The 56,358-nt window shown below is 68.4% G+C and carries 51 protein-coding genes (2 of these 51 running past the window's edge); 22 read left to right on the top strand and 29 right to left on the bottom strand.

Features of this window, described 5'->3' with window-relative positions; genetic code table 11:
• Both IC535_RS12275 and IC535_RS12270 read left to right on the top strand, forming a co-directional pair.
• Positions 1-639: the end of a sensor histidine kinase gene (locus IC535_RS12275; protein ID WP_228886548.1), read on the top strand. The gene continues 765 nt to the left of window position 1, outside the view; only the last 639 of its 1,404 coding nucleotides appear in the window; its start codon lies off the left edge, out of view; it ends in the stop codon at positions 637-639.
• Between the two features lie 152 nt (positions 640-791).
• Positions 792-3,815, top strand: a complete 3,024-nt coding sequence (locus IC535_RS12270) for a ligand-binding sensor domain-containing diguanylate cyclase (RefSeq protein WP_228886549.1) — start codon at positions 792-794, stop codon at positions 3,813-3,815.
• A gap of 271 nt (positions 3,816-4,086) precedes the next feature.
• Here the strand turns inward: IC535_RS12270 and rnt are convergent, their stop codons facing one another.
• The 13 genes from rnt to IC535_RS12205 all read right to left on the bottom strand — a co-directional run bounded on the left by rnt (position 4,087) and on the right by IC535_RS12205 (position 16,347).
• On the bottom strand, positions 4,087-4,671 hold the full coding sequence (gene rnt, locus IC535_RS12265) for a ribonuclease T (RefSeq protein ID WP_228886610.1): 585 nt from the start codon (positions 4,669-4,671) through the stop codon (positions 4,087-4,089).
• A 110-nt stretch (positions 4,672-4,781) separates the two neighbouring features.
• The gene (locus IC535_RS12260) at positions 4,782-5,435 is read right to left on the bottom strand and encodes an HvfX family Cu-binding RiPP maturation protein (RefSeq protein WP_228886550.1); all 654 of its coding nucleotides are present in this window, start codon (positions 5,433-5,435) and stop codon (positions 4,782-4,784) included.
• 76 nt (positions 5,436-5,511) lie between these two features.
• Positions 5,512-6,264, bottom strand: coding sequence for an HvfC family RiPP maturation protein (locus IC535_RS12255; RefSeq protein ID WP_228886551.1), 753 nt, complete (start codon positions 6,262-6,264; stop codon positions 5,512-5,514).
• Positions 6,261-7,136 (bottom strand): HvfB family MNIO-type RiPP peptide maturase, encoded by an 876-nt coding sequence (locus IC535_RS12250; RefSeq protein ID WP_429000384.1) that lies wholly within the window; start codon positions 7,134-7,136, stop codon positions 6,261-6,263. Before IC535_RS12250 ends, IC535_RS12255 begins: the two co-directional genes overlap by 4 nt.
• Positions 7,123-7,461 (bottom strand): HvfA family oxazolone/thioamide-modified RiPP metallophore, encoded by a 339-nt coding sequence (locus IC535_RS12245; RefSeq protein WP_228886552.1) that lies wholly within the window; start codon positions 7,459-7,461, stop codon positions 7,123-7,125. The genes IC535_RS12250 and IC535_RS12245 overlap by 14 nt, the downstream gene beginning before the upstream one ends.
• Before the next feature lie 79 nt (positions 7,462-7,540).
• Positions 7,541-8,050 (bottom strand): RNA polymerase sigma factor, encoded by a 510-nt coding sequence (locus IC535_RS12240; protein ID WP_228886553.1) that lies wholly within the window; start codon positions 8,048-8,050, stop codon positions 7,541-7,543.
• Positions 8,051-9,229: 1,179 nt separating this feature from the next.
• Positions 9,230-9,934, bottom strand: a complete 705-nt coding sequence (gene phoU / locus IC535_RS12235; protein WP_228886555.1) for a phosphate signaling complex protein PhoU — start codon at positions 9,932-9,934, stop codon at positions 9,230-9,232.
• Between the two features lie 142 nt (positions 9,935-10,076).
• Positions 10,077-10,907 (bottom strand): phosphate ABC transporter ATP-binding protein PstB, encoded by an 831-nt coding sequence (gene pstB, locus IC535_RS12230; RefSeq protein WP_228886556.1) that lies wholly within the window; start codon positions 10,905-10,907, stop codon positions 10,077-10,079.
• A 19-nt stretch (positions 10,908-10,926) separates the two neighbouring features.
• Positions 10,927-11,793, bottom strand: a complete 867-nt coding sequence (gene pstA / locus IC535_RS12225; RefSeq protein ID WP_228886558.1) for a phosphate ABC transporter permease PstA — start codon at positions 11,791-11,793, stop codon at positions 10,927-10,929.
• Positions 11,793-12,761: a phosphate ABC transporter permease subunit PstC gene (pstC, locus tag IC535_RS12220; protein WP_228886559.1), complete on the bottom strand. Its 969-nt coding sequence runs from the start codon at positions 12,759-12,761 to the stop codon at positions 11,793-11,795. Before pstC ends, pstA begins: the two co-directional genes overlap by 1 nt.
• A gap of 135 nt (positions 12,762-12,896) precedes the next feature.
• A complete protein-coding gene (gene pstS, locus IC535_RS12215; RefSeq protein ID WP_228886560.1) occupies positions 12,897-13,988 on the bottom strand; it encodes a phosphate ABC transporter substrate-binding protein PstS in 1,092 nt (363 codons plus the stop codon).
• A 352-nt stretch (positions 13,989-14,340) separates the two neighbouring features.
• Positions 14,341-15,360 (bottom strand): phosphate ABC transporter substrate-binding protein PstS, encoded by a 1,020-nt coding sequence (gene pstS / locus IC535_RS12210; protein WP_228886561.1) that lies wholly within the window; start codon positions 15,358-15,360, stop codon positions 14,341-14,343.
• Positions 15,361-15,564: 204 nt separating this feature from the next.
• Positions 15,565-16,347: a hypothetical protein gene (locus tag IC535_RS12205; protein WP_228886562.1), complete on the bottom strand. Its 783-nt coding sequence runs from the start codon at positions 16,345-16,347 to the stop codon at positions 15,565-15,567.
• A 297-nt stretch (positions 16,348-16,644) separates the two neighbouring features.
• On the opposite strand from IC535_RS12205, the gene IC535_RS12200 reads away from it, so the two are divergent.
• Genes IC535_RS12200 through IC535_RS12185 form a run of 4 tightly spaced genes read left to right on the top strand, consistent with a single transcriptional unit; the run spans position 16,645 to position 19,472 of the window.
• The gene (locus IC535_RS12200) at positions 16,645-16,743 is read left to right on the top strand and encodes a pantocin A family RiPP (protein WP_228886563.1); all 99 of its coding nucleotides are present in this window, start codon (positions 16,645-16,647) and stop codon (positions 16,741-16,743) included.
• A 60-nt stretch (positions 16,744-16,803) separates the two neighbouring features.
• Positions 16,804-17,928 (top strand): HesA/MoeB/ThiF family protein, encoded by a 1,125-nt coding sequence (locus IC535_RS12195; protein ID WP_228886564.1) that lies wholly within the window; start codon positions 16,804-16,806, stop codon positions 17,926-17,928.
• A 19-nt stretch (positions 17,929-17,947) separates the two neighbouring features.
• Positions 17,948-18,604 carry a hypothetical protein gene (locus IC535_RS12190; RefSeq protein ID WP_228886565.1) on the top strand — a complete coding sequence of 219 codons (657 nt, stop codon included), beginning with the start codon at positions 17,948-17,950 and terminating at the stop codon, positions 18,602-18,604.
• Complete coding sequence (locus IC535_RS12185) at positions 18,594-19,472, top strand: DMT family transporter (RefSeq protein ID WP_228886566.1); 879 nt, start codon at positions 18,594-18,596, stop codon at positions 19,470-19,472. The genes IC535_RS12190 and IC535_RS12185 overlap by 11 nt, the downstream gene beginning before the upstream one ends.
• Positions 19,473-19,547: 75 nt before the next feature.
• On the opposite strand, the gene IC535_RS12180 is transcribed toward IC535_RS12185, so the two are convergent.
• The 4 genes from IC535_RS12180 to IC535_RS12165 all read right to left on the bottom strand — a co-directional run bounded on the left by IC535_RS12180 (position 19,548) and on the right by IC535_RS12165 (position 22,764).
• Positions 19,548-20,759 carry an OprO/OprP family phosphate-selective porin gene (locus IC535_RS12180; RefSeq protein WP_228886567.1) on the bottom strand — a complete coding sequence of 404 codons (1,212 nt, stop codon included), beginning with the start codon at positions 20,757-20,759 and terminating at the stop codon, positions 19,548-19,550.
• 182 nt (positions 20,760-20,941) lie between these two features.
• Entirely contained in the window at positions 20,942-21,631 is a 690-nt protein-coding gene (gene nth / locus IC535_RS12175) for an endonuclease III (protein ID WP_228886568.1), read from the bottom strand.
• Positions 21,628-21,993 (bottom strand): hypothetical protein, encoded by a 366-nt coding sequence (locus tag IC535_RS12170; RefSeq protein WP_228886569.1) that lies wholly within the window; start codon positions 21,991-21,993, stop codon positions 21,628-21,630. The genes nth and IC535_RS12170 overlap by 4 nt, the downstream gene beginning before the upstream one ends.
• A 3-nt stretch (positions 21,994-21,996) precedes the next feature.
• A complete protein-coding gene (locus tag IC535_RS12165) occupies positions 21,997-22,764 on the bottom strand; it encodes an enoyl-CoA hydratase/isomerase family protein (RefSeq protein ID WP_429000389.1) in 768 nt (255 codons plus the stop codon).
• Between the two features lie 198 nt (positions 22,765-22,962).
• Here IC535_RS12165 and IC535_RS12160 point away from each other — a divergent pair, with 198 nt between their 5' ends.
• The 3 genes from IC535_RS12160 (at position 22,963) to IC535_RS12150 (ending at position 25,590) form a co-directional block, all read left to right on the top strand.
• Positions 22,963-23,664, top strand: coding sequence for an FKBP-type peptidyl-prolyl cis-trans isomerase N-terminal domain-containing protein (locus IC535_RS12160; protein WP_228886571.1), 702 nt, complete (start codon positions 22,963-22,965; stop codon positions 23,662-23,664).
• A gap of 211 nt (positions 23,665-23,875) precedes the next feature.
• Positions 23,876-24,688 (top strand): CoA pyrophosphatase, encoded by an 813-nt coding sequence (locus IC535_RS12155; protein ID WP_429000385.1) that lies wholly within the window; start codon positions 23,876-23,878, stop codon positions 24,686-24,688.
• Positions 24,685-25,590 carry a sulfurtransferase gene (locus IC535_RS12150; protein ID WP_228886572.1) on the top strand — a complete coding sequence of 302 codons (906 nt, stop codon included), beginning with the start codon at positions 24,685-24,687 and terminating at the stop codon, positions 25,588-25,590. Before IC535_RS12155 ends, IC535_RS12150 begins: the two co-directional genes overlap by 4 nt.
• Positions 25,591-25,724: 134 nt before the next feature.
• Here the strand turns inward: IC535_RS12150 and IC535_RS12145 are convergent, their stop codons facing one another.
• A complete protein-coding gene (locus tag IC535_RS12145) occupies positions 25,725-26,294 on the bottom strand; it encodes an N-acetylmuramoyl-L-alanine amidase (RefSeq protein WP_228886573.1) in 570 nt (189 codons plus the stop codon).
• A gap of 57 nt (positions 26,295-26,351) precedes the next feature.
• Here IC535_RS12145 and IC535_RS12140 point away from each other — a divergent pair, with 57 nt between their 5' ends.
• From IC535_RS12140 to IC535_RS12130, 3 genes are all read left to right on the top strand, one after another.
• Positions 26,352-26,879 carry a hypothetical protein gene (locus IC535_RS12140; protein ID WP_228886574.1) on the top strand — a complete coding sequence of 176 codons (528 nt, stop codon included), beginning with the start codon at positions 26,352-26,354 and terminating at the stop codon, positions 26,877-26,879.
• A gap of 208 nt (positions 26,880-27,087) precedes the next feature.
• Positions 27,088-29,232 carry a bifunctional 23S rRNA (guanine(2069)-N(7))-methyltransferase RlmK/23S rRNA (guanine(2445)-N(2))-methyltransferase RlmL gene (gene rlmKL / locus IC535_RS12135; RefSeq protein WP_228886575.1) on the top strand — a complete coding sequence of 715 codons (2,145 nt, stop codon included), beginning with the start codon at positions 27,088-27,090 and terminating at the stop codon, positions 29,230-29,232.
• Between the two features lie 15 nt (positions 29,233-29,247).
• Positions 29,248-29,784: a GNAT family N-acetyltransferase gene (locus tag IC535_RS12130; protein WP_228886576.1), complete on the top strand. Its 537-nt coding sequence runs from the start codon at positions 29,248-29,250 to the stop codon at positions 29,782-29,784.
• A gap of 81 nt (positions 29,785-29,865) precedes the next feature.
• Here IC535_RS12130 and IC535_RS12125 read toward each other — a convergent pair whose 3' ends face one another.
• The 4 genes from IC535_RS12125 to IC535_RS12110 all read right to left on the bottom strand — a co-directional run bounded on the left by IC535_RS12125 (position 29,866) and on the right by IC535_RS12110 (position 34,514).
• A complete protein-coding gene (locus IC535_RS12125; RefSeq protein WP_228886577.1) occupies positions 29,866-30,201 on the bottom strand; it encodes a DUF3325 domain-containing protein in 336 nt (111 codons plus the stop codon).
• Positions 30,198-31,841, bottom strand: coding sequence for a PepSY-associated TM helix domain-containing protein (locus IC535_RS12120; protein ID WP_228886578.1), 1,644 nt, complete (start codon positions 31,839-31,841; stop codon positions 30,198-30,200). The genes IC535_RS12125 and IC535_RS12120 overlap by 4 nt, the downstream gene beginning before the upstream one ends.
• Complete coding sequence (locus tag IC535_RS12115; protein WP_228886579.1) at positions 31,838-32,179, bottom strand: DUF3649 domain-containing protein; 342 nt, start codon at positions 32,177-32,179, stop codon at positions 31,838-31,840. The genes IC535_RS12120 and IC535_RS12115 overlap by 4 nt, the downstream gene beginning before the upstream one ends.
• Positions 32,180-32,279: 100 nt before the next feature.
• Positions 32,280-34,514 (bottom strand): TonB-dependent siderophore receptor, encoded by a 2,235-nt coding sequence (locus IC535_RS12110; RefSeq protein ID WP_228886580.1) that lies wholly within the window; start codon positions 34,512-34,514, stop codon positions 32,280-32,282.
• A gap of 453 nt (positions 34,515-34,967) precedes the next feature.
• Between IC535_RS12110 and IC535_RS12105 the strand changes: the two genes are divergently transcribed.
• Positions 34,968-37,355, top strand: a complete 2,388-nt coding sequence (locus IC535_RS12105; RefSeq protein ID WP_429000386.1) for a TonB-dependent receptor plug domain-containing protein — start codon at positions 34,968-34,970, stop codon at positions 37,353-37,355.
• Positions 37,355-38,665 (top strand): aminotransferase class V-fold PLP-dependent enzyme, encoded by a 1,311-nt coding sequence (locus IC535_RS12100; protein ID WP_228886581.1) that lies wholly within the window; start codon positions 37,355-37,357, stop codon positions 38,663-38,665. The genes IC535_RS12105 and IC535_RS12100 overlap by 1 nt, the downstream gene beginning before the upstream one ends.
• A 19-nt stretch (positions 38,666-38,684) precedes the next feature.
• Here IC535_RS12100 and IC535_RS12095 read toward each other — a convergent pair whose 3' ends face one another.
• The 4 genes from IC535_RS12095 to IC535_RS12080 form a co-directional block, all read right to left on the bottom strand.
• The gene (locus tag IC535_RS12095) at positions 38,685-39,083 is read right to left on the bottom strand and encodes a DUF4124 domain-containing protein (protein WP_228886582.1); all 399 of its coding nucleotides are present in this window, start codon (positions 39,081-39,083) and stop codon (positions 38,685-38,687) included.
• A gap of 121 nt (positions 39,084-39,204) precedes the next feature.
• Positions 39,205-40,497 carry a DUF445 domain-containing protein gene (locus tag IC535_RS12090; RefSeq protein WP_228886583.1) on the bottom strand — a complete coding sequence of 431 codons (1,293 nt, stop codon included), beginning with the start codon at positions 40,495-40,497 and terminating at the stop codon, positions 39,205-39,207.
• Positions 40,498-40,558: 61 nt separating this feature from the next.
• A complete protein-coding gene (locus tag IC535_RS12085) occupies positions 40,559-41,434 on the bottom strand; it encodes a plasmid replication/partition related protein (protein WP_228886584.1) in 876 nt (291 codons plus the stop codon).
• Positions 41,435-41,485: 51 nt separating this feature from the next.
• Positions 41,486-42,838: an aspartate aminotransferase family protein gene (locus IC535_RS12080; protein ID WP_228886585.1), complete on the bottom strand. Its 1,353-nt coding sequence runs from the start codon at positions 42,836-42,838 to the stop codon at positions 41,486-41,488.
• Between the two features lie 111 nt (positions 42,839-42,949).
• Here IC535_RS12080 and IC535_RS12075 point away from each other — a divergent pair, with 111 nt between their 5' ends.
• Entirely contained in the window at positions 42,950-44,452 is a 1,503-nt protein-coding gene (locus IC535_RS12075; protein ID WP_228886586.1) for an aldehyde dehydrogenase, read from the top strand.
• Between the two features lie 113 nt (positions 44,453-44,565).
• The gene (locus IC535_RS12070) at positions 44,566-45,858 is read left to right on the top strand and encodes an MFS transporter (protein ID WP_228886587.1); all 1,293 of its coding nucleotides are present in this window, start codon (positions 44,566-44,568) and stop codon (positions 45,856-45,858) included.
• On the opposite strand, the gene IC535_RS12065 is transcribed toward IC535_RS12070, so the two are convergent.
• The 3 genes from IC535_RS12065 to IC535_RS12055 form a co-directional block, all read right to left on the bottom strand.
• Entirely contained in the window at positions 45,839-46,300 is a 462-nt protein-coding gene (locus tag IC535_RS12065) for a bacteriohemerythrin (RefSeq protein ID WP_228886588.1), read from the bottom strand. The two genes, IC535_RS12070 and IC535_RS12065, sit on opposite strands and share 20 nt — an antisense overlap.
• Positions 46,301-46,370: 70 nt before the next feature.
• Positions 46,371-47,711 (bottom strand): diguanylate cyclase, encoded by a 1,341-nt coding sequence (locus IC535_RS12060; RefSeq protein WP_228886589.1) that lies wholly within the window; start codon positions 47,709-47,711, stop codon positions 46,371-46,373.
• Between the two features lie 120 nt (positions 47,712-47,831).
• Positions 47,832-49,127, bottom strand: a complete 1,296-nt coding sequence (locus tag IC535_RS12055) for an NAD(P)/FAD-dependent oxidoreductase (RefSeq protein ID WP_429000387.1) — start codon at positions 49,125-49,127, stop codon at positions 47,832-47,834.
• 397 nt (positions 49,128-49,524) lie between these two features.
• Here IC535_RS12055 and IC535_RS12050 point away from each other — a divergent pair, with 397 nt between their 5' ends.
• From IC535_RS12050 to IC535_RS12025, 6 genes are all read left to right on the top strand, one after another.
• A complete protein-coding gene (locus IC535_RS12050; RefSeq protein ID WP_228886591.1) occupies positions 49,525-50,919 on the top strand; it encodes a glutamine synthetase family protein in 1,395 nt (464 codons plus the stop codon).
• 135 nt (positions 50,920-51,054) lie between these two features.
• On the top strand, positions 51,055-52,158 hold the full coding sequence (locus IC535_RS12045) for a polyamine ABC transporter substrate-binding protein (RefSeq protein WP_228886592.1): 1,104 nt from the start codon (positions 51,055-51,057) through the stop codon (positions 52,156-52,158).
• 140 nt (positions 52,159-52,298) lie between these two features.
• On the top strand, positions 52,299-53,432 hold the full coding sequence (locus IC535_RS12040) for an ABC transporter ATP-binding protein (RefSeq protein WP_228886593.1): 1,134 nt from the start codon (positions 52,299-52,301) through the stop codon (positions 53,430-53,432).
• On the top strand, positions 53,429-54,340 hold the full coding sequence (locus tag IC535_RS12035; RefSeq protein ID WP_228886594.1) for an ABC transporter permease subunit: 912 nt from the start codon (positions 53,429-53,431) through the stop codon (positions 54,338-54,340). Before IC535_RS12040 ends, IC535_RS12035 begins: the two co-directional genes overlap by 4 nt.
• Complete coding sequence (locus IC535_RS12030; protein WP_228886595.1) at positions 54,337-55,182, top strand: ABC transporter permease subunit; 846 nt, start codon at positions 54,337-54,339, stop codon at positions 55,180-55,182. The genes IC535_RS12035 and IC535_RS12030 overlap by 4 nt, the downstream gene beginning before the upstream one ends.
• 64 nt (positions 55,183-55,246) lie before the next feature.
• Positions 55,247-56,358, top strand: partial view of an NAD-dependent succinate-semialdehyde dehydrogenase gene (locus IC535_RS12025; RefSeq protein ID WP_228886596.1) — the 5' portion only. Its footprint extends 253 nt past the window's final position; the window shows 1,112 of its 1,365 coding nt (coding positions 1-1,112); its start codon is at positions 55,247-55,249; the stop codon falls past the right edge of the window.

The raw sequence follows: 56,358 nt of genomic DNA, 5'->3' as shown, positions 1-56,358 counted from the left end.
CAGATGCTGGCGGCGATCACCCACGACCTGCAGACCCCGGTGACCCGGCTGCGCCTGCGCCTGGAAAACGTCGCCGACGAAGCGCTGCGCGAGCGCCTGGTCGGCGACCTGGGTGCGATGCAGGCGCTGATCCGCGAGGGCCTGGAGCTGGCGCGCAGCGCCGAGAGCGCCGAACAGCGCGCCGCGCTGGACCTGGACTCGCTGCTGGAGAGCATCGTCGAAGATGCCGCCGAAGCCGGCGCCGACGTGCGCTTCGACCAGCCCAGCGGGGCGGTGCTGATGCTGCGTCCGCTGGCCATGCACCGCCTGTTCTCCAACCTGGTCGACAATGCGGTCAGCTATGGCCGCGCGGCACGGGTCAGCGTGGACCAGACCGCCGAAGAAGTGGTGGTGCGCATCCGCGACAAGGGGCCGGGGCTGGCCGAGGACGAACTGGAGGCCGTGTTCGATCCGTTCGTGCGGCTGGAGGGCTCGCGTTCGCGCGAGACCGGTGGTGCCGGACTGGGCTTGACCATCGCCCGCGCCCTGGCCGAGAAGGATGGCGCGCGGCTGCAGTTGCGCAACCACCCCTTGGGCGGGCTGGAAGCGGTGGTGCGCTGGCCGGCCACGCTGCGCGCGCCGGGCAGCCGCCCGGGCTGAGTTTTCACGACACAGTGCGTGCGGATTTGCCTACTATGGGCAACTTCGCCAGCTTTTTTCTGCATGAGCTCGCCCCTGTTCGTTGCCCGCCCCCCTGCTGCCGCGCCGCCCATCGCGCGCGGCCGCGTGCCTTCTGCGGCAGGTCCGGACGGATGAGTCCTGGGGGGCGCGGCACCCGGTGGCGGCCGGCAGCGCGGCACAGCATCCAGCGCCTTGGCGCGCTGTGGCTGTGGGCGTGCCTGCTGTGCGCGCTGCCGTGGCCGGCCTGGGCCCACGACGGCCCGCCGCCGCTGCGCGACTACGCCATCGACGTGTGGACCTCGCGCAACGGCCTGCCGCACAACTCGCTGCGCGACATCGCCCAGACCCCCGAAGGCCACCTGTGGTTCGCCACCTGGGAAGGGCTGGTGCGCTATAACGGGCTGGATTTCACCGTCTACGACCGCGGTACCCGGCCGGGCCTGCGCGACAACGGCGTGGGCGCGCTGCTGGTGGACCGCGACGGCGCGTTGTGGATCAGCGATTCGCGCGGCAATGTGACCCGGCGCGGGCCGGATGGGGTGTGGAAGGTGTTCGGGCACCAGCCGGACAACCCGCAGGTGCTGATCCAGGCCATGCAGATGGACAGCCACGGCCGGCTGTGGCTGTTGTATGAAGGCAAGGGCATCGGCAGCCTGGACGCGGACGGTCGTTTCACCTACCTGCCGCCGCCGGCCGACGTGCCGATGGCGATGAGCTTCACCAAGCTGGTGGTCGACGCGCAGGACCGGGTCTGGGTCGGCACCCTGGATGGTCTGGTGCTGCGCGACAACGATGGCGTGCTGCGCCGCGCCCCGGAGCGCTTTGGCCTGGGCCGCGGCCTGGTGTGGCCGTACCGCGCCCCGGATGGGGTGGTGTGGATCGTCGCCGGCGAGCGCATCTACCGCATGGTCGACGGCGTGCCGCAACTGCAGCACCGCCTGCCCGGGGTGATGCACATCACCGCGATGCTGCAGGACCGGCATGGCGACCTGTGGCTGGGTACCGAGAACCAGGGCCTGCTGCGCCTGTCGCGGCATGGGCTGGAACGGCTGCCGGCCGGGCTGTCGCTGCCCGGCGGGCGCGTGGTCAGCCTGCGCGAGGATGCCGAGGGCAGCATCTGGGCCGGCGCCAACGGCGGCCTGTACCGGCTGCGCGAAACCCTGTTCAGCAGCTATACCGAGCGCGATGGCCTCAGCGGCGATTACATCCGCACCGTGTTCGAGGACCAGCAGCGGCAGCTGTGGATCGGCAGTGCCAGCGGCCTGGACCGGCGCGGCGCCGACGGCCGCTTCACCCCGGTTGTTCTGCGCAACAGCGGCGGCAAGGCGCCCTCGGTGCTGAGCCTGGCCCAGGACCACCAGGGCGATATGTGGGTGGGCACCTTTGGCGACGGCATCTTCCGCCTGGCCCCGGATGGGCGCACCCTGCACCGCTACGGCACGTCCGACGGCCTGCCCGGGGGCAACATCCGCGCGATGAGCGTGGACCGCCAGGGCGTGGTCTGGGCCGGCACCCAGAAGGGTGTGGTCCGCATCGATGCCCACGGAGTGGAAGTGCCGGCCATTGCCGGCATGCCCGGCGGCCTGATCACCGCGCTGGCGCATGACGCCGAGGGCGCACTGTGGATCGGCACCATCGAAGGCATCCGGGTGCTGCGCGGCGACCGGGTGCAGGCCATCGACCTGGCCCCGCTCGGCGGCGGGCGCAGTGTGTTCGGCTTCCAGCAGATCGGCGATGCGATGTGGGTCAGCAGCGACCGCGGCCTGTACCGCTGGCAGGACGGCCGGCTGGCGCGGGTCGGGCTGGAGCAGGGCATGCCGGTGGATACGGTGTTCCAGCTGGTGCCCGACCGGGTAGGCAATGTCTGGATCAGCAGCAACCGCGGCGTGCTGCGCACCGACATGGCCATGCTCGACCAGGTGGCCGATGGCCGCCGGGCGCGGGTGGAAGTGGAGCATTACAACGAAATCGACGGCATGGCCAATTCGCAGGCCAACGGCAGTTCCGGGCCGTCGGCGATCCTGCGCCACGACGGTACCTTCTGGGTGGTCACCGCCGGTGGCCTGAGCACGGTCGACCCGCTGCGCCTGCAACGCTTCCGCGAGCGCCTGGCGCCGCCGGCGGTGATCGAGAGCGTGCAGGTGGACGGCAAGCCGCTGCACTGGCAGGGCAGCAACCACAACACCATTCCCGGCGGGCGCCGGCTCAGTGTCAGCTACGTGGGCCTGAGCTATCTGATGTCCGAGCGGATCCGCTACCGCACCCGGCTGGCCGGGCTGGACCATGGCTGGATCGAGCGCGGCCAGCAGCGCAGCGTGGAGTTCATCGGGCTGCCGCCGGGCGACTACACCCTGCATGTCTCGGCCGCGCACCCCGGCGGTACCTGGAGCGGCAGCGAAGCGGTGTGGTCCTTCACCGTCGAGCCGTTCCTGTGGCAGCGCCGCAGCGTGCAGGTGGTGGCGGTGCTGCTGTTGCTGGCCGGGCTGATCGCGCTGTACCGCTATCTGATCAACCGCTACAAGGCCAGCAACATCCGCCTGGCGCGGCTGGTGGATGCGGCCACCCGCGACCTGCAGGCGCAGACGGTGAACCTGCAGGCATTGAACCTGGAAAAGACCGAGCTGGCCGACCGCCTGGCAGTGCAGGCCGAACAGTTCGAACGGCAGGCGCGCGAGGATGCCTTGACCGGGTTGCCCAACCGGCGCGCGTTCGATGAAGCCCTGGCGCGCGATTTCGCCCGTTCCCAGCGCAGCGGCCACCCGCTGTGCCTGGTGGTGCTGGACATCGACCACTTCAAGGAGGTCAACGACAGCCACAGCCACAGCGTCGGCGATGTGGTGCTGATCGAAGTGGCACGGGTGATCGCCTCGGCCTGCCGCGATTCGGACATGCCGGCGCGTACCGGCGGCGAAGAGTTCACCCTGCTGCTCAACGACACCCGGCTGGACGAGGCCGCGCAGGTCTGCGCGCGGCTGCGCGGCCTGTTCCACGACCACCCCGACTGGGCCGGCGTGCCGGGCCTGAAGGTCACCTTCAGCGCCGGCCTGGTCGAACTGGATGCCGACGACCGTACCCCGATGCTGCTCTACCAGCGTGCCGACCGGGCGCTGTACCGGGCCAAGAGCGACGGCCGCGACAGGACCAGCATTGGTTGAACCTTGCAGGTTCAACCAATGCTGGCCATGCATTCCACCTTATCCCCGCGCCTATCGGCGCGCCCCCTTGAACAACAAGGGGGCTTTCCTCCAGCGGGTCCAATGGGCATTCACCGTGGCCGACGATGTGGCATGCGGCGCGAGGGATCTAGCCGAGCAGGAGCCCCCCTTGAGTCAAGGGGGGCGCGCCGACAGGCGCAGGGGATGTGGAAGCAAGGCGCCGGGGCCCGCGTTTTGCGCAGCAAAATGTGGGGCGGTAGGGGCGAAGCGCCTACCGCGGCCATGCGTTTGCGATGGTGCAGAACAGCTTGGCGGTCTGCTCGGTGTCATACACCGCGCTGTGCGCCTCGTCCGCATCCCAGCCCAGGCCGGCGGCCGCCGCTGCGCGTGCCAGCACGGTCTGGCCGTAGGCGATGCCGGCCATGGTGACCGTGTCGAACACGCTGAACGGATGGAACGGGTTGCGCTTGTGGCCGACGCGGTTGACCGCGGCGTTGACGAAGCCCAGGTCGAAGTGCGCGTTGTGGCCGACCAGGATCGCGCGCTGGCAACCGTACTTCTTCACCGCCGCGCGCACCGGCGCGAAGATGTGGTCCAGCGCGTCCTTCTCGGCCTTGGCCAGGCGGAACGGATGGTCCAGGATGATGCCGGTGATCTCCAGCGACTTCGGGTCGATCTCCAGGCCTTCGGCCGGGATCACATGGGCACTGGTGGTCTTGCCCGGGTAGAGCAGGCCGTTGTCGTCCATTTCGATCGGCACCGCGGCGATTTCCAGCAGCGCGTTGCGGTTGCAGTCGAAGCCGCCGGTCTCCACGTCGACAACGACCGGCAGGAAGCCGCGGAAGCGGGTCGCCATCAGGCGTTGGGCGGCAGAGGGCACGTCTGCGGCGTCCGCCGGGATGCCGGCGGACAGGGGGAGGGGTTCAGTCATCGCCGCAGTTTAGCAGAGCGGCCCGCCCGGCCCGGTTACACGGCGTGGCGCGCGCTGCGCCAGGCCCAGGCCAGCAGGGCCGCACCGAGCAGCAGCAGGGTCAGCCCGGCGCCGGGCAGCAGCCAGCTCACCGGCCCGGCCGCCAACACGCCCAGCATGCCCCAGCCGAGCGGATCGCTGCGGCCGCCGTGCGCCTGCCGGCGTCCGGCCAGCAGCGCGTCCACGCTGCAGCGGCCAGCGCCGTGGAACAGCAGCGGCAGCAGCATCGCGATGAACAGCAGCGGCAGCTTGAAGTTGCCTTGGCCGCTGTCGGTGATCGCATAGCCTCCGGCCAGGCCGGCCAGCGACTCCCAGTCCGCCGGCCAATGTACGGCGGCGGTGGCCACCACGGTCACGCCGATCAGCATCGCCGCGCTGGCGCGGGTGGCCACGCCCAGCAGCAGGCAGACCGCGCCCACCAGCTCCAGCCAGGTGGCCGCCTGCCAGTTGGCCTCGGCCGACAACCAGCGCAGCGGCGGCGGGAACGCGTCCTGGATGCTGCCGAACCAGTTCTCGCCGCGCCATTTTTCCAGGCCCGATTCGAAGAATTCCCAGGCCAGCAGCAGGCGCAGGCCCAGCGGGGCCAGCCACTGGCCTAGCCCGTCCAGGCGGGTGCGCGCGGCGGGAACAGCGGTATGCAGCAAGGTCATCGGGGTCACCGTCGGATGGAGTGTGCCGACAAGAGTCGGTGCGGGCGCCGATGGATGCGCCCGCGCGGTTGCCGGTTCAGGCCGCAGTCGGTGAAACCGGTCCAATCACGCCAGCGTCCAGCAACTGCGCCAGCAATGCCCGGCCGGGGGCTTCCAGCGCGGGCAGGTCCAGCTGGTTCTGCTCGGCCAGCCGCTGCAGGTGCCCGTGGCCGTTGCACGGCGGCGCCTCCTCGAACTGTTCCAGCAGTTGCCAGGCCAATGCGCTGAGTTGGGAAAACACCACGTGGCCGCCGGGTTCGCGCCGCGCCAGCAGGAAGGTCGGCTGCGCCGGGGCGCTGTCGGGCTGGTACTGGCGGCCCAGCTGCTGCACCGGCCAGCGATACGCCAGCGGCCAGGCCAACGGCGAGCGCTGCAGCGCATCGCGCCACGGATCGCAGCCGGGCGCGGGTGCGGCCAATGCGGTGGCATCCAGGCCCTGCAGGGCCTGTTCCACCCATTCGTAGTGCGCCAGCTCGGCCAGGAACGGCCGCGGCAGTCCGTCCAGGTCCGGCAGCCACTGCACGAACTCGCCGGCCACCTCGGTGAACAGCGGGCTGGCGCAGCGGTACTGGACGAAATAGCGCCGGCACAGCGCGTCCCACTCGTCCTGGTCCAGCACCTGCAGCAGTACCGGGAAGGTCGCTGCCAGCAGGGCCTGCAGGTTGTTGAACAGCAGCTCGCGGTAGACCTGCAGGCGGCGTTGCTCCAGCCCGGCCGGTGCCGGCTGGTGCTGCGGATCGCGCAGGTGCCGGGTCAGTGCCCACTGCTGCTGTTGCAGGACGGTGGTCATGCCGCCGCCTGGCCGCGCGCAGCGGCATCGAGAATGCACCGTACCTGCTGCAGTTCCTGGCGCAGTTCGGCGTAGGGCGGGAAATTGAAGTCGCGTTCGAGCAGGGTCGGGCGCGGGCCGAAGCGGGCGCAGGCGCGGCGGAGCAGCGCCCATACCGGGTCGATCACCGGGCTGCCATGGGTATCGATCTTCAGGTCGTCGGCTTCATCGTAGTGGCCGGCCACGTGCATGCACACGACCCGTCCGGCCGGCAGGCCGTCGATGAAGGCCTGCGGGTCGTAGCCGTGGTTGACGGCATTGACGTAGACATTGTTGACGTCCAGCAGCAGGTCGCAGTCGGCCTCGGCCAGCACCGCGCAGGTGAAATCCAGTTCGCTCATGGCCTGGTGCGGGGTCAGGTAGGTGGACACGTTCTCCACCGCGATGCGCCGCCCCAGCCGGTCCTGGACCTGGGCGATGCGGGCGGCGGTGTGGTGCACCGCTTCGTCGGTGAACGGCAGCGGCAGCAGGTCGTAGAGGTGCCCGTCGTCGCTGCAGTAGCTCAGGTGTTCGCTGTACAGCCGCACCTGGTGCTGCTGCAGGAAGCGGCCGACCTGGTCGATGAAGGCCAGATCCAGCGGGGCGCTGCCGCCCAGTGACAGCGACAGCCCGTGGCAGCTGAGCGGATATCGGGCCGACAATGCATGCAGCCGCTCGCCCCATGCCCCGCCCAGCCCGATCCAGTTTTCCGGCGCGCATTCCACGAAGTCGAAATCGCCCGCCGGCGCGGCCTCCAGATCGTCGAGCAGGGCACGGCGCAGGCCCAGCCCCACCGCCGCTGCAGGCAGCGGCGGTGGGGCGCTCACGCGGCCGCCCGGGTCAGTGCTTGGCACCGCACTTGCCTTCGCCGCACTTGCCCTCGGCGCCCTTCTTGTCGCCGGCCTTGGCCTTGGCCTTGTCGGCACCGCACTTGCCTTCGCCGCACTTGCCTTCGGCACCCTTCTTGTCGCCGGCCTTGGCCTTTTCGGCGCCGCACTTGCCTTCACCGCACTTGCCTTCGGCGGCCTTGGCCTCGGTCTTGGGGGCGGCCTGCGCGGCCAGGGCATAGCCCTGCGCCAGGTCGGTCATCGACAGCGCCGAGGCGGTGCCGGCCAGGCCCAGGCCGCCGGCCAGGGCGGCGCAGGTCAGCAGGGAAACGCGCTTGTTGATCTTGTTCATGCAGAAACTCCTTGGAATGGCCCGTGGGCCAGGGATCTTGCCAGCGGAGCATGCCCGAATGCCGGGCATGCGGGGAGCATCAGGCCAGGTATTCGCGCGCCATGACACGGGCGCGGTGCAACCTGGCCTTGATGGTTTCGGGGGTGGTGGACAGCTGCCGGGCCATTTCGGCGATCGACTGGCCCTCCAGGTCGCGCAGCAGGATCACTTCGCGGTAGTGGGCCGGCAGCGACTCCAGCGCGGCCGCGCAGTCGCGGCGCAGGTCCAGGTCCTCGCGCTGGGCCGCCGGCAGGATTTCCTCGCGCAGCTCCTCGTGCCGCCAGTGGCAGCGGGCGCGCTTGAGCCGGTTGCACTCGCGCTTGACGATGCGGAACGCCCAGGAGGTGAAGCATTCCAGCAGGCGCAGGTCGGCCAGCCGGCGCGACACGGTGATCAGGCTTTCCTGCACCGCATCTTCGACATCGTTGATCACGCAGTGGTATTCGGCATAGCGGCGCAGGTGCTGGCGCGAATGCCGCAGCACGCGTTCCAGCGCGTCGCGGTCGCCGCGGTGGGCGGCGTCAAGTTCGTGCTGGCAGAGGGTCTGCATCGGGTGCTCCGGGATCCTGTCGGGCGTGGTCACAGGATAAGAGCGGGCAGGGGGGGCGGAGGATGCGCGGGGTGACGGACAGAGACAGCTGCGATTCAGTGCCACCGGGCCGATTGCGTCCAGCGGGCCGTTTGCGTCGCGATGCAGCATGGGGTTGCTGGCTCGGCGCGGCAGCCGGAGCAAGGGCGTTGTTCTCCCTGGCTGGGTGGGCCCACCTCTACGGTGGGTCGGTGGTCATCGCAGAGCCAGGCGCTTCTGCTTTGCGCGCCGGGGGAACCCATCGCAGTTGCCAACTCAACGTTTCGCTGCCGCCGCCTTGGGCGCCCGGCGTGGCACAACGCCGGATGGAAAATAGATTCTTCGCCGATTTGCGGGCTACAGCCCGTCAAATGCTGTGGCATTGCGGGGGGCATGCCACCGGGGCGGGGCCGGCCGTTGTCCGGTTGTTGCCGCTGCTGTTTCCGCTTCGCGGATGATGTCAAGGTCCAAAGCGTTTCGTGCCCCTTCGGGGCGCGAGTCACTTTCTTGCTCGTGCAAGAAAGTAACCAAAGAACACGCCCCCGTCCGCTCGCCGTCGGGCTACGCCCGCCGGTGCCCTGCGCTTCTCGCGTCATCGGGGGACGGCGCGGAACTCGCTGCGCTCAGACACCCGCGCCTCTTCGCCCCCGATGCCGCTGCGATGCTCGGCTCGCTCCAATGGGGAGGTAGATCAAGATCAAGATCAAGATCACGAGCAACAGCAACAGCAACAGCAACAGCAACAGCAACAGCAACAGCAACAGCAATCCGACCACGGTCTGACGTTGCTCCAGACCCTGGCAACCCCAGCACAGGTAGGTCCGACCCATGGTCGGACACGCATCGTCTCGGCATCGCGCTGTCCGAGCGTGGCTCGGACCTACGCTTTTCCATGCGTGCCAGCCATGTGTGGAGGGTTGGCGTGGGTGGGTTGGCGGGACTGTCGAAAACATGGATGTTTTCGCCAAGCCCCCACGGATGGGTTCACGGCGTGTCCCGCCAACCCACCCGCGCCAACCCAATCAGCGCGTACGTCGGTCGCTGCCTTTGACCTAACGCTGCTGCAGTTCGCAGCTGACTACCCGCAAATCGGCGAAGAACCAAAAAAAGGCCGATACCTCGGTACCGGCCTTGAGCATCTAGCAGTGCCCAGCGGGTGGCTTACAGCTGTTCGCTGCTGGTTTCGTCGCGCTTCTCGCGCGGCGGCAGCGCCTGTTCGCCATGCACCAGGAACCAGACGTTCTCGGCGATGTTGGTGGCGTGGTCGCCGACCCGCTCCAGGTTCTTGGCCATGAACAGCAGGTGGGTGCACGGGGTGATGTTGCGCGGGTCTTCCATCATGTAGGTGAGCAGCTCGCGGAACAGCGCGGTGTACTGCGCATCCAGCCGGGCGTCGTCGTCGCGCAGCGCCAGCGCGGCGGCGGCATCGTTGTCGCGGTAGGCTTCGATGGCACGGCGCACCTGCTGGGCGGCCAGCCGGCCCAGCGAACGCAGGCCCTGGATCTGCGGCAGCGGCGGCACCTTGCTCAGTGCGATCGAGCGCTTGGCCACGTTGGCCGCATAGTCGCCGATGCGCTCGATGTCGGCCGGAATGCGCAGCCCGGCCAGGATTTCGCGCAGGTCGCGCGCCATCGGGCCGCGCAGCGCCAGGCGCATGACATCGTGGCTGATCTGCTGTTCCAGGCTGTCGATGGCTTCATCGTTGGCGATGATGCGCTGGGCGGCGTTCTCGTCGCGCTTTTCGATGACGTCCATCGATGCCTCGAGCTGGGCGACGGCCATCTCGCCCATCCGCACGATTTCGGCCACCAGCCGCTGCTGTTCTTCGTCGTAGCTTTTGACGATGTGGTCGTTGGGAGTGTTCATGGTGTTCTCGCTGAATCGTTTGAACTGCGGTGGGAACAACGCGGAGGTTCGATCGCCTGCGGTGCCATCGGCGTCGCTGCGGGTGGTCCAGTCCGGCCATCGCCGGGCGGCCGTTGGGCCGCGCCGTGCAGGCCGGCCTGGCTCAGCCGAACCGGCCGGTGATGTAGTCTTCGGTCTGCTGCTTGTTGGGCTGGGAGAAGATCACTTCGGTGCGGTCGTGTTCGATCAGGTCGCCCAGGTACATGAAGGCGGTGTAGTCGGACACGCGCGCGGCCTGCTGCATGTTGTGGGTGACGATCACGATGGTGTAGTCGTGCTTGAGTTCTTCGACCAGCTGCTCGATGCGGCTGGTGGAGATCGGGTCCAGTGCCGAGGTCGGTTCGTCCAGCAGCAGCACGTCCGGGCGCAACGCCACGGCGCGGGCGATGCACAGACGCTGCTGCTGGCCGCCGGACAGGCCCAGCGCGCTCTGGTTGAGCTTGTCCTTGACCTCGTCCCACAACGCGCCCTGGCGCAGCGCCTGCTCGACCCGGTCGGTCATCTCGGCCTTGGACAGTTTTTCGTGGTGGCGGATGCCGTAGGCGACGTTCTCGAAGATGGTCATCGGGAACGGCACCGGCTTCTGGAACACCATGCCCACCTTGCTGCGCAGGCGGTTCATCGGATACTTCGGCGAGAGGATGTTCTCGCCGTCCAGCAGCACTTCGCCACGCGCTTCCATCTTGGGGTACAGCGCGTAGATGCGGTTGAAGATGCGCAGCAGGGTCGACTTGCCGCAGCCCGATGGCCCGATCAGCGCGGTGACGCGCTTTTCGGGGATTTCCAGCGCGATGTTCTTCAGTGCGTGGAACTTGTCGTAGTAGAAGTCCAGCCCGCGCGCGGCCAGCTTGATCGGCGCGGGGGTGTGCAGGCTCTCATGCGAGGCCGGGACCACGATGCGCTGCATCGGCACGGCATTGGAAAGATCGTTCATGGCGATGTCCGCGGAAAGGTCAGTCATGGGAGATACGGTTGCGCAGCAGGATGCCGCGCGCGGAGAGGCTGACCAGCAGCACGAACACGGTCAGCACCAGCGCGCCGGCCCAGGCCAGCGTCTGCCAGGATTCGTACGGGCTGCCGGCGAACTGGTTCATCACCACCGGCACCGAGGCCATCGGCTGGAACACATTGCTGTTCCAGTACTGGTTGCCGAAGGCGGTGAACAGCAGCGGGGCGGTTTCGCCGGAGATGCGCGCCAGCGCCAGCAGGATGCCGGTGACGATGCCGGCAGCGGCGCTGCGGTACAGCACCTGCACGGTCACCTTCCACTGCGGGATGCCCAGCGACAGCGCCGCTTCACGCATCTGCGAAGGCACCAGGCGCAGCATTTCGTCGGTGGTGCGCACCACTACCGGCAGCACGATGAAGGCCAGCGACAAGGCGCCGGCGAACGCCGAGAACTGCCCGCCGGTCTGCATCACATACAGGGTGTAGACGAACAGGCCCAGCACGATGGACGGTGCCGAGAGCAGGATGTCGTTGACGAAGCGGACCACCGTGCCGGCCTTGCGGAAGTTGCCGTACTCGGCCAGCCAGGTACCGGCCAGCACCCCCAGCGGGGTGCCGATGGCGATGGCCAGGCCGCACATCACCGCGCTGCCGAAGAAGGCGTTGGCCAGGCCGCCGTCCTGCATCGGCGGCGGGGTCATCTGGGTGAACAGGTCCAGGTTGATGCCGGCCAGCCCCTTGGAGGCCAGCGTGAGCAGGATCCAGCCCAGGAAGAACAGGCCGAACAGCGCGGTCAGGCAGGACAGGCCGAGGGCCACCACGTTGACGATGCGGCGGCGCAGGTACAGCGGTTGGGCGTTGGCGGTGGACATCAGTTGCCCTCCTTGCGGGACAGACGCATCAACATCAGGCGGGCGATCGCCAGTACCACGAAGGTCACGATGAACAGCACGAAACCAAGCAGCAGCAGCGCCGAACGGTAGGTTTCGGTGGCCTCGCCGAAGTCGTTGGCGATCAGCGCGGCGATGGTGGTGCCCGGCTCCAGCAGCGACGGCGACAGGCGCACGCTGTTGCCGATCACGAAGGCCACCGCCATGGTTTCGCCCAGGGCGCGGCCCAGGCCGAGGAAGATGCCGCCGATCACCGCCGAGCGGGTATAGGGCAGCACGATGTCCCAGCTCACTTCCCACTTGGTCGAGCCCAGCGCGTAAGCCGATTCCTTCAGGCGGGTCGGCACGGTCAGGAACACTTCGCGCATCACCGAGGAAATGAACGGGATCACCATGATCGCCAGCACGAAGCCGGCGGTAAGCACGCCGATGCCCAGCGGCGGGCCCTGGAACAACACGCCGATGACCGGCAGGGTGCCCAGGTGGTCGTTGAGGAACGGGGTGATGTATTCGGTCATCACCGGCACCAGCACGAACAGGCCCCACATGCCGTAGATGATCGAGGGAATGCCGGCCAGCAGTTCGATCGCGGTACCGACCGGGCCACGCAGCCAGCGCGGTGCCACTTCGGTCAGGAAGAAGGCGATGCCGAAGCTGACCGGCACGGCGATGACCATCGCGATCAGCGCGGTGACCAGGGTGCCGTAGATCGGCGCCAGCGCACCGAACTTGTTTTCCACCGGATTCCATTCGGAGGAGTAGAAGAAGCTCAGGCCCTGCTCCTGCAGGGCATGGCGGCCGCCCCACAGCATCGAGAGCGCGGCGCAGGCCAGGGCGATCAGCACCAGGAACACGGTGGCGATCAGCACCCAGCGGAACAGTCGGTCGTTGCGGGCGTCACGCAGGTCGCGCGTGGACGGTGCGGGTACAGGCTGGGCGATGGCATTCATGGGAAAGGCAGGGGCCCGAAGAGAAAGAGACGTAGTGCCGGGCTCTGCCCGGCAACAGGTTCGCAGCGCGGTGCTGCCGGGCAGAGCCCGGCACTACGACCGGTCAGGCCCGCGCTGGGCGCGGGCCTGGTTTCATCATTTGAACTCGGCGGCCCAGTAGGCTTCGATCTGGGTCACCAGCGGCGCCGGCAGCGGCACGTAGTGCAGTTCGTTGGCCTGCGGCTGGCCCTTTTCGAAGGCCCACTTGAAGAAGGCCAGGGTGTCCTTGCTGCGCTGGGCATCCTTGGGCTGCTTGTGCATCAGCATGAAATTGGTGGCGGTGATCGGCCATGCCTGGTCGCCCGGGGCATTGGTGATGACCAGGTTGAAGTCCTTGGCGCTGGTCCAGTCGGCGCTGGCCGCGGCGGCGGCGAAGGTCTCGGCGGTGGGCTGCACCCAGTTGCCGGCGGCGTTCTGCATGGCCGCATACGGCATGCCGTTCTGCAGCGCGTAGGCCAGTTCGACGTAGCCGATCGAGCCCTTGATCTGCTTCACGTACGAGGCCACGCCTTCGTTGCCCTTGCCACCGACGCCGTCGGGCCACTGCACCGAGGTGCCTTCGCCGACCTTGGCCTTCCAGTCCGGGCTGACCTTGGACAGGTAGTTGGAGAAGTTGAAGGTGGTGCCCGAGCCGTCCGAACGGTGGACCAGGGTGATCTTGCCGTCGGGCAGCTTGACGCCGGGGTTGGCGGCCACGATCGCCGGGTCGTTCCAGGTCTTGACCTTGCCCAGGAAGATATCGGCCAGCAGCGCGCCGCTCAGGCGCAGCTTGCCCGCTTCCAGGCCCTCGATGTTGACCACCGGGACCACGCCGCCGATCGCCGACGGGAACTGGCCCAGGCCGGCCTGGGCCAGCTCTTCGCTGCTCAGCGGCTTGTCCGAGGAACCGAAATCGACGGTGCCGGCCTTGATCTGGGCGATGCCGCCACCGGAACCGATCGACTGGTAGTTGATCTTGGCGCCGGTGGCGGTGTTGTAGTCGGCCGACCACTTGGAGACCAGCGGGAAGATGAAGGAAGCGCCGGCGCCGGAGATCTCGGCGGTCAGGCGGTCGCCAGCGGCCGGGGTGGCAGCGGGGGCGTCGGCGGCCGGCGCGGTGGCCTGGCCTTCGGCGCCCGGCTTGCAGGCGGAAAGACCCAGCGCGATGGCCAGGGAAAGGGCGGTCAAGCCAGCCGTGTGCAGTTTCATGCGTCACTCCGTAGCGGGGTAGGGGCCGGTCTTTCCGGCGACGCGACTATGAAATGATGTTTTTGTTACAGCCGTATGACGGCGTGACCGGCAGCACGCAAAAGCCCCGCAGGGCGGGGCTCGGGGGTGGCGCGGTGGCCAAAACAGAAGGCGCGGATCTTGCGATCCGCGCCCCGGCGGCGGCAGGGGAGAGAGGTCCTGCCGCCGCCATTGCCTGTTGCCGGTACCGACCAACGGTCGGTACCTACCGCTGGGTCACTACGATGGTCGTGACGCCGTTGCCGGTGGGCCACCACCGTTGTGGTGACGCCGCCGTTGCCGGTAGGTCACCACCGTTGGTGGTGACGGCCGATCAATATTTCAGGTTCTGGGTCCAGTAGGTTTCGATCTGCTTGACCAGGGTGTCCGGCAGCGGCACGTAGTCCAGCTGCTTGGCCTGGGCATCGCCGCTCTTGTAGACCCAGCGGAAGAACTCCTGGGTGGCCTTGGCGTTGGCCACGTTCTTGGGCTGCTTGCGGACCAGGATGAAGTTGGTGGCGGTGATCGGCCAGGCTTCGGCGCCCGGGGCGTTGGTCATGACCAGGTAGAAGTCCTTGGCGCTGGCCCAGTCGGCGCTGGCCGCGGCGGCGGCGAAGGAGGTGTCGCTGGGCAGCACGATCTTGCCCGCGGCGTTCTTCATCGCGGCGTAGGACATCTTGTTCTGCAGCGCGTAGGACAGTTCGACGTAGCCGATGCCGCCCTTGATCTGCTTCACGTAGGCGGCAACGCCTTCATTGCCCTTGCCACCGATGCCGACCGGCCACTGCACCGAGGTGCCTTCGCCGACCTTGCTCTTCCACTCCGGGTTGACCTTGGACAGGTAGTTGACGAAGTTGAAGGTGGTGCCCGAACCATCGGAGCGGTGCACGACGGTGATCTTGCCGTCGGGCAGCTTGACGCCCGGGTTCAGCGCGGCGATCGCCGGGTCGTTCCAGGTCTTGATCTTGCCCAGGAAGATGTTGGCCAGGGTCGGGCCATCCAGCTTCAGCGCGCCCGGCGCGATGCCGGCCACGTTGATCACCGGGACCACGCCGCCAATCACCGACGGGAACTGGGCCAGGCCGGCGGCCGCCAGTTCTTCGGGCTTGAGCGGCGCATCGGAGGAGCCGAAGTCGACGGTGGCCGCCTTGATCTGGGCGATGCCGCCACCGGAACCGATGGACTGGTAGTTGACCTTCTTGCCGGTCGCGGTGCTGTAGTCGGCCGACCACTTGGACATGACCGGGTAGATGAACGAGGCGCCCGCGCCGGTCACATCGGCGGCATTGGCGGCGAACACGGACGACGCGGCGAGGACGGCAACGGCGGCGCGCGACTTGAAGGCGTGGATCACGGGGTGGCTCCTGGGATGGATGACGGTGCGGGGTTTCCCGCCCGGCGCTCATTCCATAACGGTTCGATGACAGTGCGACGTCTGTCATGTGACGCATACGTGACAGGGTGGACTGGCCGCGCTTTGGTAACAATCAAACCCGCATTGGAAGGGCGCCTCGCCACGCCCCGGTGACCCGCCGCGCCTGGATTGCGCTGCCCGGCGTTACAACGGCGCCAGTGCCGCCGGCACCGGATAGCGGCGGCCGTCATGGCGCAGCACGTAGCGGACCGTGGCCGTGGGCGTGGTGGTCTCCTCGCATTGGCCGTCCACGTCGCGACTGCTGCGCTGGGTGCCGCGCTGCCGCACCACCAGATCGGCATAGCCGCCGGCCCGTGCCGGCCCGATCGCCACGCTGCGTTCGATCTGGACGAAGTCCCCGGCGCAGCGCGTATCCCATTCCCCGTTCATCCGCTCCACCACCAGCGGCGCGGATACCGCGCGCAGCGCACCGGGCTGGTACACGAACAGGCGCAGGCTGGTTTCGCCGAAAGGGTTGGGCATGGATGAACCACTGCGATCCACCCGCACGCCGAAGGCGCGGGTGGCGGCATCGAGCTGATAGGCGGCCGTATCCAGCTGCAGCCCGGTGGCCCGGATCGCATCGCTGTCCAGCGCGTGGGGCACCCGCAGCCAGGCCTGCGGGCGCGCGCTGGCGGTATCCAGCACCATCACCTCCAGGTCGCCGTCGCGCAGGTCCGGCTCGGCGCCCTGGCGCCACACCGGAATCGCCAGCAGGGTCAGCTCCGGGCGTGCCGGCCAGACCCGGCAGGCGCCTTCCAGCGGCTCACGCACCCAGCCGGCGCGGTCGGGCAGGGCCGTGCCGGGCCGCTGCGCATAGGCGCGTTCGGCCAGCGCGGCGATGGGCCCGGCGCAGGCCTGCGCGTGCGCCAGCGGGGCCAGCGCGCACAAGGCCGGCAGCAGCAGGTTCAACAGCGCAGCGCGCATTGCATCGTTCCGGATCGGGGCCGTACAGAATAACCGGTGCAGATAGCCGGGCTGCGTGCTGATCGTGGCCGTGAATCCATTGTTGGCGATCGATAATCAGCGCCATATACAGCATGCCGGTCAGTCCGTGCTGCGCTGCATCCAGGTGCCGCGCGTACCTGCCGCCATCGTGCGAACACCTTCACGAATCGGGATATCCGCGGCGTTTTTTTGATCGGGTTCCTTGCATTGGCCCCGATCCGTGCGCAACGTCGCTGGCGCGTCGATACCGGCGCGTAACCCAACGAGGAGTTGACCATGTCCACGATCGTATTTGTCGATCTGCGTGAGCGCATCTCAGCGATCAGCGAGGAGGATGCGATGTACCGGGCCGGTGAGCGCATCGCGCTTGCCTGACCATGGCAGGGAGGCAGGGCCATTGGCCCTGCCTCCCCTCTGAAGTGCAGGGAGGGGCGCATGGGGTTGATCAAGCCGCTGCTGAAGCGTTCGCATCACGTGCTGGTCTCCGACGAGGGAGACCTGTGCATAGGGGAGATTCCCGGCAGATCCAAGATCATTCCGCAGCCACCGCCGTGGGTGGCGGTGGTGCTGGGGCTGCTGGATGGTCAGCACACCGTGCCGCGCATCCTCAAGGAAGTGGCGGCGCAGGGGCTGGGGGTTGCCGCCGAGGAGGTGACCGTTTTCATCGATGCGCTGGTGGGGTTCGGGCTGGTGGAGGAGAACGCCTGGGTGTCGGCCGTGCTCGGTGCCGAGGAACTGGAGCGCTACGACCGGCAGATCCTGCAGTTCGCCCTGGTCGACCAGCAGCGGGTGGCCAATGCGGTGATCTACCAGGAGCGGCTCAAGCAGGCGCGGGTGCTGGTGCTCGGCATGGGCGGATGGGGCACCTGGTGCTGCCTGCAGCTGGCCCGTTGCGGGGTGGGCACGCTGCGGATCGTGGACGGCGACACGGTGGAGACCTCCAACCTGAATCGACAGATTCTGTATACCGCCGCCGACGTAGGCCGCAGCAAGGTGGCCGCCGCCACCGACAGCCTGCGCGCGCACAACCCGAATGTGCGGGTGGAGGGCGTGGCCGCGTTCGCCGAGGCCGATCCGCAGCAGTTGGCCGGGTTGCTGGAACAGGTCGATCTGGTGGTGCTGGCCTGGGCCAGCCTGGGCTACTACCGTCAGTGCACGGTGGAGCGGGTGCTGCACCGGCTGGCCGCCGAGCGCGGCATTGCGGTGATGGAGCTGGGTGGTGATCCGCTGGACATCGCGGTCGGCCCGATCTATCCATACGACGGCAGCCACCCGGACTTCGAGCAGCTTCGGGTGCCGGCGCAGCAGCGTTTCTACAGCGCCGAACCGCTGCTGCGCGCCTTCCAGGAAGCGCGGCTGCGCAACGCCTTCTGCGATGGCAACCGCACCGTCAATGCATGGCAGAGCGCACCATCGCTGGGGGTGATGGCTGGGTTGGCGGCCGACCAGGCGGTCAACCTGCTGACCGGTTACGACCGCTGCAACCTGGTCGGCACGCGCCTGCATTTTTCGCTACAGACCTACCAGTTCCGGGAGGAGGTGGTGTTTGCACGTTCCTGACACGCTGCATGCGGCTTTCGTGGCGCAGGGCTATGTGTGCTTCGACTTGTCGATGTTCGTGCCGGGCCTGGCGAGGCTGGCCGACGGCATCGAGGCCATCGATGAGCGCGCATGGTCATTCATTATCAAGCACCGCTGCGGCGAGGCCGATCTGCCTGCCGGCGGGATCGAGCAGGCATCGCGTGCGCATGCTCTTGCCGAACAGGACTATGCGGCCGGCCGGTTCGCCTTCTCGTTCCGCCGGCTGCAGGACAGCCCTGCCAACCGCCGGGTGCCCGCATTTGCCGCGCTGCGGGTGTTGCTGGGTTCCACAGCGGTGCTGGAGCTGTTGGCCACGGTGACCGGTCGGGTGCCACTGGCGGTCAGCCAGTTCTATGTGAGCCGGTTCGACCAGGGCAACTTCCTGTCCACGCACTGCGACCCGGGCCAGAGCTTCGGCCTGGCGGTCAATTTGACCCGACGCTGGGACCCCAACCATGGTGGGCTGACACTGGTGCTTGATGATGACCGCACCGCGGTACGAGCCTGCCTGGTGCCAACCCGCTTCCAGGCCCTGCTGTTTGATACCAGTGCCCGCCAGGTTCCGCATTGTGTGTCGATGGTGACCGCGCGGCCGACAGTGCCGCGGCTGGCGGCGATCGCCCGCTACGCCACCGGAGAGGCCGATGGTCAGTGACCGCCGCAGCATCGCCGCGGCGCTGGCGGTGGTGCTGATCTGGAGCACCAGCTTCTCGCTGGCCAAGGACGCGATCGTGCACCTGGGGCCGTGGGTGTTCCGGTTCTGCGCGATGGCGGTGGGGCTGCTGCCGCTGCTGCCCTGGGTACGGCGCAGCATCGCCGATGCGCGGCGGATGGAGCCGCGGCCGCGGCGCCGGCTGCTGCTGGCGGTGGCGGTCAACGGCACCGTGGTGTCGTCGGTGAACATGCTGGCACTGGCCTGGTTTCCGGCGTCCAGCGTGCTGACCATGATGTATACGATGCCGGCGTTCACCAGCGTGATCGTCGCGCTGCAGACGCGGCAGTGGTCGCCATTGGGCGTGGCCGCACCGCTGGCGGCGCTGGCCGGGGTGGCGGTCTATGCCGGCGATGCGCTGGTCGGGGCCGGCGCGTTGCTGGTGCTGGCCAATGCGCTGCTGTGGGCGCTGGGCACCTGGTGGTCGGGCCAGGTCGGCGCGCACTGCCAGCCGTTCACGGCGGTGACGCTGCAGATGCTGATCGCCTTCGTGACCAGCGTGCCGCTGCTGCTGATCGAGCTGCTGCCATCGGGGCATGCGCTGCCGATGCCGCGTGTGGCCGACGTGGTGGGGGTGTTGTACGCGGGCCTGTTCAACGGCGCGCTGGTGTTCTGGCTGTGGTACTTCGCCATTGCCGGGCTGGGCGCGCTGCGCGCGTCCTGGTTCACCGTGCTGGTGCCGGTGCTGGGCAGTGCGTTCGCCGCGCTGTTCTATGCCGAGGCATTGGGGCTGCGGCAGTGGCTGGGGATCGCGCTGGTCAGCCTGAGCCTGCTGCTGCAGGGGCTGGCACGGCGCCGGGCGGCGGGGTGAGGAAGAAACGCAAAGGCACGGCCGAAGCCGTGCCTTTGCTGTGCGCCCCAGGCGATACGTGCCTGGAACCGCCGCTTACCAGAAGAACTGCAGGCGCGCTTCGAGGATGTTCGGGTCGTCGTTGACGAAGGTGCGCGCGCTGGAGCTGTACTTCTTGCTGTCCACCATCACGTAGTTCAGGGCGAACTTGGTGTTGGAGCGCCAGTAGTAGTTCACGCCCACCGTCCAGATGTCCATCTTGCCGCCGAGCACGCCATCGACGATCGGCGGGCGACCGGCAACCGGGTTGGCGTTGACGTTGCCGTCGTTGAGGTCCATGTGGTCGTAACGCGCGCCCAGCTGCCACATGCCGCGGCCCGGCTCGTCCGGCAGGCCGGTGGTCGGGGTGCCGCCCTTGTAGCCCCAGGTTTCGCCGGTGATGTTCCACAGGCCGCTGACGTAGTAGCCGTCGCTGGTGTAGTTGTCGCGGGTGTAACGCTTGGCCTTGCTGGTGTAGTACTCGGCCTGGGCCTTGAACGGGCCGCCGATGTACATCGCTTCGGCGCCGATCGTGCTGACCCGGTCGGTGTCGACCAGGTTGCCGCTGTCGACCAGGCGCGCGGTGGCCAGGTCGGCGTTGGGACGGGCGCGCACGCGCAGGGTGTCCGCATCGGTGTCGTAGTCGACATAGCTCAGGCCGAAATGCAGCACCTGGCCCTTGTCGTTGATCGGCGCCCAGGTACCGCGCGCGCCGTAGCCGCTGCCGTGGGCCAGGTTGCGGGTCAGCTCGCGGCCGAAGGCGCTGGCGGTGACCGACCAGTTCGCATCGCCGATGCTGTAGGCCGCGCCGAGGCGGCGGGCCACGGCATAGGTATTGGTGACCGTGGCCTTGGAGATGAAGTCGTTGTTCTTGGTGCTGGACAGTTCTTCCAGGCTGTTGGGCTGCTTGAACTGGCCGAACTGCACGAAGTGGTTGGCGTTGCCGGCCAGCTTGTACTTCAGGTTGGTGTCCAGGAACTTGTCGGCCTTGGCGTCGTAGCCGACCACCCACTCGATGTTGCCCGGGCCCTTGCCCTTGAGCACCAGCTCGGCGCGGCGCAGTTCGAATTCGCTGTTCTTGCCGTTGGCGGCATCGCCACCGTTGAGGTCGGTCAGGTCGTTGTCGAACCAGTTGCCGTCGGCCTGGACCAGGCCTTCGAAGGTGATCTCCGAACCGCCGATCACATCGATGGCCACTTCTGCGTGAGCGGCCGGAACGAACAGCGCAGCCGCCACGGCCGCAGTGAGAAGTTGGCGATGCAGTTTCATGGAGAGTCAGCCTTGCAGGCAGGTGGGAAGTTGCTGCGCAGGCTAAGTAGTGAAGATTGCGTAAATATGACAGTTTCGGACAAACCGTCGCCCCGGCCACCCCTAGGGCCGTCAGGGGGTGCCATTGATGCCTGTCGCAGATGACCGCCCGGTTGCGTGCAGATGGCAGTCGCCGCCGCGATTCAGGCGGCGGTCTTCTGCTTGTACCGGCACAGGTCGCGGATCACGCATTGCGGGCAGTCCGGCTTGCGCGCCTTGCACACATAACGGCCGTGCAGGATCAGCCAGTGGTGGGCATCGAGCAGGAACTGCGCGGGGATGACCTTGACCAGCAGGTCCTCCACCGCCCGTACGTCCTTGCCCGGTGCCAGCCCGGTGCGGTTGGCGACGCGGAAGATGTGGGTGTCCACCGCCATCACCGGCTCGCCGAAGGCGGTGTTGAGCACTACGTTGGCGGTCTTGCGGCCGACCCCGGGCAGGGCTTCGAGGGCGGCACGATCGCGCGGGACCTGGCCGCCGTGGAGCTGCACCAGCATGGCGCAGGCGGCGATCACGTTCTTGGCCTTGGCGTTGTACAGGCCGATGGTGGCGATGTATTTCTTCAGGCCTTCCTCGCCCAGGGCCAGGATCGCCTGCGGGGTGTTGGCCACCGGGAACAGCTTGCGCGTGGCCTTGTTGACCCCCACGTCGGTGGCCTGCGCGGACAGGGTGACCGCCACCAGCAGTTCGAACGGCGAGCTGTATTCCAGTTCGGTCTTCGGGTGCGGGTTGAGTTCGCGCAGGCGGGTGAACATCTCGACCACGTCGGCCTTGGGCATGCGCGCGCTGCGCGGGGCGGGCCTGGGGGTGGCGTTCTTTGCAGCGGTGCTCATCGGGGCGGCTTTCCTGCAGCCTTGGCCCGGGCGCGGGCGAGGATCGCCGCGGCCGCGGGTGGCAAGGTCGGTTTCAGTTCGGGGGTGGGGGCGGGCGGGGCACGGCGCGCGTCACGCTCGGCGGCGCGGCGGGCAAGCCGCTGCGCGCGCTGCTGGTGGCGCGCGCGCGCCGCCCAGGCGCGCTGCAACTGCTGCTGGGCCTGCAACAGCCGGGCCGGCAGTTCCGGGTGGCCCGGCAGCAGGGCGGCATCGCCGGGGCCGGGCACGTAGTCCATCAGCCCGGCCGCCAGGGCGGCGTCCAGGTCGTCGTCCAGGACCAGCAGCAACAGCCGTGCCGGCAGGGCGGTGTGGGTATCGGGCATGGTTCAGCGGTTCTGGAAGACCGGCGGACGCCGTGCCAGGAAGGCGGCGGTGCCTTCGCGCATGTCCTCGGTGGCGAACATCAGGCCGAACTGCGCGCTTTCATATTCCAGGCCCTCGCCCAGCGCGCATTCCCCGCCGATATGGATCGCATCGAGAATGCCGCGCAGGGCCAGCGGCGCGGCGCGGGCCAGCTGCGCGGCCAGGTCGGCCACGCGTGCATCCAGCGCGTCGGCGCCGACCACCTCATTGACGATGCCCAACTGCAGGGCGCGCTGGGCGCTGATCGGGGTGCCCAGCAGGCACAGTTCCAGCGCGGCGGCGCGGCCGCACAGGCGCAGCAGCCGCTGGCTGCCGCCGAAACCGGGGATCAGGCCCAGATTGACCTCCGGCTGGCCGACCCTGGCGCTGTCGGCGGCAATGCGCAGGTGGCAGGCCATGGCCAGCTCCAGCCCGCCGCCCAGCGCAAATCCGTTGATCCGGGCGATCACCGGCTTGGGCATGCGTTCGATGCGGCGCATCAATGTCTGGCCGAGCAGCGAGAAATCACGTCCCTGAACCGCGCTCAATCCGTTCATTTCGGCAATATCGGCGCCGGCCACGAAGGCCTTCGGGCCGGCGCCGGTCAGCACCACCACGCGTACCTGCGGGTCGGCCGCGGCCTCGGCAAAGGCCGCATCCAGGGCTTCCAGGGTGGCCCGGTCGAGCGCGTTGAGCTTGTCGGGGCGGTTTACGGTGACGGTGCGGATGGCAGCGTCATCCCCGATCAGGATCGGAGCGGGGGCGAGGGGGGCGTCGGCCACGGCGGGGCTCCTGAATAAGGTTAAAAAAAAGTGATGTTGAACTCTTGAAACGAAGTCAGGTCATAGCCTGCGTCGTTAGTGGCGGATCCACGTTGCGGCGGCTATCCTAACCCGTCGCCTCAGGGCGGCCCAACGCGTCCTGAGTTACCACCCCTGGAGAAATGTTTGATGAAGTTGCGTTCTATCGCGGTCGCCGTCGCGGCCCTGGCCCTGACGGGCAATGCCTTCGCCCAGGACACCTCGTCCGAAAAGGGCAAGCTGAGCTATTACTTCGGTTACGACTACGGCAACAACCTGGCTGAGCTCACCGCACGCGGCGAGCAGCTGGACATCAACTCGGTGGTCAAGGGCCTGCAGGATGCCTACGCCAAGAAGCAGCCGGCAATCACGGCTGACCAGTTGAAGCCGGCCGTCGAAGCCTTCCAGAAGCGCGAGCAGGGTCGTGCGCAGGCCGCCAAGGCCGAATACGACAAGGCCGCCGCCGAGAACAAGACCAAGAGCACCCAGTTCCTGGCCGCCAACAAGGCCAAGGCCGGCGTGCAGGCGCTGCCGAGCGGCGTGCAGTACCGCGTGGTCGAAGCGGGCAAGGGCGCCAAGCCGACCCAGGCCAGCACCGTGCAGCTGGAAGTGGCCGGCCCGTACCCGTACGGCACCCGTCCGGCCGAAGCCCGCCCGGCGCAGCAGATCCCGTCGATCAAGGTCAGCGAAGTCGAAATGAAGGCCATGCGCGAAGTGCTCCTGCAGATGCCGGCCGGTTCGAAGTGGGAAGTGACGCTGCCGCCGGAACAGGCTTATGGCGCCGACCCGCGCACGCCGTTCCCGCCGAACGTTGCGGTCCAGTTTGAAATCAAGCTGATCAGCGTCAAGTAATAAACCAGATTGCAACGACGCGCCGGTAGTTTCTACCGGCGCGTTTTTGTTTGGCGCAACCGGTAATCCGGGCCACGCCCGGACAAACGAAAGCGGTAGGTCCGAGCCACGCTCGGACAAAACGAAACCGGCAGCCCCAAGCCACGCCAGGACATCGCGTCGCCGGACAGGATCCTGCACAAACCCGGGCCAATCGCGCTACTGTTGTGCGGTGAATTCCACGGAACATTCCACCCATGCCATCCCCACTCCCTGCATCGGCATCTGCGCGCTGGACCGCGCCGGATACTGCGGGGGCTGCCTGCGCAGCGTGGATGAAATCGCCTGCTGGCCGAGCATGAGCCGACACCAACAGCATCACTTCATCCAGCAGACCCTGCCGCTGCGCGAGCAGTTGCGGCAGTCGCTGCGCGGTTCGCTGGCCGAACACGAGCGCCTGCTGCGCGCGCTGCACCCGCTGGACGCGCCGCCGGCCGGCGATGGCTGGAACCGCAGTGAACTGATCGACCTGCTGCCGCCCGGCCCACCGGTAGAGGCGGCGGTACTGGCCGGGATCGTGCCGCGTGCCGACGGCGCCCAGGTGATCCTGACCCGGCGTACCGAAACCCTGCGCCAGCATGGCGGCCAGGTCGGTTTTCCCGGCGGGCGCACCGAGCCGGACGACCGCGATGCGGTGGCCGCGGCGTTGCGCGAAAGCGAGGAGGAAATCGCGCTGCCGGCCAGCCAGGTGCAGGTGCTGGGCTACCTGGATCCGTTCGTGACCATCACCGGCTATCGGGTGATGCCGGTGGTGGCGGTGATCGATCCGCGTTTTGTGCCGGTGCCGCAGCCGGAGGAGGTGGCCGAAGTCTTCGAAGTGCCGCTGGCCTACCTGATGGACCCGGGCAACCTGCACCAGATCGAGATCGAACACCGCGGCCGCGTCCGCCACGTGCTGGAATACGGCTGGCCCGGACAACGCATCTGGGGCGCCACCGCCGCCATCCTCTACAACCTGCGACGCCGCCTGGAGCAGACCCCATGACCACCGCTTCCTCCTCCTGGACCACTCTGATCGAGGTGCCCGCCCTGGCCGCCCTGCTGGCGCAGGGCGATGCAAGCGTGCTCGATGCCCGCGCCACTGCAAGCACCGCGTTGAGGGTGGTCGATGCGCGGTTTTCGCTGGCCGATCCGCAATCGGGCGCAGGCGCCTACGCGCAGGGCCACATTCCCGGCGCGCTGCATGCCGACCTCAACGGCGACCTCGCCGACATGGGCAAGCTCGGCCAGGGCCGCCACCCGCTGCCGGACAGCGATGTGTTCGCTGCGCGGCTGGGCCAGTGGGGAATCGGCCCGGACACCCAGGTGGTGGTCTACGACGCCGCCGACGGCAGCATGGCCGCGGCGCGCCTGTGGTGGCTGCTGCGCCTGATCGGGCATGCCCGCGTGGCAGTGCTCGATGGCGGGCTGGCGGCATGGCAGGCCGCCGGCCTGCCGCTGACCACCGCGCTGCCACAGGTGACGGCGCTGCCGCCTTACCCGGGCCGCTTCGATCCGCGCCAGATCGCCTCGGCCGGGGAGGTCGAAGCCCGCCTCAAGCACGCGCCGGGCTGGTTGCTCGACGCCCGCGCCGGCGAACGTTTCCGTGGTGAAGTGGAGCCGCTGGATCCGGTTGCCGGGCACGTGCCCGGGGCGGTCAACCGGCCGTTCGCGTTGAACGTGCATGACGGGCGGCTGCGCCCGGCCGCGGACCTGCGCGCGGCGCTGCAGCCGCTGCTCGGCACCCATGCCCCCGAGCAGGTGGTGCTGATGTGCGGTTCGGGCGTGACCGCCTGCCACCTGCTGTTGGCGCTGGAAGTGGCCGGTCTGTCCGGCGCGCGGATCTATGCCGATTCGTGGAGCGGCTGGGTCAGCGATTCCTCGCGTCCGGTCGCCACCGGCCCATAGTCGCGGTAGGTGCCAACCGTTGATCCCACGGCGCCGAGTAGGTACCGACCGTTGGTCCTACGGCACCGGGTAGGTACCGACCGTTGGTCGGTACAGCTCTGGATAGATACCCACCGTCGGCCGGTACGGCCGGATCAACCGCGCCATTCCCGCAGCGGCACCGCCGCCAGCACCCGCGGCCAGGGGAACAGCGGGCCGGGGTCGCGCTTGCGCGGCACGCGCCGTTCCGGATCGTCGCTGGCCACTTCCTGGCGGGTGTCCAGCCACTCATGGCCGGCAATATGCACCAGCCCCGGCAGCTGTTCGCACAGGTGCTGCAGCAGGTCGATCAGCGCGGCGATCTGCGCATCCGGGTAGGGCTCGTCCATGGCCTGGTGGCGCGAATCCAGCCAGTGCGGGTAGCGGCCGGTGTTGACCAGTTCGATGCCGACCGAGCGCGGGTTGTAGCCGCTGACATGGTGGGCGATGCGCTCCACGCCGACGTACTGGACGATGCGGCCGTCGCGGTCGATGTAGTAATGCCCGCTGTTGCCGCTGCCGCTGGGGTACAGCACGCGTTCGCCGTACTGGCGGGCCATCGCCAGGTCCGGCAGTTCGGTGCAGTGGATCACGGCCAGGTCGATGGCCGCGGCGGCGCGCTGCTCCAGCTGCCCGGCATAGGGCAGGGGCTGCAGATCGATCGGGGGCGGGGCGCGGCCGGGCATGGGGCGATGCTAGCATTCCGGCATGAACGCTCATATTGATTCCGGCGTGGTGCGGGCATGAGCCGCGGCCACTGCATTCTTTCCCATGGTTTCGAAAGCGGCCCGGACGCCACCAAGGTGACCGCGCTGGCCGAGGTCGCCCAGCGCCTGGGCTGGACCCATGAACGCCCCGATTACACCGACCTGGACGCGATGCGCCAGGTGAGCAGCGTGGGCGACGTGCGCGCCCGCCTGCAGCGCCTGCTCGGTCGTGCCGGCGCTGCCGCGGCGCAGGGCCCGGTGGTGCTGGCCGGGTCCAGCCTGGGCGCCTACATCTCGGCGATCGCCTCGTTGCAGGTGCCCACCGGCGGACTGTTCCTGATGGTACCGCCGACCACGATGGGCCCGATGCCGGCACTGGATGCGGCCAAGGTACCGATCAGCGTGGTCCACGCCTGGCACGACGAACTGATCCCGGCCGCCCAGGTCATCGCCTGGGCCCAGGCCCGCTCGGCCAGGCTTTTGATGGTGGATGACGGGCACCGACTGAACAACCACGTGGAGGCCTCGGCCAGGGCGTTCGAGGAACTGCTGCTGTCGCTGTAAGGGAGGGCGACCAACGGCCCTGGTCACGGCCGTACCGACCAACGGTCGGTACCTACCGCCGAGGCGCAGGTCGCACCGGCGGTTGGCCGGTACAGCCGCAGCCCATGGGCCCAACCCACGTCACGTACAATGGCCCTCCCGGCCCTGCGCCGGGTTGCCTGTCGTGCCCGAGGGCACCCTTTCTCCGCTGACCTGCGATACCGATTCCGTGAAATTCTTTGTTTCCTGCGCCAAGGGCCTGGAGTACCTGCTTGCCGACGAACTGTTGGCGCTTGGCCTGGACAAGGCCACCGCCACCATTTCTGGGGTGAATGCCGAGGGCGAGCTGCCGCAGGCGCTGCAGGTGGTGCTGTGGTCGCGCCTGGCCAGCCGGGTGCTGTGGCCGCTGACCGAGTTCGACTGCCCCGACGAAGGCTCGCTGTACCAGGGCGTCGCGGCGATGGCGTGGGAAAAGCACATCAGCCCCGAGCTGACCCTGTCGGTGGATGCGCATGTGTCCGGTACCGAAATCACCCACGCGCGCTTTGCCGCGCAGCGGGTCAAGGACGGCGTGGTCGACAGCCTGCGTTCGCAGGGCCTGGAGCGGCCATCGGTGAACACCGAGTTCCCGGATGTGCGCATCAACCTGTCGCTGCGCAAGGGCCGGGCCACCATCTCCATCGACCTGGGCGGCGGCCCGATGCATCGCCGCGGCTGGCGCATGGCGCAGAACGAGGCGCCGCTGAAGGAAAACCTGGCCGCCGCCGTGCTGCTGCGTGCCAACTGGCCGAAGATCCACCGCGAGGGCGGTGGCCTGCTCGACCCGATGTGCGGCAGCGGCACGCTGCTGATCGAAGGCGCGCTGATGGCCGCCGATGTCGCCCCGGGCCTGCAGCGCCACGGCAGCATTCCGCCGAGCCGCTGGCTGGGCTTCGACCGCGATGCCTGGAACAGCCTGATGGAGCAGGCGCGCATCCGCGAAACCGCCGGCCGTGCCGCGCTCAAGCAGGTCATCCACGGCAGCGACGTCGACCCGCATGCGATCCGCGCGGCCAAGGAAAACGCGGAAACCGCCGGCGTCTCGCAGGCGATCTGGTTCGGCGTGCGCGACGTGGCCGACCTGCAGGTGCCGCCGCAGGAAACCGGCTGCGTGGTGTGCAATCCCCCCTACGACGAGCGCCTGGCCGCCGATGCGGTGCTGTACCGCCGGCTCGGCGATGCGCTCAAGCGCGCGGTGCCGCAGTGGCGCGCCAGCCTGCTGTGTGGCAATGCCGAACTGGCCTTCGCCACCGGCCTGCGGGCCGGCAAGAAATACCAGCTGTTCAACGGCGCGATCGAGTGCGCGCTGATCGTCTGCGACCCGATCGCGGTGCCGCAGCGTGACAATGCCGGCCAGCCGCGCGAGCTCAGCGAAGGCGCGCAGATGGTGGCCAACCGCCTGCGCAAGAACATCAAGAAGTTCAAGAACTGGCGCGCGCGCGAAGCGATCACCTGCTACCGCGTCTACGACGCCGATCTGCCCGAGTACGCCGCGGCGATCGATGTATACGAGGAAGATGGCGGTGCCAGGCGCACCTTCCTGCACGTGCAGGAGTACGCCGCCCCGGCGACCATCCCGGACGTGGACGTGCGCCGCCGCCGCAACGAGCTGCTGTCGGCCGCACGCGAGGTGTTCCAGGTGCCGGCCGAGCAGGTCGCGCTGAAGTCGCGCGAGCGTGGCAAGGGCGGCAGCAAGTACGGCCGCTTCGAGCAGCGTGGCGAGTTCGTGCTGGTGCGCGAGAACGATGCGCTGCTGCGGGTGAACCTGTTCGACTACCTCGACACCGGCCTGTTCCTGGACCATCGCCCGCTGCGCTGGCACATGGCCCAGGAAGCGGTCGGCAAGCGCTTCCTCAACCTGTTCTGCTATACCGGCGTGGCCACGGTGCAGGCGGCGGTGGCCGGTGCGGCCTCCACCACCAGCGTGGACCTGTCCGGTACCTACCTGCAGTGGTGCGCCGACAACCTGGCCCTGAACGGCAAGGGCGGCAGCGCCCACCAGTTGATCCAGGCCGATGCGCTGGCCTGGCTGGAGGCCGAGCGGCACCGCTTCGATGTGATCTTCTGCGATCCGCCGACCTTCTCCAATTCTGCGCGCGCCGAAGACTTCGACGTGCAGCGCGAACACGTGCGCCTGCTGCGTGCGGCGGTCGGGCGCTTGAGCCCGGAAGGCGTGCTGTACTTCTCCAACAACTTCCGCCGCTTCAAGCTGGACGAAGAGGCGATCAAGGAGTTTGCGCAGTGCAAGGAGATTTCCGCCGAGACCATCGGCGAGGACTTCGAGCGCAACCCGCGCATTCACCGCGCCTGGGAACTGCGCCGCTACGGCGCCTGACCGCCGGGAGCCAGCATGGACGATAGCCTCATCCACGCCGACGGGCTGCTGCTGCGTCCTTTCGTGGACGCCGATGCGGACCCGTTCGCCGCGGCCGTGCGCGAGTCGGCCGCGGGCATGCGGCGTTGGATGCCGTGGTGCTCGGACGACTACGGCGTCGAGCAGGCACTGCAGTGGTTCCAGGCGTGCCGCACCGGTCGGGCCGGCGATACGGCGTACGAGTACGGCGTGTTCGAACAGGACACGGGTGCGTTCGTGGGCGGGGCCGGGCTGAACGAGATCCGGCACGACCACCGGTTCTGCAACCTGGGCTACTGGGTGCGGCAGTCGCGACAGGGCCAGGGCGTCGCCACCCGGGTCGTGCACGCACTTGCCGGCCAGGCGTTCGGGCCGCTGCGCCTGCAGCGGGTGGAGATCGTGGTGGCGGTGGGCAACCTGGCCAGCGAGCGGGTGGCGGTGAAGTCCGGCGCGCTGCGCGAGGGCGTGGCCCGCAATCGCCTGGTCATCGACGACCGTCCCGCGCCGGCGCACATGTTCTCCCTGGTTCCCTGACCGCTGCCCCGGCAGAGCCACGCCATGCGTGGCTGGGCCACCGCGGTCCCTGCCTGCGACCTGCCCGCGCGGCAAGCTCCTTCAACGTCCGAGCAGCGCCACCGCCAGTCCGATCACCGGCAAGGCCCACGCCAAGGGAGCGATCCAGCGGGGCCGGAACGGGTACAGGCCGAACGCGATCAGGATGCCGCTGACCGTCAACGCACCCAGCCACAGCACCGGCCCGGCGGCCCAGCCGTGGTCCCACACGCACAGCACAAACGACAGGGTCAGCAGCGCCCAGCCCAGCCAGCGCCATCGCCGCATCCTTGCCGGGCTGGCCGGGGTCCTGCCGTACAGCTCCAGCTGGTGCCTGTCCATGGCCAGCGACAGCGCGGTAAAGGCCGAGAAGCTCACGGCAAGGGCCAGCAGCATCATGCCTTGGCCTCCACGTTCGCGCCTTCCTGCACCTTGGCTGCCGCCGCGGCGACCTGCCGCTTCTTCTTTTCCGCCGGGCTCAGCGCCGGCTGCCAGCGCTGCATGCGCAGGCCGCAATAGGCCAGCATCGCGCCGAAGGCGAGCATCACCAGGTCGAAGCCGGCCAGCACCCAGTCGCCGTTGCGCAGGGTCACGCCCAGGTGCGCCTGGGTAGTCAGCGCATTGACCAGCGGGATCAGCGCGAACAGCGCCGCGCCCAGGTACAGCTGCCAAGCCCACATCAGCCGCTTGGGCCAGACGAAGGCGGCCAGCAGCGCCGCGCCCCAGGCATAGAAGAACACGTTGATTTCGGCGTCGGCGCGTTCGGCCAGCTGCAGCGGCAGCAGCCGGTTGCCGAGGAAGTAGGCGGCAAACGCGATCGGCAGGCCGGCCACCGCGCCGATGTTGAGCGCATCGACCAGGCGCAGGCCGAAGCCGATCCGGCCGGACTTGGCGTGCTTGGGGCGTTCCTTGACCGCCCACAGCACCACGCCGCTGGCCACCATCAGGCAGCCGACCAGCCCGGACAGGAAGAACAGCGCACGCAGGCCCCAGTCGGCGAAGCGGGCCAGGTGCAGGCCGTACATCACTCCGCGGGTCTGGGTGGCGCCGCCGGAGGCCGGGCTGGCCTGGATCAGCGCACCGGTCACCGCGTTGTAGCGCAGCGACGGGGTATCCACCGACAGGCGCTTGCCGTCGCGCTGCTGGATGTCGATCACCGCGTTGGCCGCGCCGGGGTGGTACAGGGTGAAGCCGGCGACGTCGGCGCCCTTCCAATGGCGGCGCGCGCCATCGAGCAACTGCTGGATCGGCAGCGCCACCGCGTGGCCTTCGGCGGGCGTCTGGATTTCGGCCAGGCGCGCGAATGCCTCGCTGAAGAACGCCTCCTCATCCTTGGGGTAGGCCACGCCCACGCCCCATGGCAGGTACATGAACATCAGCGTGACGATGCCGGTATAGGTGATCATCGCGTGGTAGGGCAGGGCCATCACCGCGCTGACGTTGTGGAAATCCAGCCACGAACGCAGGCCCTTGTCGCGGCGGAAGGTGAAGAAGTCCTTGAAGATCTTCTTGTGGGTGATCACCCCGGTGATGATCGCCACCAGCATGAACATCGCGCAGAAGCCGACCAGGTAACGCGCCCACAGCACCGGGAGGTAGTGCAGGTCGAAATGCAGCCGGTAGAAGAAGTCGCCGCCGCGGGTTTCGCGCGCGGCCACTTCCTGGCCGGTGCCCGGGTCCACGGTGGCATCGCCGAAGCGGCCGCCGCCGCGCCGCCGGCGCTCGCCTTCGGCCGGTGGCTTGACCATCGATTCGGGATTGCGCCAGAACATCCGCATCGCCGGGGTGCGCGGGTCGGGCAGGCTGACATTCCAGCTTTCGGCCTGCGGCGCCTTGTGCTGCAGGAAGCCCAGCGCGCGCTCGGCGGCGACATCGCTGCTGACCGTGCTGCGCGGCAGTTCCGGGCGCATCCAGCGGCTGATTTCCTCGCGGTAGTAGCTGGCGGTGCCGGCCATGAAGATCAACAGCAGCAGCCAGCCGACCAGCAGGCCGGTCCAGGTGTGCAGCCAGGCCATCGACTGGCGGAATCCGTTCTTCATGCGCCAGCCCTCAGCATTTCGGTACCCACCCAGAACAGCGCGGTGGGAATCAGGATGCCTACCCACGCGCGCAGCGCGGTGCGGGTGGCAAAGGCCCACAGCGCTGCGCACGCGCACAGCACGATGGCCACCAGCATGCCGGTCAGTACCGCCTGGCCGCGTGCGATCGGCAGGGCGGCGGCGAAGAACATCGCGCAGGTCGCGGCCAGCGCGTAGCCGCCGAAGATGGCCGCCAGCGTGCGCGACAACACACCCAGCCATGGCCGGGCGAACCAGGGGGCGATGCGGTTGTACCAGCTGGCAGAAGGCGTGCTGTCCACGGAAACCTGCAATGTCATGTCCAACAATGGGCAGCCCCGGCCAAGGCCGTTGCTGCGGGGAAAGGTGGCCGTCCCTGGCCGTGTCGCAGCGTGGGGCTGCGGTTCCCTTGGAGAGCGGTTACAGCTTCCAGCGCAGGCTCAGCCGCACATTGCGCGGTTCACCCCAGTACACGCCGTCATAGAAGCCGACGTTGCTGTAGTACTTCTTGTCGAGCAGGTTGTTGATGTTGAGCTGGGCCGAGAAGTTGTCGCTGAACTGGTAGCCGGCGAAGGCGTTGACCAGCAACAACGCGTCTTGCGTGATCGGCGACTTGTAGGTCTTGCCGCTGCTGGCGAAGTCGGCCGCCGGGCGGTTGCTCATCCGCCAGATGCCGCTCTGCCAGGTCACCCCGCCGCCCAGCGACAGTCGGTTCCAGGTACCACCGGGGCGCCAGCCGGTGTTGAGCCGGAAAGTGTCCACCGGGGTAGTGGTGTTCTGGCGCACGCCGAGCTGGTTGCGGATGGTGGTGTGGGCGTAGCCGGCCGACAGGTTCCAGTTCGCGGTGATGCTGCCCTGCGCTTCCAGTTCCCAACCCTTGACCTTGTTGCCCTTGCCGGTGGAACGGTAGGCGGTGCTGCCGTCGGGCAGCGAGCCTTCCGGGACCGAATCGTCGACTTCGGCCACGTTGTCCTTCAGGCCCTTGAACAGCGCCGCGGAGGTGTTCAGGCGGCCGCCGAAGAATTCGCCCTTGACCCCGGCTTCCCACATGTCCCCGACCACCGGTTCGAGGTAGTTGTTGCTGCGGTCGCGGTAGTTCTGCGGCTGGAAGATGTCGGTATAGCTGGCATAGGCGCTGAAGTTGCCGCCGAAGTCGTAGACCAGGCCGACATAGGGGGTGAGCGAGTCGTCGGGCTTGTAGCCGCCGCGGGTGGTGCGCAGCAGGGTGCCGTTGGCGTCGTGGTCGTAGTTCCAGCTGCGGGTTTCCCAGCTGCCGTAGCGCGCACCGAGCACCGCCAGCAGCGGATCGGCCAGCTGCAGGCGCGCGGCCACGTAGGCGGCGCGCTGCTTGAGCTCGTCGCGCGATTGCAGCCAGTTGTAGCGGGTGACGCCCAGCGGGGCGACATCGCCGCTCCAGTGGTGCCAGTCGGGCACCTGGTCGTAACCGGGGCCATAGACGATGTCGGACAGAGCGGGTACTTCGCCCTTGCGTACCGATTGGCCAAGCCCGACCACCAGTTCGTGTTCGCGCCCGAACAGGCGGAACGGTCCGCCGGCGTTGACATCGAATACCTGCATGTCGCCGCGCTCGGCAAAGGCACCGAGGAAGGCTTTCACTCCGCTGCCGTCCGCGCGCGGGTAGCCGGAGGCCCCGTACCAGACGCTGCCTTCGGTATCGCGCTTGGAGCGGGTGTAGCTGCCCTTGATCGCCCAGCCGTTGCCCAACTGCTGTTCCAGGCGGGCGAAGGCGGTTTTTTCCACGATCGGCCAGCTGCTCCAGCTGGCCGACAGATTGGTCGAGCGCGGCAGGTTGGCCGGCTGGCCGTCCGCGCCCCAGTACGGCAGCACGCCCCAGGTGACCCCGGTGGTGCGTGGCGACTGGTATTCATAGCCGGCTTCGAGCAGGGTGCTGTCGGTCAGGTCGGCCTGCACGATGGCGTAGAACACGTCCTTGTCCAGCCGGTATACATCGCGGAAGGAATCGCTCTGCTGCTTGGCGGCAACCACGCGGGCGCGTACGCGGCCGTCCAGCGCGATCGGGCCGCCCATGTCCACTTCCAGGCGCTGGTTGCCCCAGCGGCCGAGCATCAGGTTGGCGCTCATGGCCACGTCGGCGGTCGGGCGCTTGCGCACGAAGTTGATGGTGCCCGACGGATCGCCGGCGCCGGTGGTCAGGCCGGTGGCGCCGCGCACCACCTCGATGCGGTCGTAGATCACGCTGTCGGTGTTGGTCTTGACGTAGCCGCCGAAGGTATTGAGCATCCCATCGACCTGGAAATTGGTGATGTTGTAGCCGCGCGACACATAGTTGATGCGCTCGCTGTCGGTGACGGCCACATGCACGCCGGTGACCTGGCCCATCACGTCCGACAGCGCATACAGGCCCATGTCGTCCAGCCGCTGGCGGGTGATCACGGTGACCGATTGCGGGGTATGCCGCAGCGACAGGTCCAGCCGGGTCGCGGTCCGCGCCTGCTTGACGGTGTAGGAGGTGGGGATGTCGCCGTCGGCGGTGACCTTGACCGTGTCCAGCGTGGTCGCATCGCCCGGCCCTGCATCGGCCCGCGCCAGCGGTGCATGGCCGGCGATAGCGGCGAGCAGGGCGATGGCGAGCAGCGAAGGGCGGACAACGGGAGACACGGTGGTGGTGGTCATGGCAGGGTTTCCAGGTGGACAAGCGGCTTCATGCAATCCATTGCGCGCGCAGCGCGCGGCGCCACATCACTGCAGGGGCGGGCAGGCTGGGCCTGCACGCCGATGGGATGGTTCCTGCGCACGGCGTTGCCGCCGTCGGCGGCACGCAGGCACGGGAGTGGGGTACCAGGGAATGCACGCGGGGCGTGCCGGGGACGTGCGCGGACGATGTCCGGACGGCGGCGGGCTGGGCGTGCACCCAATGCGTGAATGATAGTCATTATCATTTCGTTATTCAAGCGCGCCGGTGATGGCCAGTGCCAGGCCGAAGCGATGCCGGCCTGCGCCGGCGCGCATGTCATCGGCGCTGCGCGCCGGTGTCACTGCCGGGACACATCCCCTGCACAGAATGCGCACGCGCTGCGGGCCATTGGCGTCTGCAGCGCTCCCTTCGAGCAGTGACTGGAGTTGCATGTGAAGCGCAGTGCGTTGGCGGTAGCCGTTGTGTCCGTTGTTTCCCTGGTTGCGGTCGCCGAAGGGCATGCCGAAACCGCCCCGGCAGGGACTGCCGCGGCCCCCGCCACCCTGGACACGATGATCGTCACCGGCACGCGCGGCAGCAACCGCACCCAGTTCGACACGCTGGCGCCGGTGGATGTGTTTTCCAAGCAGGAAATCCAGGCCATCGAGTCGTCCGACCTCAACGACGTGCTGGCCCAGCTCGTGCCCTCGTTCGTAGTGCAGCGCATGCCGATGAACGATGGCCTGGTGTTCGTGCGCCCGGCCACGTTGCGCGGCTTGTCGCCGGACCAGACCCTGGTGCTGGTCAACGGCCGCCGCTTCCACCGTTCGGCATTGCTGGGCGCGCGCGGCGCGCAGGGCCCGGACCTGGCGCAGATTCCGCTGCATGCGATCCAGCGCATCGAAGTGCTGCGCGACGGTGCCTCGGCGCAGTATGGTTCCGATGCCATCGCCGGGGTGATCAACATCATCCTGGATGACAGCGTGGGCGGCGAGGTCTCGCTGGGCCTGTCCGAATACAGTGCCGGCGATGGCCGTGGCCGCAAGGTCGGCGCCCGCCACGGATTCGCCCTGGGCGACACCGGCAGCCTGTCGCTGTTTGCCGATTGGGACAAGTCCGATGCCACCTCGCGCAGCCGCCAGCGTGCCGACGCGATCGCCTTCCAGAAGGCGCACCCGGACCTGGCGGTGCCCGATCCGGTCCAGCGTTGGGGCCAGCCGGATCTGGAAAACCGCCATTTCGGCTTCAATCTCAACCTGCCGTTGAACGCGCGCATCGATCTGTACAGCTTCGGCCTGTACGGCCACAGCGAAGGGGTCAGCGATTTCAACTGGCGCAATCCCGACGGCACCGCCTCGGTCTACAACCCCAGCCGGGTGTTCCCCGGCTGGAACGTGCGCAGCGTGTACCCGACCGGCTTCAGCCCGAAGTACGGCAACGAGCAGGACGACCTGCAGGGCGTGCTCGGCCTGCGCGGCACCTGGGGCGAGCGTTGGCGCTGGGATGTGAGCGGGTCCTACGGCCGCAACCGCATCGACTACACCCTGGGCAACTCGATCAACGCCTCGCTGGGCCCGGCCAGCCCGACCGCGTTCTACCTGGGCCGCCTGTCGCAGCAGGAGAAGAACCTCAACGCCGATATCGTCTACGCGCTGCCGGTCAGCGCGCTGGCCGCGCCGATCAACATCGCCTTTGGCGCCGAGACCCGCGAGGAAACCTACGGCGTGGACGCCGGCGATCCGGCCTCCTATGCGATCGGTCCGGGCGCGGTGACCGGCCTGGCCGGTGGCGCCAATGGCGCGCCGGGCTTCAGCGCGGCCAATGCCGGGCGTTGGAGCCAGCGCAGCCGCGCGGCCTACATCGACGTGGAGGCGCCCTTGACCGCACGCTGGACCGTGGGCGCGGCCACCCGCTACGAGCATTTCTCCGCGTTCGGTGAAAGCGTGGATGGCAAGCTGTCCACGCGTTTCGAATTCACCCCCGGCCTGGCCGTGCGCGGCTCGGTATCCACCGGTTTCCGCGCGCCCACGCCGGGCCAGCTGTTCACCCAGAGCACCCAGCAGGGCCTGGATACGGTGACCCTGCAGGTATTCACCACCGGCCGGCTGTCGCCGGGCGACCCGCTGGCGATCCAGCTCGGCGCGCAGCCGCTGAAGCCGGAACAGTCGCGTACCGCCTCGCTCGGCCTGACCTGGAAGACCGCGCTGGGCTTCTCCGGTTCGGTGGATGTCTACGACATCAAGGTCACCGACCGCTTCAGCCAGTCGGCCTCGTTCGCGGTGCCGGCCGGGGTGCCCAACCCGCTGGGCTATACCTCGGTGAGCTTCTACACCAATGATTTCGACACCACCACGCGCGGTATCGACGTGGTCGCCAGCCATGCCGCCGCGCTTGGGGCAGGGCGCCTGAACACCACGCTGGGCTACAACTACAACCAGACCCGGGTCGATGGCGGGCGCACCGGCGTGGCCACCAACGACAGCCAGCGGCGCATCTTCGAAGAGCGCCTGCCCGAGCACAAGGCCACCTTGAGCAGCAGCTACGAGTTGGGCCGCTGGAGCCTGCTCGGCAAACTGCGATACTACGGGGCATGGACCGATTCCTCCGGCAATGCCACCGGCGATATTTTCCAGCGCTTCGGTGCGATGGCGTTCTTCGACCTGGCGGTCGCTTTGCGCGTGACCGACCAGCAGACCCTGCGCATCGGCGCGGACAATCTGTTCGACCGCTATCCGGACCAGGCCACGTTCCAGGCCAGCCGCGGCCTGATCTACTCGCGCAACGCGCCGTATGACACCGACGGCCGCAACGTCTACGCCGAATACCGGATCCGTTACTGATGGACCGGCAACGACGCCACCTGCTGCGCGGCGCGCTGGCGCTGCCCGTGGCCGGTGCCGGCGCGGCAATGGGCACGGCCATGTCCGCTGAGCTGCCCGCCGAACTGCCCGCGTTGCCGCCGGTCGATGCACGCACGCCGGCGCAGTTGGCCGGCGATGAGGCGTGGTGGGGCCAGGTGCGGGCACTGTACGACCTCACCGATGAGGTGGTGATGCTCGACAACGGCTATTGGGGCGCGATGGCGCGCCCGGTGCTGCAGGCCTACCAGCAGGCCACCGCCACGGTGAACGCCGGCAATGCCTGGTTCGGGCGGCTGGCCTTCCCGCCGCTGTTCGAACAGGCGCGGGTGCAGTTGGCCCAGGCGCTGGGCGTGGACACCGACGAAATCGCGCTGACCCGCGGCGCGACCGAGGCGATGCAGGCCCTGATCGGTGGCTACAACAAGCTCGGCCCGGGCGATACCGTGCTGTACGCCGATACCGACTACGACAGCATGATCGCTGCGATGCAGTGGCTGCGCGCCCGCCGCGGCGTGGACGTGCAGCGCCTGGTGCTGCCCGAGCCGTTCGACCATGACAGCATCGTCGACGCCTACCGGCAGGCGCTGGCGCGGCACCCGCGCACGCGCCTGCTGCTGCTCACCCAGGTCAACCACCGCAACGGCATGCTGTTGCCGGTGGCACAGATCGCCGCGCTGGCCCGGGCGGCCGGGGCGGAGGTGATCCTCGATGCCGCCCACGGCATCGGCCAGGTCGACACGCCGGTACGCGCGCTGGGCGTGGATTTCATCGGCATCAACCTGCACAAGTGGATCGGCGCACCGGTCGGGGTGGGCGCGATCTATGTGCGCCGTGGCCGCGTGCGCGACCTGGACCCGTACATGGGCGAGGCCGACCACGACGATATCCGTACCCGCATCCACACCGGCACGGTCAATTTCGCCGCCTACATGGCGCTGCCGCTGGCATTGCAGCTGCACCAGCGGATCGGCGTGGCCAACAAGCGCGCGCGGCTGCTGCACCTGCGCAACCTCTTGCTGGATGCGCTGCGCGGCGACGACCGGGTCCAACTGCTGGCCTCGGCCGACCCGCGCCTGTCCAGCGCGATCGCCGGCTTCCGCCTGCGCGGGCAGACCACGCTGGCAGCCAACACGGCCACGGCCACCGCCATGGTCAAGCAAGCGGGCGTGTTCGTGGTGCCCCGCGAAGGGCTGGCCTCCGGCGCCTGCCTGCGCGCCACGCCGGGCATTTTCAGCACCCCCGCGCAGATGCAGGCGCTGGTCCGGGCGGTACGGGCGGTGGCGGGCTAGACGCGGCGATCGCGGTGGTTCAGCGCCTGGCGCAGGCCTTCTTGATCGCCGCTTCGACATGTGGCGGCGCGGTACGGCCGAACGCTTCGCTCAGTTCGCGGCGGCCCCGCAGGTCCTCGCATTGTTCGGGGTCGACCGAGCCGTCGATCACCGTGCCGCGCACCATCGGTTGGCCACGGCCGGCATCTGCCTGCATGCGTTGGCGCGCGGCCTGCAGGTCGCGCTGGGCGCGGCTGCGTTCTTCCCAGCTCAGCTTCGGGTCCCGGGTGATCGGCCGGGTGATGCCGGTGTCCTGCTCGGGCGGGCAGGGCACGGTCTGGTAGATGGTCTGCCCGCCGGCGGCGCATTTGTAGACGCGTCCGGCATGGGCGTGGCTGGCCAGCGCGCACAGCGCCAGCGTGAGAATGGTCCTGCGCATCGATCCCCCCTGTGGGCCCCTTGGCCCGGGATGGGCGGCAGAATACGCCAGCGGCCGGACAAACACACCCGGTCAAACCGTCAAGCGGCACCGCGGCGGGGTAGCCCCGCAGCAGCGGCCGCTACCAGTGCATCCACACCGTCAGCGCATGCAGCAGCAGGCCGATCAGGCCGCCGACCAGGGTGCCGTTGAAGCGGATGAACTGCAGGTCACGGCCCACGCTCAGTTCCAGCTGTTCGACCAGGTGGCGTTCGTCCCAGCCCTTGACGGTCTGCGCGATGTGGGTGGTGACGCCCTCGCGCAGGCGGCTGGTCAAGCGTTCGGCGCCGTCCATCAGGTGCTGGTTGAGCGCCTGCCGCAGCGAGGGGTCGTCCTGCAATGCCTGGCCGACGGCGGCCAGGCTGCGGCGCAGGTGGCCGGCCAGTGCCGAATCGACGCTGGACAGGTCCGCGCGCAGGCTGGCGTGGATGCGTTCCCACAGGCCCTGCACGTACTCCTGCACGGCCGGGTGGTCGATCACCTGCTGCTTGATCTGGTCGATCTTTTCGGCCAGCGCCGGGTCGCCGCGCAGGCGCTGGATGTAGTTGGCCAACCAGGTTTCGTAGTCGCGGCGCAGCGGGTGCGCAGGCTCGGCCAGGATCTGCTGCAGTTCGGCCAGCACTGCGTGCGCCATGCGTTCGGCCAGGCTGTCGCCGATCTCGTCGATCGGCTTGACCCAGTTCACCGTGCTGGCCAGCTTGGGCCACTCGCGCTGGAGGTAGCGCACGATCAGTTCGGAGGCGCGTTGTTTGACCGAAGGGTTGTCCAGCCACTGGCCGACCCGGGTCAGGCCCTCGTCGAGCACGCGCTGGTGGCGGTTGTCGGCGGTGAGCAGGCCCAGCAGTTCACCGGCGGTGGCCGCTGCGTTCCACCGCCGCAGCTGCTGGATCACAAACCCCTGGATGCTGCGCCGGACCGCGGCTTCGTCGAGGAAGTCCAGCGCCTGCAGGGCCCAGCCGCGGGCCATGTCGGCCAGCAGCCGGGAGCGGGCCGGATCGGCCAGCCAGCTGCCCAGGCGGCTGGCCGGGTCGAACACCTGCAGCCGTGCCAGCAATGCCTGCGGTTCCAGGAACTGGTCGCGCACGAACAACGCCAGGCTGTCGGCGATGCGTTCCTTGCTGCGCGGGATGATCGCGGTATGCGGGATCGGCAGGCCCAGCGGGCGGCGGAACAGCGCCACCACCGCGAACCAGTCGGCCAGCGCGCCTACCGCAGCGGCCTCGCAGAACGCCGAGACCCAGGCCCAGATGCCGCGTTCGCCCTGCAGGTGGCTGATCACGAAGCCGGCCAGCATGGCCAGCAGCATGGCCAGCGCGATCAGCTTGAGGCGGCGCAGCTGGGCGCGGCGCGGGTCGGGAGGCGATATCGGCGTCATGCCGGCAGTCTACCCATCGCCGCATGAGCGCGCGGTGTGCCGGCCAGCGGCCGGCACTACCTCAGACCTCGGCCAGCTGCCTGCGCAACGCGGCCAGTTGCTGGCGCAGGGCGTCGTTTTCCAGGGTCAGCGCGATCACTCGCTGGCGCAGTTCGGCCGGGCCCTCGCCCAGTGACGCGAGCGCCTCGGCAATCTCGGCGGCGCGGCCGGGGTCCGCCTCGGCATCGTCGTCGGCGCTGTGCAGCACGTCCTGCACCGGCTTGCGCGGCTTGCGCTTGGCCTCGCGCACGCGCTTGGCGGCCTGCTTGAGTTCGTCCTTGCCGGCCACCGCCGCTGCGCGCTGCTCGTCTTCGGGCAGGGCCGACACCGCGGCGGCGGCGCTGATCGAGATCACTCCGCTTTTGACCGCTTCCACCAGTTCGGGCGCCGCCTGCTTGTGGATGCGCTCGATCATCGTCACCTGGCTGCTGCTCAGGCGGGCTTCGCGGGCCATGTCGGCGCGGCTGACCTTGGGCGCGGCCGCCCACGGCGGGCTGTCCTCATCGCCTTGCGGGCCGGCGTCGGCGATCTCGCCGTCGCTTTCCTTCTGCAGCTGGGCCTGCTCGGCGCGATGCCGCTCGGCCAGGATGTCGCGCTTGCGCAGCGCCAGCACGCCGCGCTGGAAGTCCGAGACGCTGCGCCGGCCCAGGTGCTGCTCGATCATCCACAGATGCACATCGTCCATCGACTGGAAGCGGCTGTTCTGCACGGTCTGGAACGGCAGGCCATGCTTCTGGCAGATGCCGAAGCGGTTGTGCCCGTCCACCAGTACATCGCCCCACAGCACCAGTGCATCGCGGCAGCCTTCGGCCAGGATGCTGCGCTCCAGCGCGTCGTGCTCGTCGGCGGTCAGCGGATCGATGTAGGCCTTGAGTTCTTCTTTGACGACAATGTCCATGCAATCCGGTACGCGAGCAAACGTGACCGACCATTGTAATGGGGGTGGGGGTCAGCCGGTGGCATTGATCATGTCGCCCAGGATCTCCACGATCCGGTCGATCTGCGCCTTGTCGATGATCAGCGGCGGCGACAAGGCGATCACGTCGCCGGTACAGCGCACCAGCAGGCTGCCGTCGCGGAAACAGCGTTCGAACACCTCGTAGCCGCGCGCGCCCGGGGCATCCTTGCGCGGGGCCAGCTCGACCGCGCCGATCAGCCCGAAATTGCGGATGTCGATCACGTGCGGCAGGCCGCGCAGGCTGTGCAGGGCCGATTGCCAATAGTCGCCCAGCTCGATGGCGCGTTCGAACAGGTGCTCTTCGGCGTAGGTGTCCAGCGTGGCCAGCGCCGCCGCGCAGGCCAGCGGGTGGCCCGAATAGGTATAGCCATGGAACAGTTCGATGGCGCCCGGCGGGCCCTGCATGAAGGCGGCATGCACGGCGTCGGACACCAGGGTGGCGCCCATCGGCACCGCGCCGTTGGTCAGCCCCTTGGCCAGTGTCATCAGGTCCGGGGTGACCCCGAACCGCTGTGCGGCAAACGCGTTGCCGACCCGGCCGAAGCCGGTGATGACCTCGTCGAAGACCAGCACGATGCCGTGCTGGTCGCAGATCTCGCGCAGCCGCTGCAGGTAACCGGGCGCTGGTAGGATCACCCCGCCGGAGCCGGCGATGGGCTCGACGAACACCGCGGCGATGGTGGACGCATCGTGCAGGGCGATCAGCCGTTCCAGGTCCTCGGCCAGTTCGGCGCCGTGGCGGGGCAGGCCACGGCTGAACGCGTTGCGGGACAGGTCCAGGGTGTGGCGCAGGAAATCGCTGCCGGCCAGCAGCGGGCCGGCGTCCTTGCGGTTGTTGGGCAGCCCGCCGATCGACAGGCCGCCGAAGCCGACCCCGTGGTAGGCCTTCTCGCGGCCGATGAAGCGGGTGCGCTGGCCCTGGCCGCGCAGCCGGTGGTAGGCCAGCACGATCTTCATCGCGGTATCCACCGCTTCGGAGCCGGAGTTGCTGAAGAACACATGGTTGAGCGGCGCCGGGGCCAGTGCGGCCAGGCGCTGGGCCAGTACGAACGGCAGCGGCGAGCCCATCTGGAACGGCGGGGCGAAATCCAGCGTGGCCGCCTGCTGCTGGATGGCCTGCACGATCCGCGGGCGGGCATGGCCGGCGTTGCAGCACCACAGCCCGGCGGCGGCATCCAGGATCGGGCGGTCGTCCACATCGTGGTAGTACATGCCTTCGGCGCGTACCAGCAGGCGTGGGGCGGCCTTGTACTGGCGGTTGGCGCTGAACGGCATCCAGTACGCCTCCATCGATACCGGGCGCTGCTGGGACAGGGACGACAACCCGCTTTCGGTACGACGCATCGACGACTCCGCAGCAGACCGGATGGTCACGACTCTATCGCAGATGCGTCACGGCGCGGGGTGAAAGCGCCGGGTATAAAGGCGGTCGATACCCGCTGCAGGAGACCTTCGATGACCAGCGTGCGCACCCGCCAGGACTGGCAGCGCCAGGCCGATGCCTTGAGCGTGCAGGGCCAGGCCTTCATCAACGGCCGTTACGTGGACGCCGTGGACGGCGCACGCTTTGCCTGCATCAGCCCGATCGACGGGCGCGTGCTGGCCCAGGTGGCCGACTGCGGCAGCAACGATGTCGAGCGCGCGGTGGCCGCCGCGCGGCGCAGCTTCGAGGCCGGGCACTGGTCGCGCGCCGCGCCGGTGCAACGCAAGCAGGTGCTGCTGCGACTGGCCGACCTGGTCGAACAGCATGCCGATGAGCTGGCCTTGCTGGAAAGCCTGGACATGGGCAAGCCGGTGCGCGACGCGCGCCAGGGCGACCTGCCCGGTGCGGTGCGCTGCCTGCGCTGGACCGCCGAGGCGGTCGACAAGGTATACGGGGAAATCGCCCCGACCGCGTCCGATACGCTGGGCCTGATCAGCCGCGAGCCGGTGGGCGTGGTGGCCGCGATCGTGCCGTGGAACTTTCCGTTGCTGATGGCCTGCTGGAAGATCGCCCCGGCGCTGGCGGCCGGCAATTCGCTGATCCTCAAGCCGTCCGAGCGCTCGCCGTTGAGTGCGATCCGGCTGGCCGCGCTGGTGGCCGAGGCCGGCATCCCCGATGGGGTGTTCAACGTGCTGCCCGGCACTGGCAGGCGAGCCGGCGAACCGCTGGCCCTGCACATGGACGTGGACGCGCTGGCCTTTACCGGCTCCACCGCGGTGGGCCGCCGTCTGCTGCAGTGCGCGGGCCTGTCCAACCTCAAGCGCACCTGGCTGGAGTGCGGCGGCAAGAGCCCCAACCTGGTGTTCGCCGATGCGCCGGACCTGGACAAGGCGGCCGAAGCGGCGGCCACCGGCATCTTCTACAACCAGGGCGAGGTCTGTACGGCGGCCTCGCGGCTGCTGGTGCAACGTTCGATCCAGGACGCCTTCGTAACCCGGGTGCTGGCCCACGCACGGCGCATGCAGCCCGGCCATCCGTTCGACCCGGACGCGCCGATGGGCGCGCTGGTCGATGCAGCCCACGCCGAGCACGTGCTGGCCTACATCAACCGCGGCCAGGCCGAGGGCGCGCGGTTGCTGCTGGGCGGCAAGCGGGTGGAGGTGGTGGCCGGCGGCAGCTATGTGCAGCCGACCGTGTTCGATGAGGTCGATGCAGGCCATGCGATCGCCCGCGAGGAAATCTTCGGCCCGGTGCTGGCGGTACTCGGCTTCGACCACGAGGCCGACGCGCAGCGCCTGGCCAACGATTCCAGCTACGGTTTGGCGGCCGGCCTGTGGACCGGCGACCTCGGCCGCGCGCACCGGGTGGCGCGCCAGCTGCGGGCCGGCAGCGTCTGGGTCAATCAGTGGGACGGCGGCGACATGACCGCCCCGTTCGGTGGCTACAAGCAGTCCGGCATCGGCCGCGACAAATCGCTGCACGCCTTCGACAAGTACACCGAGCTCAAGGCCACCTGGATCCACCTGGGCGACTGAGGCGTCGGCCACGCCTGGTGCCGGGCGGGCGAGGCGGTCACGTCTGCAACCATCGGCCCGCAGCACGGCGTGGCCGTGGCAGAATCCGGCAGCTGCCCTTCTTCGTGTGCCCGATGTCGACTCCCGCCGCACCTGCCGCCAATTCGCCCCGCCGCATCCTGCTGGCCAGCCTGATCGGCACCACCATCGAATTCTTCGATTTCTACATCTACGCCACGGCCGCGGTGCTGGTGTTCCCGCACCTGTTCTTCCCCGACAGCAGCGATGGCGCGGCGCTGCTGCAGTCGCTGGCGACCTTCGCGGTGGCCTTCATCGCCCGTCCGGTCGGCTCGGCGGTGTTCGGCCACTACGGCGACCGGATCGGGCGCAAGGCCACGCTGGTGGCCGCGCTGCTGACCATGGGCGTATCCACCGTGGCGATCGGGCTGCTGCCCACCCATGCCAGCATCGGCATCCTGGCCCCGGCGCTGCTGGCGCTGTGCCGTTTCGGCCAGGGCCTGGGGCTGGGCGGTGAATGGGGCGGGGCGGTGCTGCTGGCCACCGAGAACGCACCGCCGGGCAAGCGCGCCTGGTACGGCATGTTCCCGCAGTTGGGGGCGCCGCTGGGCTTCCTGTTGTCGGCCGGCATCTTCCTGCTGCTGGGCGGGGTGATGAGCGATGCCGATTTCCTGCAGTGGGGCTGGCGCATTCCGTTCCTGGCCAGTTCGCTGCTGGTGGCGGTGGGGTTGTGGGTGCGCCTGAACATCCACGAGACGCCGCAGTTCCAGGCGGCGCTGGACCGCAACGAGCGGGTCAGGCTGCCGATGTGGACGGTCATGCGCGAGCACGGCCTGACCCTGATGCTGGGGACGCTGGGCGCGTTCGCCACCTTTGTGCTGTTCTACCTGATGACGGTGTTCACCCTGGGCTACGGCACCACGGTACTGCACTACACCCGCTCGGATTTCCTGCTGCTGCAGATGATCAGCATGCTGTTCTTCGCCGCCGGCATCCCGCTGTCGGCGTTGTACGGCGACCGTTGGGGCACGCGCCGTACGATGATCGTGGCCAGCGGCCTGATCCTGGGCTTCGGCGTGCTGTTCGCGCCGCTGCTGCAGGCATCCAGCCCGTGGCTGGTGCTGGGTTTCCTGTCGCTGGGCATGTTCCTGATGGGCCTGACCTACGGCCCCTGCGGCACCTTCCTGGCCGAGATCTACCCGGTGCAGGTGCGCTACACCGGCGCCTCGCTGTCGTTCAACCTGGCCGGCATCCTCGGCGCGGCGCCGGCGCCGTACGTGGCGACCTGGCTGGCCGAACGCTTCGGCCTGCTGGCGGTGGGGCTGTACCTGTGCGGGACCGCGCTGATGACCATCCTGGCCCTACTGGCGATGAGCCGGCGCGCCGCGCTCAGCGGAAGAAACGCTTGAGCGTACGGCCCAGCCAGCTGCCCTGCTGGTGCTCGCGGGCGAACTGGTTCAGGTGTTGCTTGACCTGCGGCGCATAGGCCTTGTCATCGCCGCGGATGTGGTTGAACAGCCAGCGCGAGAGCATCGTGCGCAGTTCGTCGGTGACGTCTTCGCCGGCCTGGAAGCGCAGCCGGTACTCGGACACGCGCTTGCCGAAGATTTCGTGCACGCGCTTGTGCGCGGCACAGAACGGATAGCCGGCTTCCTCCATCAGCTCTTCCTCGAAGGCGAAGTGCGACATGGTGTAGTCCACCAGTTCGTCGATCACCTCGGCCACCGCCAGCCGCTGCAGGCTGCTCTGCGCCATGTGCAGATGGTTGAGCATCTCCACGATCCGCATGTGCTGGTGGTCGATGACCTCGATGCCGATGTTCAGGTCGTCCTGCCAGACCAGAAGTGCCATGCTGCGTTCCCCGTGCTGTTCAACTGGGAGCGACTCTAGGGCCGGCGCTGCCGGCCCGCGTTGATCTGGATCAAGGCGCCAGTGCGGGCTCGCGCGCGTTGTCGACCACGCTGGTGCAGCTGACCCGGTTGCGGCCGCCGGCCTTGGCCAGGTACAGCTGGCGGTCGGCCTCGGAAATCAACCGGTGCAGCGAATCGCGCTGCGGCTGCAGGCAGCACAGCCCGATGCTGACGGTCATGCGCAGCGTGGCCGTCCCCAGCTTCACCTCCAGGGCGGCGATGCGCTGGCGCAGCAGTTCGAAGTAGCCACGCGCCTGGTCTTCCTCCAGCCCCGGAACCAGCAGGCAGAACTCCTCGCCGCCAAAGCGCGCGATCAGGTCCTGCTCGCGCGCATGCCCGGCCACCGCCGCGGCGACTGCGCGCAGCGCGTCGTCGCCGGCTTCGTGGCCGTGGGTGTCGTTGATGTGCTTGAAGTGGTCGATGTCGATCATCGCCACCGCCACCGGCTCACCGGTCAGGTGCAGCTGCGGCAGCTGGCGCTGGCTCTGCTCCAGGAAGCAGCGACGGTTGGGCAGCCCGGTGAGGAAGTCGCGGGTAGCCAGGTCCTGCAGGGTGCCGATCAGTTCCAGCTGGTCCACGTTCTGCGAGACCCGGCAGAAGAACTCCTCGCGCGAAAACGGCTTGCGCAGGAAATCGTTGGCACCGTTCTTGAGGAAGCGCGGAATCAGCGAAGGATCGGTGTTGCCGGAAATGCCGATCACCGCCACCTTGTCGCGCGAGCGCAGGGTACGCAGCCGGCGGCTGAATTCCACCCCCTCCATGCCCGGCATTTCCTGGTCGACCACCGCCAGCCGGATCGCAGGGTGCGCCTCGATCGCCTCCAGGCCCTGCGCGCCATCGGCGGCCTCGTACACGGTATGCCCGTACATGCGCAGCAGCGAGGCGGCATACATCCGCGCCGACAGCGAATCGTCCACCACCAGGGCGGCGATGCGGCGGTTGCGCTCCAGCCGCTGCACCAGCCACACCAGGTAGTCGACGCTGCCGGGGGTGTTCTTGAGTACGTAGTCGATGATCTGCTGCTGCAGCACGCGCTTGCGCAGGTCTTCGTCGTAGACGCCGCTGACCACCACCGTGGGCAGGCCGCGCGAGAGGAAGAACTCGACCACCTTGTCGCGGTCGCCATCGGCCAGCACCAGCCCGGTCAGCACCAGGAACCAGCCCTGTTCCTCATCCAGCAGGCGCCCGGCCTCGGCCAGGCTGGTAGCCACCGATACCGGCAGTTCCAGCCGTTGCTCGATGGCCTCGCCCAGCATGCTGGTGAACGTGCGCGAGTTTTCCACCAGCAGGATCCGCTGGGGCAGGGCATCACCGGGGTCGCTGTCGACAGCGCCCTGCAACAGTGCCGGCATGGGGCGTACGCTCGGAGTGAAGTCGGTCCGCAGTGTTAGCGGCATTTCCGCCTGCAACTTTAGGTGCGCAATCGGCGCGGCCGGCGACAGGCGCCTGGCGGGACTGGTCGGCACCGCCACTCACCACAACGCATCGCGCAGCTTGTACCAGGACATCGCCGCCACCAGCAGCGGGGTGCGCAGCAGGCGCCCGCCGGGGAAGCGGCGGTGGGGGATGCGTTCGAATACATCCAGTCGCTGCGATTGGCCGGCAATGGCCTCGGCCAGCACCGCACCGGCCAGCCCGGTGGCGGCCACGCCGTGGCCGGAGAAGCCCTGCGCGAAATACACGTTGGGCGTCAGCCGGCCCCAGTGCGGGGCGCGGTTGCGGGTGATGTCCACGTAGCCGCCCCAGACCTGCTCCATGCCCACGTCGGCCAGCTGCGGGAACACCTGGTGCATGCGCCGGGTCATCAGGGCGCGCAATCCCGGTGGCGGCAGCGCCGAATAGCTGGCGTGGCCACCGAACAGCAGCCGGTGGTCGGCGCTGAGCCGGAAATAATCCAGTGCCCAGCTGACATCGGCCACCGCCATGTCGTTGCGGATCAGCGCGTGGGCGCGTTCGGCGCCGAGTACCGGCGAGGCGCCGACATAGGTGCCCACCGGCATGATCCGCGCCTCCAGTTCGGGGGCGATGCCCTGCAGCAGGGCGTTACCGGCGATCACCACGTGGCCGGCGGTGACCGTGCCGTGCGCGGTGCGCAGCTGCGGGCGCGTGCCGCGCTCCAGCTGCACTACCGGCGACTGCTCGTGGATGACCACGCCCAGGCTTTCGGCCGCACGTGCCAGCCCCTGCGCATAGGCCAGCGGCTGCAGGTGGCCGCTGGCGGCATCGAACATCGCCCCGCGGTAGCGCGGGCTGTCCAGTTGCTGGCGCAGCTGCGCGCGGTCCCACCACTGCAGCGGATAGTCGTAGCGTTCGGCCAGTTCGATCAGCCCGGCGCGCAGCGCGCGTTCCTGGCGGGGCCGGATCGGCACGCTGGCGTGGCCGTCGCGCCAGTCGCAGTCGATCCGGTAGTGCTGCAGACGATGGCGCAGCAGCGCCATGCCCTCGCGCGAGAAGTCGAACAAGCGGCGCGCATCGGCCGGCCCGACCAACCGTTCCAGCGTGTCCACTTCGCAGCCATAGCCGACGATGGCCTGGCCGCCATTGCGCCCGGACGCGCCCCAGCCGACCCGCTGCGCCTCCAGCACGGTGACCCGGTAGCCGCGTTCGGCCAGCGACAGTGCCGCCGACAGTCCGGTATAGCCGGCACCGAGCACGCACACATCGGTGCTGTGCGCGCCGGCCAGGGCTGGGCGCAGCGGGCTGGCCGGCAGGCTGTCGGCATACCAGCTTGAGGCGTGGGGCTGGCCGGCCTGGCTCACGCCATGCACCAGCAACGCAGGGAAGGGATGGCAATCATGGGGACAGCATGCCAGCAACGCGCAACGGTGACAGCAGACAGTCTGTCGCAGGCAGCGCGGCCGGTATGTGACGGCCGCCGCGAGTTGCGCCCGGTCACGGCCCGGGGGTAACGTGCAGGCAGCGCATCCGGCGACGGCCGCGCGTATCGCCCTTGGACCGGCTGCCACCGATCGCCGCAGCGGGCCACCAACGGTTCGCGGTTGCGTGCACGGCCGGGGCATCGGCTGGCGGCGGGCCCATGCGATGCACCTGTCGGCAGCGCTGGCAGGCAGCGCCACGGGCATGGCGGGCCTGCCGGTTCCATCACCTTATTTTCCATGCCTTCGGCGAAGCTTGTCGCCGCTACCCATCCAAAGCAGAGCGGTCATGAACACCCGAACGCGTTCGCGCAAAGCCTCCACCCCGCCCGTAGCGCAGGAAAGCGCACTGCTGCGCTGGCTCAAGGAGCGGCGCATCACCGAGGTGGAATGCCTGGTACCGGACATCACCGGCAATGCCCGCGGCAAGATCATCCCGGCCGACAAGTTCTCGCACGACTACGGTACCCGCCTGCCCGAAGGCATTTTCGCCACCACCGTCACCGGCGAATTCCCGGACGACTACTACGAGCTGACCTCGCCGTCGGATTCGGACATGATCCTGCGCCCGGACGCGGACACGGTGCGCATGGTGCCCTGGGCCACCGACCCCACCGCCCAGGTCATCCACGACTGCTTCACCAAGACCGGCGAGCCGCACGAGCTGGCCCCGCGCAATGTGCTGCGCCGGGTGCTCAATGCCTATGCCGAGCTTGGCCTGCGCCCGGTGGTGGCGCCGGAGCTGGAGTTCTTCCTGGTACAGAAGAACACCGACCCGGATTTCCCGCTGCTGCCGCCGGCCGGGCGTTCGGGCCGACCGGAGACGGCGCGCCAGTCCTACTCGATCGATGCGGTCAACGAATTCGATCCGATCCTGGACCTGATGTACGACTACTGCGATGCGATGAAGCTGGACGTGGACACGCTGATCCACGAATCCGGCGCGGCCCAGCTGGAAGTCAACTTCACCCACGCCAATGCGATGGACCTGGCCGACCAGGTGTTCCTGTTCAAGCGCACTATGCGCGAGTCGGCGATGCGCCATGGGGTGTATGCCACCTTCCTGGCCAAGCCGATGGAGAACGAGCCGGGCAGCGCCATGCACATCCACCAGAGCCTGCTGCGCATCAGCGATGGCAGCAATGTGTTCACCGGCGAACATGGCGGCGAGGATTTCAGTCCGCTGTTCGGCCATTACCTGGCCGGGCTGCAGAAGTACGTGCCGATGGCGATGGCGTTCTTCGCACCGAACGTGAACTCCTACCGCCGGCTGATGTTCGGCGAGGTCTCGCCGAGCAATGTGCACTGGGGCTTCGACAACCGCACCTGCGGGCTGCGCGTGCCGCTGGACACCCCGGAGAACATGCGGGTGGAAAGCCGCTTTGCCGGCTCGGACGCCAACCCCTACCTGGCCATCGCCGCGACCCTGGCCGCCGGCCTGCTCGGGATCCGCGAGCAGGGTTCGCCGACCGCGCCGATCACCAGCAGCGCCAAGGAACTGGGCTATGACTTGCCACGTTCGCTGGGCGAGGCGCTGGACGGGCTGGAAGGCTGCCCGGAACTGCGCGAGATGCTCGGCGAGCGGTTCTGCCGGGCCTATGTGTCGGTCAAGCGCAAGGAGTACGAAACCTTCTTCCGGGTGATCAGCTCGTGGGAACGTGAGTTCCTGCTGCTCAACGTCTGAGCCGGCCGCACCGCCAGACCCGGCATGGCTGTGATGGCCGCGTGCTGGGAAAATGGCGGCCCGCCCGTTAGGCTGGCACCCGTTGCGCCGGTCCGGCCGGTTCGCCCATCCCGCACCTGACCTGTGGAGAGTCCGATGAAACTGCCAATCCTCACCCTCGGCATTGCCGTGACCCTGCTCAGCGCCTGTGGTGGCGCCAAGCAGGACGACAGCAAGGTGCTGAACGTCTACAACTACAACGACTACATCGCCGAAGACACCATCCCCGCCTTCGAGAAGGCCACCGGCATCAAGGTGACCTACGATGTGTTCGACAGCGATGAAATGGTCGAAACCAAGCTGCTGGCCGGCGCCAGCGGCTATGACGTGGTGGTGCCGACGCTGAACTTCTTCGGCCGGCAGATCCAGGCCGGGGTGTTCCTGCCGCTGGACAAGAGCAAGATCCCGAACCTGGCCAACCTGGACCCGGAGGTGATGAAGCGCATCGCCCAGCAGGATCCGGGCAACCAGTACGGCGTGCCGTACATGATCGGCACCACCGGCATCGGCTACAACGTGGACATGCTCAAGCAGCGTTTCGGCGGCAGCACCGAGATCGCCAACAGCTGGGACCTGGTGTTCAAGCCGGAAAACATCGCCAGGATGAAGGACTGCGGGATCACCATCCTGGACACGCCATCGGACATGGTCCCGATCGCGCTGCACTACCTGGGCGAAGATCCGCACAGCAAGGACCCGGCCACGATCGAAAAGGCCGCCGCCCTGCTCAAGAGCATCCGCCCATACGTGCAGAACTTCCATTCCTCCCAGTACGTGGGCTCGCTGGCCAACGGCGGCACCTGCCTGGTGGTGGGCTGGTCGGGCGACATCATCCAGGCCCGCGACCGCGCCGCCGAGGCCGGCAGCGGGGTGACCGTGGCCTATTCGATTCCGCGCGAAGGCGCCCCGCAGTGGTTCGACATGCTGGCCATCCCCAAGGATGCCAAGCACCCGCAGGCCGCCTATGCCTTCATCAACTACCTGCTTGAACCCAAGGTCGCCGCGGCCAACACCAACTACATCCACTACGCCAACCCGGTGACGGCGGCCACGCCGCTGGTGGATGCGGCCATCCGCAACGATGCCACCATCTACCCGCCGGCCGAGGTGGCCGCGAAGATGTTCACCTATTCGATCAATCCCCCGGAGGTGGACAAGCTCTACACCCGGTTGTGGACCGAGGTGAAGACCGGGCGCTGAGTGCCCTGCGACGCCGGCCCGGGGCCGGCGTCGTCGTATCGGGCCCCGGTGCAGGGCAGGGGCCCGCGGCCGGGGCCGGCCCCCCATGTAAAATGGGCGCCTCCCCCGCCGTCCCGCCACCGCTCCCGGAGTCGCTGCCCATGCCATTTGAAGCCAAGCCCGAAGGCGTGGTCACCCCGGTGCTGGAACCGGGCTATCTGTCCATCCGCGCGCTGCGCAAGGAATTTGACGGGTTCGTCGCGCTCGACGACGTCAGCCTGGACGTGCGCAAGGGCGAAATTTTCGCCCTGCTGGGCGGGTCGGGCAGCGGCAAGTCGACCTTGCTGCGCTGCCTGGGCGGGTTCGAGACGCCCACCCGGGGCAGCATCGAACTGGACGGCCAGCGCATCAACGACCTGCCGCCCTACCAGCGGCCGATCAACATGATGTTCCAGTCCTATGCGCTGTTCCCGCATATGAGCGTGGAGCAGAACATCGCTTTCGGGCTGAAGCAGGACGGCCTGTCCCGCGATGCGATCGGCCGGCGGGTGGGCGAAATGCTCGAGCTGGTGCAGCTGGGCAAGCTGGCCAAACGCAAGCCGCACCAGCTGTCCGGCGGCCAGCAGCAGCGCGTGGCGCTGGCGCGCTCGCTGGCCAAGGGGCCCAAGCTGCTGCTGCTGGATGAGCCAATGGGCGCGCTGGACAAGAAGCTGCGCTCGCAGATGCAGCTGGAGCTGGTCAACATCATCGAAACCTCCGGGGTGACCTGCGTGATGGTCACCCACGACCAGGAAGAGGCGATGACCATGGCCACCCGCATTGCGGTGATGGACGCCGGCTGGATCCAGCAGGTGGGCAAGCCGGATGAAATCTACGAGCAGCCGGCCAACCGTTTCGTGGCCGAGTTCATCGGCTCGGTCAACCTGTTCGACGGGGTGATCGACGAGGACCTGCCCGAGTACGTCACCGTGCGTACGCCGCTGTTCCCCGCGCCGATCTACGTGGCCCACGGTATCACCGGCTACGAAGGCCAGCCGGTGGCGTTCGCGCTGCGCCCGGAGAAGGTGATGATCGGCAAGGACGAGCCGGCCGGGGATACCAACAAGGCGCAGGGCGTGATCGAGGAGATCGCCTATTTCGGCAGCCATTCGGTCTACCACGTACGCCTGCCGAGTGGCGCCAGGGTGCTGTCCAACTTCGCCAATTCGCAGCGCTGGGCCAGCGATGGGCTGACCTGGGGCGACAGCGTGTGGGTGCATTGGCGCGACAACGACGGCGTGGTGCTGACCGCATGAACGCGACCGGCTGGAAGCGTTGGCTGCCCGGCACCCGGGCCGGGGTGATCGCAGCACCGTACCTGTGGCTGCTGTTGTTCTTCGCGGTGCCGTTCGTGATCATCCTGATGATCTCCTTCGCGCGCACCCAGGTCGGCTCGCCGCCGTATACCTGGCTGCTGGAATACGTGGACGGCGCGTTTTCGCTGAAGCTCAACCTGGGCAGCTATACGGCCCTGGTCAAGGACAACCAGTACGTGCTGGCCTACCTGAGCTCGATCAGGATCGCGCTGATCGCCACCGTGCTGACCCTGCTGATCGGCTACCCGATGGCCTATGTGATCTCGCGGATGCCGCCGGCGGCGCGCAACGTGGCGATGATGCTGGTGGTGCTGCCGTCGTGGACCTCGTTCCTGATCCGGGTCTATGCGTGGATCGGCATCCTGGACCGCAACGGCCTGCTCAACCAGCTGCTGCTGAAGATCGGGTTGATCGATGCGCCACTGCAGATCCTGTATACGCCGACGGCGGCCTATATCGGCATCGTGTACTGCTACCTGCCGTTCATGGTGCTGCCGCTGTATGCCAACCTGGTCAAGCTGGACCACCGGCTGCTGGAGGCCGCCTACGACCTGGGCGCGCGGCCGTGGCAGGCCTTCATGCGGATCACCCTGCCGTTGTCGCGCACCGGCATCATCGCCGGCTGCATGCTGGTGATGATTCCGGCGGTGGGCGAATTCGTGATTCCGGAAATGCTGGGCGGGCCGGACACGCTGATGATCGGGCGGGTGCTGTGGGGCGAGTTCTTCAACAACCGCGACTGGCCGACGGCCTCGGCGGTGGCGATGGTGATGCTGGTCCTGCTGCTGGTGCCGATCCTGCTGTTCAACCGGCTGCAGCAGCGCGAGCTGGAAGGGCGGCTGGCATGAGCATGGTACGGCGCAATCGTTGGCTGGGATGGACGGTGCTGGGGCTGGGCTTTGCGTTCCTGTACCTGCCGATCCTGTTGTTGATGGTGTACTCGTTCAACGCGTCCAAGCTGGCCACGGTGTGGTCGGGCTTCTCCACGCGCTGGTACGGGGAGCTGTTCAACAACCGGCAGATCCTGGCGGCGTTGTGGATCAGCCTGAAGGTGGCGTTCTGGACCGCCTGCGCGGCCACGGTGCTGGGCACGATGGCGGCGATGGCGATGGTGCGGATGCGCCGTTTCCCGGGCAAGACGCTGTTTGGTGCGTTGATCACCGCGCCGCTGGTGATGCCCGAGGTGATCCTGGGCTTTTCGCTGATGACCCTGCTGGTGGCGATGGGCGGCATTCCGGGTTTCCCCAGCCGCGGGTTGACCAGCATCTGGATCGCGCATGTGACCTTCACGCTGTCGTTCGTGACGGTGGTGGTGTCCTCGCGGCTGCAGGAGCTGGACCGGTCGCTGGAGGAGGCGGCGATGGACCTGGGCGCCAGCCGGTTGAAGGTGTTCTTCCAGATCACATTGCCGATCATCGCCCCGGCGCTGGTGGCCGGGTGGCTGTTGGCGTTCACGCTGTCGCTGGACGATGTGGTGATCGCCAGTTTCGTGGCCGGGCCCAATTCGACCACGCTGCCGATGAAGGTGTTCGCGTCGGTGCGGATGGGCATCAAGCCGGAGATCAACGCGCTGGCCACGCTGATGGTGCTGGCGGTGTCGGTGGCGGCGGTGGTCGGCTGGTTCATCACCGCGCGCGGGGAGAAGCGGCGCCAGCGCGATATGCAGATGGCGCTGCAGGACAAGGGCTGAAGGCGGCAACATCCGGATCACAGGCCCGGGCGCAGAATGGTGGCCTGTCTTCCGGAGCACCACGATGACCGCTGAAATCGTCAACCCCGCCACCGGCCTGGTCACCTACCGCCACGAACTGCTGGACAGCGCCCAGATCGAACAGCGCCTGGCCGCCGCCGCGGCCGGTTTCCCGCTGTGGTCGGCGCGCTCGCTGCAGGAGCGCGGCGCCATCCTGCGCGCGATCGCCGCCCAGTTGCGCCACCGCCGCACCGATATCCAGCTGGCCATGACCAGCGAGATGGGCAAGCTAAAGGTCGAGGCGCTGGCCGAGATCGAGAAGTGCGCCCAGGCCTGCGAATTCTATGCCGACCACGCCGCCGACTACCTCAAGCCGCAGCTGATCGACACCGAGGCCCAGCGCAGCTACGTGCGCTATGAGCCGATCGGCTGCGTGTTCGCGGTGATGCCGTGGAATTTCCCTATCTGGCAGGTATTCCGCTTCCTGGCGCCGGCGTTCATGGCCGGCAACGTGGCCCTGCTCAAGCACGCCAGCAATGTGCCGCAATGCGCCGACCTGATCCTGGCGGTCTGCCGCGATGGCGGCCTGCCCGAGGGGGTGTTCGACGTGCTGCATATCGACAACGACCAGGCCGCCGAGGTGTTGCGCGACCGGCGGATCAAGGCGGTGACGCTGACCGGCAGCGAACGCGCCGGGCGCTCGATCGCGGCCAATGCCGGCGACCAGCTCAAGAAATGCGTGATGGAACTGGGTGGCAGCGACGCGTTCGTGGTGCTTGAAGATGCCGACCTGGGCAAGACCGTGGCCGCAGCGGTGAAGTCGCGCTTCGACAACAGCGGCCAGACCTGCATCGCCGCCAAGCGGTTCATCGTGGTCGATGCGATCGCCGATGCGTTCGTGGAACAGTTCGTCGCCGCCGCCGCGGAGCGCGTGTATGGCGATCCGCAGGACGAGCAGACCACGCTGGCGCCGATGGCGCGCGCGGACCTGCGCGATGAGCTGCACAAGCAGGTGCAGGCCAGCGTGGCCAAAGGGGCCACGTTGCTGCTGGGCGGCGAGCCGGTTGCCGGCACGCATGCCGGGTATCCGGCCACCATCCTGGACAACGTGGGGCCGGGCATGCCGGCCTACGAGGAAGAGCTGTTCGGCCCGGCCGCGGCGATCGTGCGCGTGCG

It is taken from the genome of Stenotrophomonas rhizophila (assembly GCF_020857975.1).
GTDB classification, from domain to species: domain Bacteria; phylum Pseudomonadota; class Gammaproteobacteria; order Xanthomonadales; family Xanthomonadaceae; genus Stenotrophomonas; species Stenotrophomonas rhizophila_C.
Note: the sequence above shows the minus strand (reverse complement) of the source record. Positions and strands in the feature narration are given on the sequence as shown.

Coding starts and splice junctions, on each gene's coding strand:
- IC535_RS12120 (WP_228886578.1), bottom strand. CDS start 31,841: ATGAAGAACGGATTCCGCCAGTCGATGGCCTGGCTGCACACCTGGACC.
- IC535_RS12060 (WP_228886589.1), bottom strand. CDS start 47,711: ATGCCGGCACTGTTGCAGGGCGCTGTCGACAGCGACCCCGGTGATGCC.
- IC535_RS12145 (WP_228886573.1), bottom strand. CDS start 26,294: ATGCCCGGCCGCGCCCCGCCCCCGATCGATCTGCAGCCCCTGCCCTAT.
- IC535_RS12270 (WP_228886549.1), top strand. CDS start 792: ATGAGTCCTGGGGGGCGCGGCACCCGGTGGCGGCCGGCAGCGCGGCAC.
- IC535_RS12195 (WP_228886564.1), top strand. CDS start 16,804: ATGGGGTTGATCAAGCCGCTGCTGAAGCGTTCGCATCACGTGCTGGTC.
- IC535_RS12045 (WP_228886592.1), top strand. CDS start 51,055: ATGAAACTGCCAATCCTCACCCTCGGCATTGCCGTGACCCTGCTCAGC.
- IC535_RS12260 (WP_228886550.1), bottom strand. CDS start 5,435: ATGACCTTGCTGCATACCGCTGTTCCCGCCGCGCGCACCCGCCTGGAC.
- IC535_RS12030 (WP_228886595.1), top strand. CDS start 54,337: ATGAGCATGGTACGGCGCAATCGTTGGCTGGGATGGACGGTGCTGGGG.
- IC535_RS12255 (WP_228886551.1), bottom strand. CDS start 6,264: ATGACCACCGTCCTGCAACAGCAGCAGTGGGCACTGACCCGGCACCTG.
- IC535_RS12035 (WP_228886594.1), top strand. CDS start 53,429: ATGAACGCGACCGGCTGGAAGCGTTGGCTGCCCGGCACCCGGGCCGGG.
- nth (WP_228886568.1), bottom strand. CDS start 21,631: ATGAGCACCGCTGCAAAGAACGCCACCCCCAGGCCCGCCCCGCGCAGC.
- IC535_RS12075 (WP_228886586.1), top strand. CDS start 42,950: ATGACCAGCGTGCGCACCCGCCAGGACTGGCAGCGCCAGGCCGATGCC.
- IC535_RS12150 (WP_228886572.1), top strand. CDS start 24,685: ATGACCACCGCTTCCTCCTCCTGGACCACTCTGATCGAGGTGCCCGCC.
- IC535_RS12185 (WP_228886566.1), top strand. CDS start 18,594: ATGGTCAGTGACCGCCGCAGCATCGCCGCGGCGCTGGCGGTGGTGCTG.
- IC535_RS12090 (WP_228886583.1), bottom strand. CDS start 40,497: ATGACGCCGATATCGCCTCCCGACCCGCGCCGCGCCCAGCTGCGCCGC.
- IC535_RS12050 (WP_228886591.1), top strand. CDS start 49,525: ATGAACACCCGAACGCGTTCGCGCAAAGCCTCCACCCCGCCCGTAGCG.
- pstC (WP_228886559.1), bottom strand. CDS start 12,761: ATGAATGCCATCGCCCAGCCTGTACCCGCACCGTCCACGCGCGACCTG.
- IC535_RS12070 (WP_228886587.1), top strand. CDS start 44,566: ATGTCGACTCCCGCCGCACCTGCCGCCAATTCGCCCCGCCGCATCCTG.
- IC535_RS12100 (WP_228886581.1), top strand. CDS start 37,355: ATGGACCGGCAACGACGCCACCTGCTGCGCGGCGCGCTGGCGCTGCCC.
- IC535_RS12140 (WP_228886574.1), top strand. CDS start 26,352: ATGAGCCGCGGCCACTGCATTCTTTCCCATGGTTTCGAAAGCGGCCCG.
- IC535_RS12160 (WP_228886571.1), top strand. CDS start 22,963: ATGAAGTTGCGTTCTATCGCGGTCGCCGTCGCGGCCCTGGCCCTGACG.
- IC535_RS12080 (WP_228886585.1), bottom strand. CDS start 42,838: ATGCGTCGTACCGAAAGCGGGTTGTCGTCCCTGTCCCAGCAGCGCCCG.
- pstA (WP_228886558.1), bottom strand. CDS start 11,793: ATGTCCACCGCCAACGCCCAACCGCTGTACCTGCGCCGCCGCATCGTC.
- IC535_RS12130 (WP_228886576.1), top strand. CDS start 29,248: ATGGACGATAGCCTCATCCACGCCGACGGGCTGCTGCTGCGTCCTTTC.
- IC535_RS12205 (WP_228886562.1), bottom strand. CDS start 16,347: ATGCGCGCTGCGCTGTTGAACCTGCTGCTGCCGGCCTTGTGCGCGCTG.
- IC535_RS12200 (WP_228886563.1), top strand. CDS start 16,645: ATGTCCACGATCGTATTTGTCGATCTGCGTGAGCGCATCTCAGCGATC.
- IC535_RS12245 (WP_228886552.1), bottom strand. CDS start 7,461: ATGAACAAGATCAACAAGCGCGTTTCCCTGCTGACCTGCGCCGCCCTG.
- IC535_RS12115 (WP_228886579.1), bottom strand. CDS start 32,179: ATGACATTGCAGGTTTCCGTGGACAGCACGCCTTCTGCCAGCTGGTAC.
- pstS (WP_228886560.1), bottom strand. CDS start 13,988: ATGAAACTGCACACGGCTGGCTTGACCGCCCTTTCCCTGGCCATCGCG.
- IC535_RS12065 (WP_228886588.1), bottom strand. CDS start 46,300: ATGGCACTTCTGGTCTGGCAGGACGACCTGAACATCGGCATCGAGGTC.
- rnt (WP_228886610.1), bottom strand. CDS start 4,671: ATGGCGACCCGCTTCCGCGGCTTCCTGCCGGTCGTTGTCGACGTGGAG.
- IC535_RS12085 (WP_228886584.1), bottom strand. CDS start 41,434: ATGGACATTGTCGTCAAAGAAGAACTCAAGGCCTACATCGATCCGCTG.
- IC535_RS12095 (WP_228886582.1), bottom strand. CDS start 39,083: ATGCGCAGGACCATTCTCACGCTGGCGCTGTGCGCGCTGGCCAGCCAC.
- IC535_RS12180 (WP_228886567.1), bottom strand. CDS start 20,759: ATGAAACTGCATCGCCAACTTCTCACTGCGGCCGTGGCGGCTGCGCTG.
- IC535_RS12170 (WP_228886569.1), bottom strand. CDS start 21,993: ATGCCCGATACCCACACCGCCCTGCCGGCACGGCTGTTGCTGCTGGTC.
- IC535_RS12040 (WP_228886593.1), top strand. CDS start 52,299: ATGCCATTTGAAGCCAAGCCCGAAGGCGTGGTCACCCCGGTGCTGGAA.
- IC535_RS12125 (WP_228886577.1), bottom strand. CDS start 30,201: ATGATGCTGCTGGCCCTTGCCGTGAGCTTCTCGGCCTTTACCGCGCTG.
- phoU (WP_228886555.1), bottom strand. CDS start 9,934: ATGAACACTCCCAACGACCACATCGTCAAAAGCTACGACGAAGAACAG.
- IC535_RS12240 (WP_228886553.1), bottom strand. CDS start 8,050: ATGCAGACCCTCTGCCAGCACGAACTTGACGCCGCCCACCGCGGCGAC.
- pstB (WP_228886556.1), bottom strand. CDS start 10,907: ATGAACGATCTTTCCAATGCCGTGCCGATGCAGCGCATCGTGGTCCCG.
- IC535_RS12110 (WP_228886580.1), bottom strand. CDS start 34,514: ATGACCACCACCACCGTGTCTCCCGTTGTCCGCCCTTCGCTGCTCGCC.